General features: G+C 61.9%; 51 protein-coding genes. 8 read left to right on the top strand and 43 right to left on the bottom strand.

Annotated elements, in window-relative coordinates:
• Positions 1-12 precede the first annotated feature (12 nt).
• The 5 genes from BM116_RS00250 to ppc form a co-directional block, all read right to left on the bottom strand.
• Positions 13-900 (bottom strand): DUF72 domain-containing protein, encoded by an 888-nt coding sequence (locus BM116_RS00250; RefSeq protein WP_235846657.1) that lies wholly within the window; start codon positions 898-900, stop codon positions 13-15.
• Positions 901-904: 4 nt separating this feature from the next.
• Positions 905-1,219, bottom strand: a complete 315-nt coding sequence (locus tag BM116_RS18595; protein ID WP_139056973.1) for a hypothetical protein — start codon at positions 1,217-1,219, stop codon at positions 905-907.
• Positions 1,220-1,249: 30 nt separating this feature from the next.
• Entirely contained in the window at positions 1,250-1,924 is a 675-nt protein-coding gene (tsaB, locus tag BM116_RS00245; RefSeq protein ID WP_083727274.1) for a tRNA (adenosine(37)-N6)-threonylcarbamoyltransferase complex dimerization subunit type 1 TsaB, read from the bottom strand.
• A 96-nt stretch (positions 1,925-2,020) separates the two neighbouring features.
• Positions 2,021-2,668, bottom strand: a complete 648-nt coding sequence (gene adk / locus BM116_RS00240) for an adenylate kinase (RefSeq protein ID WP_083727276.1) — start codon at positions 2,666-2,668, stop codon at positions 2,021-2,023.
• A gap of 213 nt (positions 2,669-2,881) precedes the next feature.
• Complete coding sequence (gene ppc / locus BM116_RS00235; RefSeq protein WP_083727277.1) at positions 2,882-5,521, bottom strand: phosphoenolpyruvate carboxylase; 2,640 nt, start codon at positions 5,519-5,521, stop codon at positions 2,882-2,884.
• A 143-nt stretch (positions 5,522-5,664) separates the two neighbouring features.
• Between ppc and BM116_RS00230 the strand changes: the two genes are divergently transcribed.
• Positions 5,665-6,009 (top strand): pilin assembly protein, encoded by a 345-nt coding sequence (locus tag BM116_RS00230; protein WP_083727279.1) that lies wholly within the window; start codon positions 5,665-5,667, stop codon positions 6,007-6,009.
• Positions 6,010-6,040: 31 nt separating this feature from the next.
• On the opposite strand, the gene mazG is transcribed toward BM116_RS00230, so the two are convergent.
• From mazG to cysM, 4 genes are read right to left on the bottom strand one after another with little or no spacing between them, the layout of a single operon-like run.
• Complete coding sequence (gene mazG, locus BM116_RS00225; protein WP_083727281.1) at positions 6,041-6,859, bottom strand: nucleoside triphosphate pyrophosphohydrolase; 819 nt, start codon at positions 6,857-6,859, stop codon at positions 6,041-6,043.
• Positions 6,856-9,105 (bottom strand): GTP diphosphokinase, encoded by a 2,250-nt coding sequence (gene relA, locus BM116_RS00220; protein WP_083727283.1) that lies wholly within the window; start codon positions 9,103-9,105, stop codon positions 6,856-6,858. The genes mazG and relA overlap by 4 nt, the downstream gene beginning before the upstream one ends.
• Before the next feature lie 25 nt (positions 9,106-9,130).
• Positions 9,131-10,474, bottom strand: a complete 1,344-nt coding sequence (gene rlmD / locus BM116_RS00215) for a 23S rRNA (uracil(1939)-C(5))-methyltransferase RlmD (protein ID WP_083727285.1) — start codon at positions 10,472-10,474, stop codon at positions 9,131-9,133.
• Positions 10,471-11,373: a cysteine synthase CysM gene (gene cysM / locus BM116_RS00210; RefSeq protein WP_083727287.1), complete on the bottom strand. Its 903-nt coding sequence runs from the start codon at positions 11,371-11,373 to the stop codon at positions 10,471-10,473. Before cysM ends, rlmD begins: the two co-directional genes overlap by 4 nt.
• Before the next feature lie 164 nt (positions 11,374-11,537).
• On the opposite strand from cysM, the gene BM116_RS00205 reads away from it, so the two are divergent.
• Entirely contained in the window at positions 11,538-14,324 is a 2,787-nt protein-coding gene (locus BM116_RS00205; RefSeq protein WP_083727290.1) for a response regulator, read from the top strand.
• On the opposite strand, the gene acpS is transcribed toward BM116_RS00205, so the two are convergent.
• From acpS to rpoE, 13 genes are all read right to left on the bottom strand, one after another.
• The gene (gene acpS / locus BM116_RS00200; protein WP_083727292.1) at positions 14,313-14,693 is read right to left on the bottom strand and encodes a holo-ACP synthase; all 381 of its coding nucleotides are present in this window, start codon (positions 14,691-14,693) and stop codon (positions 14,313-14,315) included. The genes BM116_RS00205 and acpS overlap by 12 nt on opposite strands.
• Positions 14,690-15,430: a pyridoxine 5'-phosphate synthase gene (pdxJ, locus tag BM116_RS00195; protein WP_083727294.1), complete on the bottom strand. Its 741-nt coding sequence runs from the start codon at positions 15,428-15,430 to the stop codon at positions 14,690-14,692. Before pdxJ ends, acpS begins: the two co-directional genes overlap by 4 nt.
• 49 nt (positions 15,431-15,479) lie before the next feature.
• Complete coding sequence (gene recO, locus BM116_RS00190) at positions 15,480-16,187, bottom strand: DNA repair protein RecO (protein ID WP_083727296.1); 708 nt, start codon at positions 16,185-16,187, stop codon at positions 15,480-15,482.
• A 5-nt stretch (positions 16,188-16,192) separates the two neighbouring features.
• Positions 16,193-17,095 carry a GTPase Era gene (era, locus tag BM116_RS00185; RefSeq protein ID WP_083727298.1) on the bottom strand — a complete coding sequence of 301 codons (903 nt, stop codon included), beginning with the start codon at positions 17,093-17,095 and terminating at the stop codon, positions 16,193-16,195.
• Positions 17,088-17,777: a ribonuclease III gene (gene rnc / locus BM116_RS00180; RefSeq protein ID WP_083727300.1), complete on the bottom strand. Its 690-nt coding sequence runs from the start codon at positions 17,775-17,777 to the stop codon at positions 17,088-17,090. The genes era and rnc overlap by 8 nt, the downstream gene beginning before the upstream one ends.
• Positions 17,774-18,151, bottom strand: coding sequence for a DUF4845 domain-containing protein (locus BM116_RS00175; protein WP_083727302.1), 378 nt, complete (start codon positions 18,149-18,151; stop codon positions 17,774-17,776). The genes rnc and BM116_RS00175 overlap by 4 nt, the downstream gene beginning before the upstream one ends.
• 46 nt (positions 18,152-18,197) lie before the next feature.
• The gene (lepB, locus tag BM116_RS00170) at positions 18,198-19,076 is read right to left on the bottom strand and encodes a signal peptidase I (RefSeq protein ID WP_083727360.1); all 879 of its coding nucleotides are present in this window, start codon (positions 19,074-19,076) and stop codon (positions 18,198-18,200) included.
• 21 nt (positions 19,077-19,097) lie between these two features.
• On the bottom strand, positions 19,098-20,897 hold the full coding sequence (gene lepA, locus BM116_RS00165) for a translation elongation factor 4 (RefSeq protein WP_083727362.1): 1,800 nt from the start codon (positions 20,895-20,897) through the stop codon (positions 19,098-19,100).
• 158 nt (positions 20,898-21,055) lie between these two features.
• Positions 21,056-22,474 (bottom strand): DegQ family serine endoprotease, encoded by a 1,419-nt coding sequence (locus BM116_RS00160; protein WP_083727304.1) that lies wholly within the window; start codon positions 22,472-22,474, stop codon positions 21,056-21,058.
• A 40-nt stretch (positions 22,475-22,514) separates the two neighbouring features.
• The gene (locus BM116_RS00155) at positions 22,515-22,976 is read right to left on the bottom strand and encodes a SoxR reducing system RseC family protein (protein WP_083727306.1); all 462 of its coding nucleotides are present in this window, start codon (positions 22,974-22,976) and stop codon (positions 22,515-22,517) included.
• Positions 22,973-23,926 (bottom strand): MucB/RseB C-terminal domain-containing protein, encoded by a 954-nt coding sequence (locus BM116_RS00150; protein ID WP_139056974.1) that lies wholly within the window; start codon positions 23,924-23,926, stop codon positions 22,973-22,975. The genes BM116_RS00155 and BM116_RS00150 overlap by 4 nt, the downstream gene beginning before the upstream one ends.
• A 2-nt stretch (positions 23,927-23,928) precedes the next feature.
• Positions 23,929-24,561, bottom strand: a complete 633-nt coding sequence (locus BM116_RS00145; protein WP_083727310.1) for a sigma-E factor negative regulatory protein — start codon at positions 24,559-24,561, stop codon at positions 23,929-23,931.
• A 55-nt stretch (positions 24,562-24,616) separates the two neighbouring features.
• Positions 24,617-25,192, bottom strand: a complete 576-nt coding sequence (gene rpoE / locus BM116_RS00140) for an RNA polymerase sigma factor RpoE (RefSeq protein ID WP_083727312.1) — start codon at positions 25,190-25,192, stop codon at positions 24,617-24,619.
• A gap of 382 nt (positions 25,193-25,574) precedes the next feature.
• On the opposite strand from rpoE, the gene nadB reads away from it, so the two are divergent.
• Positions 25,575-27,188 (top strand): L-aspartate oxidase, encoded by a 1,614-nt coding sequence (gene nadB / locus BM116_RS00135; RefSeq protein WP_083727364.1) that lies wholly within the window; start codon positions 25,575-25,577, stop codon positions 27,186-27,188.
• Here the strand turns inward: nadB and BM116_RS00130 are convergent.
• On the bottom strand, positions 27,157-27,609 hold the full coding sequence (locus BM116_RS00130; protein WP_083727314.1) for a hypothetical protein: 453 nt from the start codon (positions 27,607-27,609) through the stop codon (positions 27,157-27,159). The genes nadB and BM116_RS00130 overlap by 32 nt on opposite strands.
• The gene (locus BM116_RS00125; RefSeq protein WP_083727316.1) at positions 27,593-27,847 is read right to left on the bottom strand and encodes an FAD assembly factor SdhE; all 255 of its coding nucleotides are present in this window, start codon (positions 27,845-27,847) and stop codon (positions 27,593-27,595) included. The genes BM116_RS00130 and BM116_RS00125 overlap by 17 nt, the downstream gene beginning before the upstream one ends.
• Before the next feature lie 138 nt (positions 27,848-27,985).
• Here BM116_RS00125 and ygfZ point away from each other — a divergent pair, with 138 nt between their 5' ends.
• Both ygfZ and BM116_RS00115 read left to right on the top strand, forming a co-directional pair.
• Positions 27,986-28,987, top strand: a complete 1,002-nt coding sequence (gene ygfZ, locus BM116_RS00120) for a CAF17-like 4Fe-4S cluster assembly/insertion protein YgfZ (RefSeq protein WP_083727318.1) — start codon at positions 27,986-27,988, stop codon at positions 28,985-28,987.
• Between the two features lie 21 nt (positions 28,988-29,008).
• A complete protein-coding gene (locus tag BM116_RS00115) occupies positions 29,009-29,842 on the top strand; it encodes an HDOD domain-containing protein (protein ID WP_083727320.1) in 834 nt (277 codons plus the stop codon).
• Positions 29,843-29,855: 13 nt separating this feature from the next.
• Here BM116_RS00115 and BM116_RS00110 read toward each other — a convergent pair whose 3' ends face one another.
• The 17 genes from BM116_RS00110 to BM116_RS00030 all read right to left on the bottom strand — a co-directional run bounded on the left by BM116_RS00110 (position 29,856) and on the right by BM116_RS00030 (position 52,052).
• Positions 29,856-30,671 (bottom strand): enoyl-CoA hydratase, encoded by an 816-nt coding sequence (locus tag BM116_RS00110; protein ID WP_083727322.1) that lies wholly within the window; start codon positions 30,669-30,671, stop codon positions 29,856-29,858.
• Between the two features lie 58 nt (positions 30,672-30,729).
• Positions 30,730-31,425: a uracil-DNA glycosylase gene (gene ung, locus BM116_RS00105; RefSeq protein WP_083727324.1), complete on the bottom strand. Its 696-nt coding sequence runs from the start codon at positions 31,423-31,425 to the stop codon at positions 30,730-30,732.
• Between the two features lie 3 nt (positions 31,426-31,428).
• Positions 31,429-31,761 (bottom strand): PA3694 family proteiin, encoded by a 333-nt coding sequence (locus tag BM116_RS00100; protein WP_083727326.1) that lies wholly within the window; start codon positions 31,759-31,761, stop codon positions 31,429-31,431.
• A gap of 12 nt (positions 31,762-31,773) precedes the next feature.
• Positions 31,774-33,054 carry a flavohemoglobin expression-modulating QEGLA motif protein gene (locus tag BM116_RS00095; protein WP_083727328.1) on the bottom strand — a complete coding sequence of 427 codons (1,281 nt, stop codon included), beginning with the start codon at positions 33,052-33,054 and terminating at the stop codon, positions 31,774-31,776.
• Positions 33,055-33,220: 166 nt separating this feature from the next.
• Positions 33,221-34,726 (bottom strand): lysine--tRNA ligase, encoded by a 1,506-nt coding sequence (lysS, locus tag BM116_RS00090; RefSeq protein WP_083727330.1) that lies wholly within the window; start codon positions 34,724-34,726, stop codon positions 33,221-33,223.
• Positions 34,727-34,805: 79 nt separating this feature from the next.
• A protein-coding gene (gene prfB / locus BM116_RS00085) for a peptide chain release factor 2 (protein WP_139056975.1) occupies positions 34,806-35,901 on the bottom strand; the annotation gives its coding sequence in 2 pieces (ribosomal slippage) (positions 34,806-35,828 and positions 35,830-35,901; 1,095 coding nt in all).
• 75 nt (positions 35,902-35,976) lie between these two features.
• Positions 35,977-36,393, bottom strand: coding sequence for a hypothetical protein (locus BM116_RS00080; protein ID WP_083727332.1), 417 nt, complete (start codon positions 36,391-36,393; stop codon positions 35,977-35,979).
• Positions 36,394-36,426: 33 nt separating this feature from the next.
• A complete protein-coding gene (locus tag BM116_RS00075; protein WP_235846656.1) occupies positions 36,427-38,697 on the bottom strand; it encodes a putative bifunctional diguanylate cyclase/phosphodiesterase in 2,271 nt (756 codons plus the stop codon).
• A 212-nt stretch (positions 38,698-38,909) separates the two neighbouring features.
• Positions 38,910-40,631 carry a single-stranded-DNA-specific exonuclease RecJ gene (recJ, locus tag BM116_RS00070; protein WP_083727336.1) on the bottom strand — a complete coding sequence of 574 codons (1,722 nt, stop codon included), beginning with the start codon at positions 40,629-40,631 and terminating at the stop codon, positions 38,910-38,912.
• A complete protein-coding gene (locus BM116_RS00065) occupies positions 40,631-41,170 on the bottom strand; it encodes a YaeQ family protein (RefSeq protein ID WP_083727338.1) in 540 nt (179 codons plus the stop codon). The genes recJ and BM116_RS00065 overlap by 1 nt, the downstream gene beginning before the upstream one ends.
• Positions 41,171-41,234: 64 nt before the next feature.
• Entirely contained in the window at positions 41,235-41,918 is a 684-nt protein-coding gene (locus BM116_RS00060) for a phospholipase D-like domain-containing protein (RefSeq protein WP_083727340.1), read from the bottom strand.
• The gene (locus BM116_RS00055) at positions 41,918-47,134 is read right to left on the bottom strand and encodes a DNA repair ATPase (protein WP_083727342.1); all 5,217 of its coding nucleotides are present in this window, start codon (positions 47,132-47,134) and stop codon (positions 41,918-41,920) included. The genes BM116_RS00060 and BM116_RS00055 overlap by 1 nt, the downstream gene beginning before the upstream one ends.
• A gap of 71 nt (positions 47,135-47,205) precedes the next feature.
• Entirely contained in the window at positions 47,206-49,254 is a 2,049-nt protein-coding gene (locus BM116_RS00050; protein WP_083727344.1) for a flotillin family protein, read from the bottom strand.
• Between the two features lie 54 nt (positions 49,255-49,308).
• Positions 49,309-49,950: a hypothetical protein gene (locus tag BM116_RS00045; protein ID WP_083727346.1), complete on the bottom strand. Its 642-nt coding sequence runs from the start codon at positions 49,948-49,950 to the stop codon at positions 49,309-49,311.
• 31 nt (positions 49,951-49,981) lie between these two features.
• Positions 49,982-50,677 (bottom strand): PspA/IM30 family protein, encoded by a 696-nt coding sequence (locus BM116_RS00040; protein ID WP_083727348.1) that lies wholly within the window; start codon positions 50,675-50,677, stop codon positions 49,982-49,984.
• Positions 50,678-50,691: 14 nt separating this feature from the next.
• Positions 50,692-51,312 carry a biofilm formation regulator BacA gene (gene bacA / locus BM116_RS00035; protein WP_083727350.1) on the bottom strand — a complete coding sequence of 207 codons (621 nt, stop codon included), beginning with the start codon at positions 51,310-51,312 and terminating at the stop codon, positions 50,692-50,694.
• A gap of 251 nt (positions 51,313-51,563) precedes the next feature.
• Positions 51,564-52,052, bottom strand: a complete 489-nt coding sequence (locus tag BM116_RS00030; protein WP_083727366.1) for an MgtC/SapB family protein — start codon at positions 52,050-52,052, stop codon at positions 51,564-51,566.
• A 146-nt stretch (positions 52,053-52,198) separates the two neighbouring features.
• On the opposite strand from BM116_RS00030, the gene BM116_RS00025 reads away from it, so the two are divergent.
• Entirely contained in the window at positions 52,199-53,524 is a 1,326-nt protein-coding gene (locus BM116_RS00025) for a diguanylate cyclase domain-containing protein (protein WP_083727352.1), read from the top strand.
• A gap of 14 nt (positions 53,525-53,538) precedes the next feature.
• Here BM116_RS00025 and BM116_RS00020 read toward each other — a convergent pair whose 3' ends face one another.
• The gene (locus BM116_RS00020) at positions 53,539-54,456 is read right to left on the bottom strand and encodes a DUF808 domain-containing protein (protein ID WP_083727354.1); all 918 of its coding nucleotides are present in this window, start codon (positions 54,454-54,456) and stop codon (positions 53,539-53,541) included.
• 167 nt (positions 54,457-54,623) lie between these two features.
• On the opposite strand from BM116_RS00020, the gene BM116_RS19280 reads away from it, so the two are divergent.
• Positions 54,624-55,940 (top strand): methyl-accepting chemotaxis protein, encoded by a 1,317-nt coding sequence (locus tag BM116_RS19280; protein WP_083727356.1) that lies wholly within the window; start codon positions 54,624-54,626, stop codon positions 55,938-55,940.
• A gap of 84 nt (positions 55,941-56,024) precedes the next feature.
• Entirely contained in the window at positions 56,025-57,221 is a 1,197-nt protein-coding gene (locus tag BM116_RS00010; protein ID WP_083727358.1) for a CaiB/BaiF CoA transferase family protein, read from the top strand.
• A 209-nt stretch (positions 57,222-57,430) separates the two neighbouring features.
• Here the strand turns inward: BM116_RS00010 and BM116_RS00005 are convergent.
• Positions 57,431-57,671, bottom strand: a 241-nt coding sequence (locus BM116_RS00005; protein WP_139222346.1) for a transposase, incomplete at its 5' end; no start/stop codon positions are given.

Below are 57,671 nucleotides of genomic sequence, written 5' to 3'. Positions count from 1 at the left end.
ATTCCTGTGGCATCAAAACAGACCCGCCTGCTGCGGCGTCTGCGCAGCCTCGCGCTCGCCGGGCCACGCCGGCATGGGCACCAGCGCCGGCACCCGCTCACGCAGGGCATGATAAAAGTCTCGGGCCAGTTGGGGCGCCATCTGGTTATCCGGGGTGTGCATGAACAGCATCGGTTGATAGCCAGCCTGCAACCACTGGGCGCACTTGTCGAGCCAGGGCGCCAGCGCCTGCCAATTGGCGTCCCGATCCATGCCGCCGATAAAGCGCACGCTGGGCCGCTGCGACAGGGCGATGGCATGCACCGGCAAACGCGGCTTGCGCTGCTTGGCTTCTAGCGTTGAGGCGTCGGTAGCGGTGCTGGCGAACAGCGCACGGCTGTCAAAGCTGATGCGCTCGACACCACGCCCGTGCAGCAGGCGGTTGAGTTGCCGTTCAGCGTCGTCCTTGCGGAAGAACCCGGGATGACGCACTTCAACCGCATACTGATAGTCGGCGGGCAGGCCAGCCAGAAAGTCAGCCAGCATGCCCAGCGCATCAGGCGCTACACGCTCGGGCAACTGCAGCCAGATCGGCCCCAGGCGTTGCTCCAGCGGCGCCATGCGGCTGAAGAATTCCTTCAGTGCCGGATGACTGGCGTCCAGACGCCCGCCATGGCTGACCTCACGGGGTAGCTTGGCGCAGAAGTGGAAGTCCTCACTCAGCAGCTCAGCCCAACGGGCAACCCGCGCAGCACTGGGCAGGGAGTAAAAGGTGGTATTGCCCTCGACCGCGCCAAACACACGGCTGTACTGCGCCAGTCGCGCATCGGCGTCGCTGCCACGGGTGTACAGCTGACCACCCCAGGCGGGCTCAGACCACAATGGGCAGCCGGTGATAAAACGCAGGGGTAACGCTGTCACAACATCAGGCGTAGACGTCGATGCCGGCCAGGGTATCGACCGCCGAGTCGGCAGCCATGTTGGCCGTATTCTGGTAACTGGCCAGCGCCTGGTTGGCCCGACCATAAACCGGCTCATAGGACTCACGGCGCGCGGGGATATATTCGGCAGTGGGTGCCGACGAGGGGACCACCTGCGCTGACGGCAGACGATTGGCGGCAACCCCGGCCTGCTCGTTGCCCGGCACAGACGCAGGCGCGCTGTTGCCAGAGGTATTGGCAACCGCTCGACTGCTGCGCTCGGGCAGCGATGAATAAGGATTAAAACCGTCCAGACGCACCGAATGTACTCCTCAGACAATGGCGCCAGCTTACGCCTGCCCCTTGGGCGTGGCAACTTTGTCGCGCAGGTAGACCGGCTGCGCATCGGCCGCGTCAACCACCTCACCGGCCTGCCAGCGGGGCAAGGCCAGGGTGATCAAATCGCTGGCATCGGGCAGCATCTGCGGCCAGCTCTGCGTTGCGGTCACCGCCAGACGCTCGGCATACTGCCAACCGGTACCGGCACCGGCCACGCTGCCAACACCCGCCGGCAGGCTGACCGCTTCGGGCGCACACACCCGCTCATCATCCAGCAACTGCATAACGCCGTCCTGCAGGCCGTAGAGACCCCAATAGACTTCATCCATGCGTGCATCAATGGCGGCGGCCACGGTCTCTGCACCGTGCTCGCGCCAGGCCCGCTGAGCCAGCGCCGCCAGGTTGGATACCGCGACCACCGGCTTGTCGGCGGCAAACGCCAGCCCCTGCACCATGCCGGTGGCAATGCGCACGCCGGTAAAGGCGCCGGGGCCACGACCAAATACCAGAGCGTCAACATCCTGCAGGCGCAGCTGACGCTCGCCAAGCAGCTCCTCGATCATCGGCAGCAGGCGCTGGGCATGCTGACGCGGAATCACTTCGCTGCGCGCGGTGACGCTGCCGTCGTGCAGCAAGGCGGCAGAACAGCACTCGGTGGCGGTATCCAGAGCAAGCAGTGTGGTCATGGTCGGATTCTGAATTCAGGGGGCGGGCATTGTACAAAAATGCAAAGACCCGTGCGACCGAAGTCAGCACGGGTCTGTTGGTCCAGCGAGACGGACTCAGTCCAGCGCGCTGATAACCTTGGCAGTGATCTCCTCTACGCTGCCGATACCTTCAACCTTGGCGCACTTGGGCGTGCCCTTGGCTGCAGACAGGCCCTGGTAAAACTCGACCAGCGGCTTGGTCTGGGTGTGGTAGACCTGCAGGCGCTTGCGTACGGTCTCTTCCTTGTCGTCATCACGCTGGATCAGGTCTTCACCGGTAACGTCGTCCTTGCCAGCCACCTTCGGCGGGTTGTGATCAACGTGGTAAACGCGGCCGGAACCCGGGTGCACGCGGCGACCGGACAGGCGGGCGACGATTTCTTCGTCGGCAACGGCGATTTCCAGCACGCGGTCGATGTCGATGCCGGCTTCAACCAGCGCTTCAGCCTGCGGGATGGTGCGCGGGAAACCGTCGAACAGGAAACCCTTGGCGCAATCGTCCTGGGTGATGCGCTCTTTGATCAGACCGATGATCAGATCGTCGGAGACCAGGCCGCCAGTATCCATGACTTCCTTGACCTGCTTGCCAAGCTCGGTGCCGGCCTTGACCGCTGCGCGCAGCATGTCGCCGGTGGAGATTTGCGGAATGCCGAAGCGCTCGCAGATGAACTGGGCCTGTGTACCCTTGCCTGCCCCTGGGGCGCCCAACAGGATAACTCGCATGATGTACTCCTCGTCTAACTGAAACCGGGCATTGAGCGGTCCTCAACCAGCGACCTGCCAGGCACTCGCGGCGAGCGCGAATGCTGAAAATACGGTGCGTCCAGAGCGTGCTGGCTCGCAAAGGGCGTCCAACATACACGCCCACGCGGCCATGCACAAGACGGACCATTGTCGCAGGCAAACACGCCTCGCGGAGACTTGACGACCGGCCGGTCAGCCGGTGTTGCGCATACCCGCCGCGATGCCAGCCATCGTCACCATCAGCGCCCTTTCCAGGTCGGGATCAACGCTCTCGCCCTGGGCGCGGGTACGCTTCATCAACTCGGCCTGTAGCACATGCAGCGGGTCGGTGTAGGGGTTGCGCACCGCTACCGACTCGCCCAATGCCGGGTTATGCGCCAGCAGGGTCTCGCTGTCACGCAGCTGCAGCACCACAGCCGTGGCCTGCGCCAGCGCCGCACGCAGGCGTTCACCCAAGGGCCACAGATCCGCACTGGCCAGCCGCTGCTCATAAAAGCGGGCGATATCCACATCCGCCTTGGACAGCACCATCTCCAGCATCTCCACACGCGCCAGAAAGAAGGGCCATGCCTCCATCATCTGCCTGAGCTGGGCCTGTTTGCCGGCATCCAGCGCCTCGCGCAGGGCCTGCCCGGCGCCCAGCCAGGCCGGCAGCATGAGCCGCGTCTGGGTCCAGGCAAAGATCCAGGGGATAGCACGCAGGCTCTCGATCCCGCCTTGGCTGCGACGCTTGGCCGGCCTGCTACCCAGCGGCAGGCGGCCCAACTCCTGCTCAGGGGTGGCCTGACGGAAGTACTCGACAAACTGTGGCTCGCCGCGCACCACACCGCGGTACACCTCAACCGAGCGATCAGCCAATTGCTGCATCAGCTCACGCCAGGCCGGCTCGGGTGCTGGTGGCGGCAGCAGGCTGGCCTCCAGTACCGCGCTGGTATAAAGCAGCATGCTCTGCACGGCGATGCCGGGCAGGCCAAACTTGAAGCGAATCATCTCGCCCTGCTCGGTGACCCGCAGTTGACCGCGCACCGACCCCGGCGGCTGCGAGAGAATCGCCATATGCGCTGGCGCGCCACCGCGGCCGACGGTACCTCCGCGCCCGTGGAACAGGCGCAGGTGCACACCGTGCCCCTGGCATACACCCACCAGCGCTTCCTGCGCGCGGTACTGCGCCCAGCCTGCCGCCAGCGTGCCGGCGTCTTTGGCGGAGTCGGAATAGCCGATCATGACCTCCTGCTCGTCGCCCACCAGCGCGCGGTACTGCTCCAGCGACAGCAGGCGATCGATGGCATCGGCAGCATGATCCAGGTCACTCAGGGTCTCGAACAGCGGCGCCACACGCATCGGCCAGCTGACGCCGGTCTCTTTCAGCAGCAGCTTGACCGCCAGCACATCGGAGGGATGCGAGGCCATGGAAATCACGTAGGAGCCGAGCAGCTCCTGCGGCTGGCTGGCCACGACCCGACAGGTCGCCAGCACTTCCGCGACATCGGCCGATGGCTGCCAGTCCGGCGGCAGCAGCGGGCGACGGCTGTGCAGCTCGTCCAGCAGGAAGCGGCAACGGGCGTCTTCATCCCACTCTGCATAGTTGCCCAGCTGCAGGTACTCGGTCAGCTCGCTGAATACCTGCGCGTGGCGCGCCGCATCCTGGCGAATGTCCAGACGCACCAGCCCCAAACCAAAGGCGTTGACCCGGCGCAGGGTGTCGAGCAAGGGGCCATTGGCAATGCGCTTGAGGCCAAAGGCAAGCAACGACTGGTAGCACAGCTCCAGCGGCCCACGCAGGTCATCCAGCTCGCGCAGCACCTCGGCAGGCATCGCCACGTGAGCGGTCAGCGACTGTTCAGCCCAGTCGCGGGTCGCCTGCAGCCGGGTACGCAGCTGCTTGAGCACGGCCCGATACGGCTCATCGACGTTACCGGCTGCGGCCAGCAGCTCGTCGCTGGCCGCGTGCATGGACAGCTGGTTGGCCAGTGCCTCGATATCGCGCAGGTACAGGTCAGCCGCCATCCAGCGCCCCAGCAGCAGCACTTCGCGGGTGATGGGCGCGGTGACGTTAGGGTTGCCATCGCGGTCGCCCCCCATCCAGGAGGCGATGCGCACCGGTGCGGCGCGCAAATCCAGATGCTGGCCGGTGGCGCCATGTACATCGGCGTCCAGACGACGCAGAAACTGCGGCAACGCCTGCCACAGCGAGTGTTCGATCACGGCAAAGCCCCACTTGGCCTCATCGACCGGCGTGGGCCGGCTGCGGCGAATCTCATCGGTATGCCAGGCCTCGCTGATCAGGCGGGCCAGATCCTGACGGACCTCTTCGCGCTCGGTAGCGGTCAGATCGTCATGATCGCCACGCGCCAGCGCATCAGCGATGGCATCGTACTTCTGGATCAGCGTACGGCGGGTTACTTCGGTGGGGTGAGCGGTAAGCACCAGCTCGATATCCAGCCCATTCACTTGCTGGACGATGGCATCAGCGCTGAAATTCTCCGCCTTCAGGCGCTGCAGCAGCTCGTTGACGCAGCGCAACTCAAAGGCCTGGGGCTCGTCGGCCCGGCGCCGGCGGATACGGTGATGCTGCTCGGCAATATTGGCCAGGTTGAGAAACTGGTTGAACGCCCGACACACCGGCAACAGCTGGCTGTCAGGCAAGTCCTGCAGGGCGCCCAGCAGCGCTTCATTGGCCGCCTGATCGGCCTTGCGACCCTTTTTGGCGCCCAGGCGAATACGCTCGATGCGTTGCAGAAAGTCGTCCCCCAGATGGGCCTGAATGGTCTGCCCCAGCAGGGTACCGAGGTTATGGACGTCTTCACGCAAACGGGCATCAATATCGGTCATGACTCTGTCTCCAGGCAAACGGGACGCCCAGCATGCGATGCAACCTTGCCGCTGACAAGGGGTCTCAAGACCTGTACACCCCCGCATATGGTCTATGCTGGGGGTGTCGCCACGAGCGACAGAACGAAACAGAAGGGGGAACCATGAAGATCCGTGAACTCACCCAAGCCTGGGAAAGGACCGCCAAGGGCCGCGTAACCCGCGACAGCTATGCCGTACATCTGACCCTCGAAGATGCAGCCCGCCTCGAAGCGCTGCACGAGATGTATCCCAAACGCCAGATTGAAGACATCATCACCGACCTGCTGGGCGCCGCCCTTGAGGAGCTGGAAGCCAGCCTGCCTTACCGCGCCGGCAAAGAAGTGATTGCGGTAGATGAGATGGGCGACCCTCTGTACAAGGACGAAGGCCCCACCCCGCGCTATCTGGAGCTGAGCCGCAAGCACCTGCAGGAGCTGGTCGAGCGTCAGCAAGAAACCCAGCACTGAGCGAGTCATCAGGGCGCGGGATGCCGCGCCCTTACAGGCCTTGCTGCTTGGCCTTGTCCCACAGGGCGTCGAGTTCATCCAGGGCGCGCTCGGAAACGGTCGCGCCCTGCTCTCCTAACTGCGCTTCGATAAAGCGGAAACGCCGCTCGAATTTGGCATTGCCCTGACGCAAGGCGTTTTCGGCGTCTACGCCAAGGTGACGGGCCAGGTTGACCACGCAGAACAACAGGTCACCCATTTCCTCGGCGACGGCGGCGCTATCGCCCGCAGCCAGCGCCTCGCGTACTTCATCCAGCTCTTCGCTGATCTTGTCGACCACCGGGGCCGCGTCTGGCCAGTCAAAACCGGCGGACGACGCGCGCTTCTGCAGTTTTTGCGCGCGACTCAGCGCCGGCAATGCCCCCGGCACATCATCCAGCAACGACAGCTGCTCGGGCTGCGCGGCTTTCTCTGCCCGTTCCTCGGCCTTGATCTGCTCCCAACGGCGCTTGACCTGATCCGGCGCCAGAGTCTGACTGCCCGGCGGTGTGCGCAGGTTGCCATCGGGAAACACGTGCGGGTGGCGGCGCACCAGCTTGCGGGTGATGCCGTCCACCACCTCGGGCCAGCCAAAGCGGCTTTCCTCGCCCGCCAGCTGGGCGTAATAGACGACCTGAAACAGCAGATCACCCAACTCGCCACGCAGTTGCTCAAAGTCGCCCTGCTCGATGGCGTCTGCCACCTCGTAGGCCTCTTCCAGCGTGTGTGGCACGATGCTGGCGTAATCCTGCTGCAGATCCCAGGGGCACCCATGCTGCGGGTCACGCAGGCGCTGCATCAGATACAGGAGGTCGTCCAACTGGTAACTCATGCGCGGTTTTCCTGACGGTTGCGCCGCGCCTCGATCACGTTTGGCAGCTGACTGATGCGCGTGAGCAAACGGCTGAGCATGCCGAGATTGGGGATCTCGATGGTCAGCAGCATGGCCGCGTAATTGTCATCCTTGTTGGTCCGCGTACTGACCTCCAGTACGTTGATCTTCTCATTGGCCAGCAGTTGCGAGACATCGCGCAACAGACCGGAGCGGTCATAGGCCTTGATGTAGATCTCCACCGGGTAAGTCTGCACCGGCGCACCGCCCCAGCTGACCTCGATCAGGCGCTCAGAGTCGCGATCCTGCAGCTGCATGGCGTTGGCACAATCGGCGCGGTGTACGGTGACACCGCGACCCAGGGTGATGTAGCCGATGATCGGATCACCCGGCACCGGCTGACAGCAACCAGCCAGCTGCGTCATCAGGTTGCCGACGCCCTGGATGTAGACATCCCCTCGGCGGCCGACATTGCGACTGGGCTTTTTAGGGATGAGCTCCAGCTGCTCGCTGTGGCGATCAGGCTCGATGAGCTGCTGCGCCACATTGACCACGTGGGCCAGACGCAGGTCGCCAGAGCCTACTGCGACAAACAGGTCCTCCTGGCTCTTCAGGCCAAGGCGATCAATCAACTGGGCGTAGTCGGTACCGTTGAGTGCCATGCGGGTCAGTTCGCGCTCGACCATCAGCTTGCCGGCCTGGGCATTCTGCTCGCGCGCCTGCTCCTTGAACCAGTGCTGCACCTTGGCCCGAGCCCGGGACGTATTCAGGTAGCCGAGGTTGGGGTTGAGCCAGTCGCGGCTCGGGCCGCTCTGCTTGCCCGTGATGATCTCGACCTGTTCACCGGTCTGCAGCACGTAGTTCAGCGGCACAATACGCCCATTGACCTTGGCGCCCCGGCAGCTGTGACCAATTTCGGTATGCACGCGGTAGGCAAAGTCCAGCGGCGTAGCGCCCTTGGCCATATCCAGCACGTGACCGTCGGGGGTAAACAGGTAGATACGGTCGGGCTCAAAGTCGACCCGCAGCTGCTCGGCCAGACCGCCGATATCACCCATTTCCTCATGCCACTCAAGTACCTGACGCAGCCAGGCAATCTTGTCTTCGTAGGCATTGGAATTGCTGTCCAGGTCCGTGCCCTTGTAGCGCCAGTGCGCACAGACACCCAGTTCAGCCTCTTCGTGCATGCCCTGGGTACGGATCTGCACCTCGAGCACCTTGCCCTCGGGGCCGATTACTGCGGTGTGCAGCGAGCGGTAGCCATTTTCCTTCGGGTTGGCGACATAATCGTCAAACTCGTTGGGAATGTGACGCCACAGGCTGTGCACGACGCCAAGCGCCGTGTAGCAGTCGCGCACCTGCGGCACCAGAATCCGCACCGCGCGCACGTCATAGACCTGACTGAAATCGATGCCCTTGCGCTGCATCTTGCGCCAGATGGAATAGATATGTTTTGCCCGGCCAGTGATGTCGGCGTGGATGGACGCCTCCTCCAGCGACTCACGCAGCTGGGCCATCACCGCATCGATGTACTGCTGGCGATCGAGACGACGCTCGTCCAGAAGTTTGGCGATCTGCTTGTACTGGGTCGGCTCCAGGTAGCGGAAGGAGAGGTCTTCCAGCTCCCACTTGATGTGGCCGATGCCCAACCGGTGGGCCAGCGGCGCGTAGATATCGAACACCTCGCGAGCAACGCGATAACGCTTCTCCTCCGGCGCGTCCTTGACCGCCCGGATAGCGCAGGTGCGCTCGGCCAGCTTGATCAACGCGACGCGCACGTCATCCACCAGCGTGACCAGCATCTTGCGCAGATTCTCGACCTGCGCCTGCGGACTGAAGCTCGCGGTATTACCCGGGTTCTGCGACACGCTGATGGCGGCCATGCGTTGTACGCCATCCACCAGGTGGGTGACGGTCGGGCCAAAGCGGTGTTCCACCTCGGTCAGATCGGTCTTGCGCTCACGCACCGCACGATAAACCACCGCAGCAACCAGTGAGTCCTGATCCAGTTTGAGGTCGGCCAGGATCTCGGCCATCTCCAGGCCGGTGCGGTAACTGCTCGCACCGTCGGCCCAGATGTTCTCCGCATCAATCGCGGCCTGCTCCAGCTCCTGAGCCCACTCACATGCCTCATGCAGAATCTGCGGATCGACAAGCTGCGTGCGCTCTCCGATACGTGCGATCCAGGCGTCGATATTGACGCTGCCGTCCTGATTGGTCGGGTGTGCTGCTCTGACCTGTACCATCTTCTTGTCCTCGCCCGGCGGCGATCTATTGCCTCCGGAACAGTGCCATGGCCTCGACATGGGCGGTCTGGGGGAACATATCCATGATGCCCGCCCGAACCAGGGTGTAGCCCTTGCCTGCCAGAATGCCTGCATCGCGCGCCAGCGTTGCCGGGTTGCAGGAAATGTAAAGAATCCGCTCGACCGCCAGGGCGGCCAGATCGACTACCATTTGCCCGGCGCCGTCACGCGGCGGATCAAGCAACGCTGCCGTGTACTGTGGTGACCCCGGCGGCACTTCAAGGGGCTTCGACAAGTCGGCTGCCAAAAAGTGCACCTCATCGAGGTCGTTTTTCCGGGCATTGTCTGTGGCCCGGGCCACCATTTCCGCACTACCTTCGATCCCCGTCACCTTAGCCCCGGCACGCGCCAGCGCCAGGGCAAAGTTGCCGACACCGCAAAACAGATCCAGCACCGCCTCACCAGATGCCGGCGCTAACCAGTCCAGCGCCTGATTGACCATCGCCTGGTTCATTTGCGGATTGACCTGGGTAAAGTCTCCGGGCGCAAACCCCAGCTCCAGTTGCTGATCGGTCAGACGATAGGCCGGCTCAAGCGCACCATTCACCGCCAGCGCATTGGCCTCCTCGCCCTGCAGCCACAAACCCAGCTCACACTCGGCAGCAAAGGCCTGCAGGCGGTTGCTATCGGCTTCGCTCAAGGGCCTCAGGTGACGCAGCACCAGCGCCGGATGTTCGGCACCAATCAACTCAACGTGGCCCAGCGCGTCTGCGCCATCCAGGCTGCGCAGCAGCGCCGGCAGGCGGGTAAGCACATGCTCCAGCTCAGGCACCAGGACGGGGCATTGCTCGACATTGACCAGCTCACTGCTGGCACGCTGACGAAAGCCGACATCCAGTTCCCGGCGCCCGCGATCCCAGCGCAGCGCAACCCGCGTGCGCTGGCGGTAGCCGTAAGCAGGCCCTTCCAGCGCCGGCGCCCATTGCTGCGGTTCAACCTGGGCAAAGTGTTGCAATTGCTGCGCCAAGGCCTGCTGCTTGATCTCCAGCTGTTGTTCGCGCGCCATGTGTTGCAGGCTGCAACCACCGCACAAATCGGCGTGCACACAGCGCAGCGGCTGGCGCAGTTCACTAACTTGCTGCAGGCTTTCCAGCCGCGTCTCGATCAGCTTGCTGCGCGCCCGCAATACCCGTGCCTGCACCTGTTCGCCGGGCAGCCCGCCCTCAACAAAGACGGTGCGCCCACGCCAGCGGCCAATACCCCGACCGTCGTGGGTCAGGCGCTCCAGTTGCAGCTCGATACGCTGGCCGATGGCGGCCGGAGCATCAGCCGCCGGCGCCGCACGCGCACGTCCGCGCCCGCGTTTCATGCCGGTCCGTCGTAAACGCCGGTGGACAGGTAGCGGTCGCCGCGATCACAGATGATGGCAACAATCACCGCGTTTTCTACCTCCGCGCTCAGACGCAGCGCCGCTGCCACCGCACCGCCGGAAGAGACGCCGCAGAAGATGCCTTCTTCGCGGGCCAGCCGGCGCATGGTGACTTCGGCTTCCTGCTGGCCCATGTCGATCACCAGATCAACCCGGGTGTCATCAAAGATGGTGGGCAGATATTCCTTGGGCCAGCGGCGGATACCGGGAATGGCCGCGCCTTCGATCGGCTGCAGACCGACGATCTGAATGGCCGGGTTCTGTTCCTTGAGGTAGCGGGAGGTGCCCATGATGGTTCCCGTGGTGCCCATCGAGCTGACAAAGTGCGTCACCGTACCGCTGGTATCACGCCAGATCTCGGGGCCGGTGCCACGGTAGTGCGCCTCGGGGTTGTCCTGGTTGCCAAACTGATCAAGCACCTTGCCCCGCCCTTCGGCCTGCATGCGCAGGGCCAGGTCACGCGCGCCCTCCATACCCTGGGCCTGGGTCACTTCGATCAGCTCTGCGCCGTAGGCGGTCATCGCCGCCTTGCGCTCGGCGCTCATGTTGTCCGGCATGATCAGTACCATGCGATAGCCTTTAATGGCCGCAGCCATGGCCAGCGCGATGCCGGTATTGCCGGAGGTCGCCTCGATCAGCGTATCGCCGGGCTGGATATCGCCACGCGCCTCGGCACGCTCGATCATCGACAGCGCCGGGCGGTCCTTCACTGAACCGGCCGGATTATTGCCCTCCAGCTTGACCAGAATGGTGTTGCTGGTCTGGCCCGGCAGGCGCTGCAGCCTGACCAGAGGGGTGTTGCCGATGCAATCGGCGATGGTGGGGTAATGCTGCGTCATGGAGTCACCGTAGCGGCCTTGTCCGTCGCCAGGAGGGTCGGCAAGGCTGTGCTTTTTGCTCAAGCCGCCTATGATACCGACAACGACGTAATTTGGCCCACCCAAGTGCGTATTTCGCGCCGCCCCTGAATGCACGGCTGACGAGGAAACGGGAACACATTTACATGAACGACATTGGTATCAAGGCCCGACTCCTGCTGATGACCCTGATCCCGGCCGGGATACTGGCCGCCGCAGTGGGCGTCTACTTCAGCTGGCAACACCTGGGTGATCTGCAAAAGCAACTGCTTGAACGCGGCCAGCTCACCGCCGAGCATCTGCAACGCCCCGCCACCGAGGCCCTGCTGGCCCGGCAACCCCAGCGCATGCGCACCACCTTGGCCAACACCCTGAATTACCAGGATGTCCGCGCGGTCACCCTGTACGACGCCGATAATCAGCCGCTGGAACACAGCGGCCCGCAGATGCTCGCGGCCAATCGCGCCCTGCCGGAAAGCCCCCTGGCCGCCGGCACCGGCCTGCAAGTGCGCACCGGTGAGCGCAGCACCCGTTTTATCCTGCCGCTGCAGGCCAGCCCCGAGCTGCTCAGCGCGGCCGAGCGCAGTGACCTGGAGGCCGACGCGCTGATTGGCTGGCTTGAGGTAGAGCTGAGCCACGGCAATACCCAGTTGCGCAGCTATCAGACGCTGCTGACGACGCTGGTACTGATACTGCTCGGCCTGCTGATCACCGGCCTGATGGTCAGCACCATGGGGCGCCACATCATCGACCCGGTGGTCGAAATCAACCAGGCGATTGCCCGCATCAGTAAGGGCCAGCTGGACGTGCGCCTGCCGCGTCAGCGCGCACGCGAACTCGACGATCTGGCCGAGGGTGTCAACACCATGACCCAGGCACTGCAAAGCGCCCAGGGCGAGCTGCAGCAAAACGTCGAACAGGCCACCGAAGACCTGCGCCAGACGCTGGAAACCATTGAAGTACAGAACATCGAGCTGGACATGGCGCGCAAGGCTGCCCAGGAGGCCAGCCGCATCAAGTCCGAGTTTCTCGCCAATATGAGTCATGAGCTGCGCACACCGCTCAACGGTATCCTTGGCTTCAGCAACCTGCTGCAGCGCACCGAAATGACCCCGCGCCAGATCGAGTATCTGGACACCATCAGCAAATCGGCCAAGAGCCTGCAGGACATCATCAACGAGATTCTCGACTTTTCGAAGATCGAAGCCGGCAAGCTGGTGCTCGACAACCTGCCGTTCAACCTGCGCGATCTGGTCGAGGAAACCCTGACCATGCTGGCACCGTCAGCGCACCAGAAACAGGTTGAGCTGGTCAGCCTGATCTACCGCGACGTGCCGCTCGGCCTGAGTGGCGATGCCCTGCGCCTCAAGCAGGTGCTATCCAACCTGCTGAGCAACGCCATCAAGTTCACCCATGACGGCTCGGTGTGCCTGCGGGTCATGCTGGAGGAAGACAACGACAGCAGCGCGGTACTGCGCATCAGCGTTACCGACACCGGCGTGGGCCTGACCGAAGCGCAGCAAAAGTCGCTGTTCCGCGCCTTCAGCCAGGTCGACAACTCCCCGACCCGCCAGACCGGCGGCACCGGCCTTGGCCTGGTTATCACCAAACGCCTGGTTGAGCAGATGCATGGCGAGATCCACCTGCACAGCACCCCCGGATCCGGTTCCGAATTCTGGTTTACCGCCAGCCTGAACAAGTCCAGCCAGGCCGACGACGACCTGCCCAGCCGCCCGTTCGAAGGCTTGTACGCCGGCGTGTTTGAACCCAACCCGCTAAGCCGCCAGGCGCTGCTGCATGCACTGGAGGATCTGGGCCTGCAAACGCGCATTTTCAGCACCCTGGTCAGCCTCAACGAAGCGGTGCTGGACGGCGGACCCAGCGCACCTCAAGTGGCACTGGTCAGCAGTGAAAGCGACGAGCATCGCCTGACCGACAGCCTGCAACACGTGCAGCGCTGGGCCGGGCATGGCTGCGCCAGTATTTTGCTGGTCAACGCGGTCGCGCAGCCGCCGCAACTCGATCAGCTGCCGGACGGGCGCTGCGCAGTGCTCTCGCGCCCACTGAGCATGCGCAAGCTGTTCCGCGCCACCGGCCAACTGCTGCAGCCCAGGCCCGCCGCGCTGCCCGACCTGCCTGCCGACGACGCGGAACAGGAGCGGCGTGCCAACCCGGACAGCGTGACCATCCTCTGTGTCGACGACAACCCGGCCAATCTCAAGCTGGTTGAAACCTTTCTGCAGGAGATGGGTACCCGCGTGCGCGCAGTGGACAGCGGCGAGGCGGCGCTGGCGGTACTGGCCGAGCAACGTTTTGATCTGATTTTCATGGACGTGCAGATGCCCGGCATGGACGGGCGGCAGACGACCGAAGAAATTCGTCTGCAGGAGGAGCTGAGTGACCAGCCCGCCACACCCATTGTTGCGCTGACCGCCCACGCCCTGGCCGAGGAACGGCGCAAGCTGCTCAAGTGCGGCATGAACGACTACCTGAGCAAACCCATCAGCCCTGAACAGCTGCGCGAGAGTATCCGCAAGTGGACCGGGCAGGATCTCGACGCCGAGCTTGCACCGGCGCCAGCCAGCGCCCCGCCGACAAACCCGCCCAGCAACCCGGTGCTCGACCATGAGGAAGGCTTGCGCCTGGCCGCTGGTAAAGCCGATCTGGCCCAGGACATGCTGGATATGCTGTTGCAGAACCTGCCCGCCGATCGGCAGGCAATTGAAGAAAGCCTTAACGCCGGTGACCAGCAAAGACTACTGGAGAGCGTCCATCGCCTGCACGGCGCGACGCGCTACTGCGGCGTACCCGAATTGCGCCGGCGCTGCCTGCAGGCAGAAACCCGGCTCAAGCAGAACGCCCCGGCGGATACCGAGATTCAGCAGCTGTTTGTCGCCATGGAGCAACTGCAGGAGAGCGTCTCAGTCCAGTGACCAGACAGCGAACGCGAGCGCCTGCTCGCGCTCGTCGCTCAACGACAACAGCATGCGCCCGCCACCACCAGCCGCCAGCTTGTCGGCGGCGACACCGCTGAGCACGACCTGCGGAGCGCCCAGCTCATCACGATCAATCTGCATATGTTGCCATGACAGGCCACCAGCCAACCCGGTACCAAGCGCCTTTAGAATCGCCTCTTTGGCGGCAAAGCGCTTGGCCAGATAGCGCGCAGGCCGTCCGTGGGCGGCAAAGCGCTCAAACTCGTCGGCGGTCAGAATCCGCCTGGCAAAGCGCTCACCCTGGCGCGTCAGCACCGCTTCAATACGGCTGACCAGTACCAGGTCGGTGCCGATGCCGCGAATCATTGGCGCGCCGACTCCAGAATCAGCTGACGCATGTCGCGCACCGCGCCGGCCAGGCCGGAAAACAGTGCGCGAGCAATGATCGCGTGGCCGATATTCAGCTCGTTGATGCCGGGGATGGCCGCAATGTCCTGCACGTTGTGGTAGTGCAACCCGTGCCCGGCATTAACCACTAGGCCCAGCTTGCGGGCGTAGTTCACCGACTCACGAATACGCGACAGCGCCTTCTGCTGCTCTGCTCCCTCGGTGTCCGCATAGTGCCCGGTGTGCAACTCGATCACCGGCGCACCAAGGCGCTTGGCAGCCTCGATCTGGCGCGCATCCGGGTCGATAAACAGCGACACTTCGCACCCAGCAGCGGCCAGACGCTCAATGGCTGCGTGCACCCGCGCCTCGTTGCCGCAAACGTCCAGGCCGCCCTCGGTGGTCAACTCCTCGCGGCGCTCCGGCACCAGGCACACATGCGCCGGACGAATCTCTTCGGCAAAGGCGACCATCTCATCGGTGACCGCCATTTCAAAGTTCATGCGGGTCTGCAGCACCTGGGCCAGCAGGCGCACATCGCGCTCCCGAATATGGCGGCGATCCTCACGCAGGTGCACGGTAATGCCATCGGCGCCGGCCTGCTCGGCCTCAATAGCGGCCTGCACAGGATCGGGATAGCGCGTGCCACGCGCCTGGCGCAAGGTCGCCACGTGGTCGATATTGACACCCAACAGCACCCGGTCTGACTGACTCATGCACGATTCTCCCTTTGGTAACAGCGGCGCCCTGGCGCCGCAAAAAGATTCAGGATTGGCCGGCGCCCCGCGCCGCCGCAAACAACTGCCGGCTGACCAGCGGCTTGCCTCCAAGGTGCACCGCCAGGGCCTGACGCATCAGGCGCTTGGCGGTGGGCAGCGCATCGGGCTGCTGCCAATCGGCGCTGGCCATGGCCAGCAGCCCCGCCCCGGGCAAGGCGCCATTATTGCCCGCTGGGACAGAGTACAGCCCCTGATCGGCGCTCCAGGCGTAGCTGCCGTGCGCCAGCAGGGGCTGTTGCCAGGCGTCTTCCGTCAAACTGAAACCGTAGCCCAGCAGCTGCAACAACTGCCATTCAAAACTGCGCAGCACCGGCTCGACGCTGTCGAATGGCGCAGCCAACTGCTCCAGCGCCTGTTGATAGGCGGCAAACAGCAACGTCTGCGCGTCACCTGGCGACAGCAGACGTACCAGCAATTCGTTGAGATAGAGACCACTGAACAGAGCGTCACCCTGCAAGCGTGCGTGGCTGCCCGCCACCTCGGCCTGCTGCAGGGTCTTCAGCTCGCCCCGCCCGTACCAGCTTACCAGCAGGGGCACAAAGGGCTGCGGGCGTGTGCCCCGCCCTTTTCCCCGGGCGCCGCGCCAGACCACCCGCTGCAGCCCGTCACGCAGACTGAGCAGATCGACCAGGGCGCTGGTGTCGCGGTAGGGCCGACTGTGCAACACGTAGGCGGGCTGCAACGGTTCAGACATTGGCGTCAGTCGTCGAAGCGGTAGCCCAGCGAGCCCAGCGCACGCTCGTCATCAGACCAGCCACGACGTACCTTGACCCAGAGGTTGAGCATGATCTTGCTGCCAAACAGCTTCTGCATGTCCAGCCGCGCTTCCTGGCCGATCTTTTTCAGACGCTCGCCGCCGTCACCGATGACAATCTTCTTCTGTCCGTCGCGCTCGACCAGAATCAACGCATGGATATGCAGGACACGCCCTTCCTGTTTGAACTCTTCGATCTCGACCGTTACCTGGTACGGAATCTCGGCGCCGAGTTGGCGCATGACCTTCTCGCGCACCAGCTCGGCAGCCAGAAAGCGCGAGCTCTTGTCGGTCAGTTGGTCTTCGGGGTAGAAGTGCTCGCTTTCCGGCAGGCGCTCGGCAATCAGCGACTCCAGGCGGTCGATATTACGCCCCTGCAGTGCGGACACCGGCACCACCTCGGCATTGGGCAGTTGCTGGGTCAGCCACTCCAGGTGCGGCAGCAATTCGTTCTTGTCTTCCATACGGTCAAGCTTGTTGACCACGATCAGTACCGGGCAGCTGACATACTGCACGCGCTCAAGCACCATCTGGTCTTCATCAGTCCAACGCAGACGGTCGACCACAAACAGCACGACGTCGACATCGCGCAGTGCCTGGCTGGCACTTTTGTTCATGAAGCGGTTGAGCGCTTTTTCGTTTTCCTTGTGCAAGCCGGGCGTATCAACGTAGATCGCCTGCACCTCACCCTCGGTTTTGATACCGAGCAAGGTGTGGCGGGTCGTTTGCGGCTTGCGCGAGGTAATGGCCAGCTTCTGGCCAAGAATATGGTTCAGCAAGGTCGACTTGCCGACATTCGGGCGGCCAACGATAGCAACGTAGCCGCAACGGGAAATAGCATCAGTCATCGGCTCGCTCCACGCCCAGAGCAACCAGCGCATGCTGCGCTGCCTGCTGTTCCGCCAGACGCCGACTGTTGCCAACGCCGTAGGTCGGCTCGGCCAGCAGGGCTATCTGACAATTTACCTTGAAAGTACGACAATGCGCCTCCCCGCTGCTCTCGATCACTTCGTAGCGCGGCAGGTCAGCCTGGCGCGACTGCAGAAACTCCTGCAGTCGGGTTTTTGGATCTTTGTTGTTGTCGACCAGCGTCAGGTCGGCAATGTGGCCAGTCAGCCAGTGCAGGATGCGCTCGCGCACCACCTCCAGCCCGCTGTCCAGATAGATAGCGCCGATAATCGCCTCGGTGGCATCAGCCAGAATCGATTCACGGCGAAAGCCGCCACTTTTCAGCTCGCCCGAACCGAGGCGCAGGTATTCGCCCAACTCAAACCCCTTGGCCAGCTCGGCCAGGGTCACACCCTTGACCAGACGCGCACGCAGGCGCGACAGCTGCCCTTCGCGGGCCTGGGGGAAGTGTTGGAAAAGCATTTCGGCGGCGACGAAATTGAGGATCGAGTCGCCCAGAAATTCCAGGCGCTCATTGTTGCGCCCACCCAGACTGCGGTGGGTCAAGGCCAGCAGCAGCAGCTCCTGGTCCTTGAATGTATAGCCAATCTTACGTTCGAGTCGGTCTAGCTTGTTGCTCACTTGAGAGGTCTGACAATAAAGGTTTCGTCAAAGTGCACCAGCAGGTCCACCGTGTTGAGGAGTGGCGCGCGCACTTCGTACTTGAGCACCACAGTGTAGGCATTCTGCCCGCTCTGGGTCGTGGTGATGGCATCCTTGGCCTTGATGTCGCGGATGCTGTTGAGCTGCATGCCCTTCTCGATGTAACTGTTGAGGTCGCGCAGGGAGTTCACCTTCACGTTCGGGTCTTCATTGACCGTGGTGATGATGTTGCGCAGCGAGTAGTGGTCCATGTAGATGGGTACCAGCTTCATCGCAATGACCATGCCGAATACAAGCAGGGCGATAACCGCAAGCCAGCCGAAGAAGGAAGCCCCTTTCTGGGAGTGGCGCATAATAACCTCGTAGTCCGTTGTTGATGCTATGTACTGCCTGCCACCCTCAGTGAATCAGGGCGACGCTCGAGAAGCTTGGCAAATTACTCAGCTTCGGCTCAGGCCAGTGCATCCACACTGCGAAGGCCTTGCCTACAATATAGTTGTCCGGAACCATTCCCCACAACTCTTGCGGCATCTCGGCTGAATGCCAGAAACGGCTGTCGTTCGAGTTGTCGCGATTGTCCCCCATCATGAAATAGTGGCCCTGCGGCACCACCCACTCGTTTGGCTTGGGTGTCTGCGACAACTGCTTCTGCCTGATCAGGTGCGTTACCTCACCCAACTGCTCACGATAGACTGCCGCGTTGGCCAGGTTTTGCAGCGGGTGACCTGCGGGCACTTCATCGTCCGGCACAATCTCGACCAATTCATGCTCGACCTTCTGGCCGTTCACATACAGCTGCTTTCCAGCATAGCGGATGTGGTCGCCGGGCAAGCCAACAACGCGCTTGATGTAGTTGATCGACGGGTTGTTCGGGTAACGGAAGACCATAACGTCGCCACGCTGCGGGTCACCGATCGGGATTACCTTGGTGTCGATCACCGGCAGGCGAATACCGTACGCAAACTTGTTCACCAGAATGAAATCACCCACCTCCAGGGTGGGCTTCATGGAACCGGACGGAATCTGAAAGGGCTCGACCAGAAAGGAGCGCAGCACCAGCACAACGGCCAAGACCGGAAAGAACGACTTGCCATACTCGACCAGCAAGGGCTCCTTCTCGAGCCGCTCGATGGTCTGCGGGTCCGCTACGTCAACCTGGGCTTCGTAGCTGGCAACAGCCTTGCGACGACGCGGTGCCAGCACCACGCGGTCCAGCAACGCCAGAAAACCGCTGACAGCAACAGCAATCACCAGCACCAGCGGAAAGTTGAGATGCATCATCGTCCGAGCTTACCGTCTCTAGTTGTCGACTTTGAGTACCGCAAGGAATGCGTCCTGCGGTATTTCTACGCTACCCACCTGTTTCATACGTTTCTTACCGGCCTTCTGCTTCTCGAGCAGCTTCTTCTTCCGGCTGGCGTCGCCACCATAACACTTGGCCAATACGTTCTTGCGCAGCGCCTTGACCGTAGAACGCGCCACAATTTGCCCACCGATAGCGGCCTGAATGGCAACGTCAAACATTTGCCGGGGAATCAGGTCCTTCATCTTCTCGACCAGCTGACGGCCCTTATAGGCAGCATTGTCACGGTGCACGATCAGCGCCAGCGCATCTACCTTCTCACTGTTGATCAGGATATCCAGACGCACCAGCTTGGCGGCCTGGAAGCGATCAAAGCTGTAATCCAGCGAGGCATAACCGCGGCTGACCGACTTTAACCGGTCGAAGAAGTCGAGTACCACCTCGTTCATCGGCAGGTCGTAGGTAACCTGAACCTGGGTACCGAGAAAAACCATGTCATGCTGAACGCCGCGCTTCTCGATACAGAGGGTAATCACGCTACCCAGATGATCCTGCGGCACCAGAATGTTGGCACGCACAATCGGCTCGCGCATCTCTTCAATCACGGACGGGTCGGGCAGCAAAGAGGGGTTGTCGACATAGATGATATCGCCCCCCTTCTTGACCACCTCAAACACTACGGTGGGCGCCGTGGTAATCAGATCCAGATCGTACTCGCGCTCCAGACGCTCCTGGATGATCTCCATGTGCAGCATGCCGAGGAAGCCGATGCGGAAACCAAAGCCAAGCGCTTCGGAGCTCTCCGGCTCGAACTGCAGCGCCGCGTCATTGAGGGTCAGCTTCTGCAGCGCCTCGCGAAAATCTTCAAAGTCATCAGAGCTGACCGGGAACAAGCCGGCATAGACCTGCGGCTTGACCTTCTGGAAGCCGGGCAGCGGTGCGACATCCGGGGTTGCGGACAGGGTCAGGGTGTCGCCCACCGGCGCGCCGTGAATGTCCTTGATACCGGCAATGATGAAGCCCACCTCGCCGGCCTTGAGATCGGCGGTCTCGGTGTGCTTGGGGCTGAAAACGCCCACGCTGTCGACCTGGTGGAACTTGCCGGTCGATTTGACCAGCACCTTGTCGCCCTTCTTGATACGGCCATGCTTGACCCGCACCAGCGACACCACACCCAGGTAGTTGTCGAACCAGGAATCAATGATCAGTGCCTGCAAAGGCGCTTCGATCTCACCTTCGGGAGCCGGAATGGTCTTGATCAGCGCCTCAAGCACGTCTTCAACACCAATACCGCTCTTGGCCGAACAGGCGACGGCGTCAGTTGCATCGATACCGATGACGCTCTCGATCTCACCCTTGACCCGCTCGGGTTCTGCCTGCGGCAGATCGATCTTGTTGAGGACCGGCATGACCTCCAGGCCCTGCTCAATCGCCGTGTAGCAGTTGGCTACCGACTGCGCCTCAACGCCCTGAGCGGCGTCTACCACCAGCAGCGCGCCTTCGCAGGCTGCCAGCGAGCGGCTGACTTCGTAGTGAAAGTCAACGTGGCCGGGCGTATCGATAAAGTTGAGCTGATAGGTTTTGCCGTCTTTGGCGGGGTAATACAGCGTCACGCTGTGCGCCTTGATGGTGATCCCGCGCTCACGCTCGAGATCCATCGAGTCCAGCACCTGCGCTTCCATCTCGCGTTCGCTCAGGGCGCCGCACAGCTGAATAAAGCGATCAGCCAGCGTCGACTTGCCGTGGTCGATATGGGCGATGATGGAAAAGTTGCGAATCAGGCTCAGGTCACTCACAGCGCGGATCATCCAGACAGGGTTGCCAGACATGGCGATGACGGGGAAGAGTCCCCAAAACAGCCGGCGAGTGTACCTGATTAGCGGCGATGTCGCTATCGCCGCCGGGGCCGGTCATCGGGAGGTTGCTACCACCGATAACCGGCCCCAGGGGCGGATCACTCCGCCAGACGGAAGGTAATATAGCTGGCGCGACCCTGACGAATCACGCGCATCGAGATGGAGCGGTTGTCTGGCAGCTCGCCAGCAATCTCGGTGAAGGTCTCGACCGAATCCACCGACTGGTTGTCCAGATTGGTGATGATGTCGCCCGGACGCAGACCAACCATGGCACCCGGCCCGCGCATTACTTCGCGCACCACCACACCGGAGTGAATATCCAGGTTCTTCTTCTGCTCGTCAGTCAGCTCGACAACAGTCACTCCCAGACGGTTGGAAGAGGTCGCCTGGGCTGGCGCATCATCGGTCAGCGCGGCAACGTTATCGTCATCCGGCAGCGCACCCACTTCCATGCGCAGGGTCTTGCGCTCCTTATCACGCATCACCACCAGCGATGCCTCGGCACCGGGGCGGACACGCCCAACAGCGTGGGGCAGATCGGATGAGCGCACTACCTCGTGACCGTTAAACTCAAGAATAACGTCACCAACCTTAAGGCCACCCTTGTCTGCCGGGCCGCCCGGCATAATCTGAGCCACCAGCGCACCGGCAGGTTTGGGCAGGTCAAACGACTCAGCCAGATCCTTGTTGACCTCTTGGATCACCACACCCAGCCAGCCGCGCTGCACGCTGCCGCTGTCCTTGATCTGCTCGACCACATCCATCGCCACGTCCATCGGAATGGCAAACGACAGGCCCATAAAGCCACCCGAGCGGGTAAAGATCTGCGAGTTGATGCCCACAACCTCGCCATCCAGGTTGAACAGCGGGCCGCCGGAGTTACCCGGGTTGATCGCCACATCGGTCTGAATGAACGGCACGTAGTTCTCGTTCGGCAGACTGCGGCCCTTGGCGCTGACGATACCCGCCGTCACCGAATAGTCGAAACCGAAGGGCGAACCGATGGCCAGCACCCACTCGCCCGGCTTGAGATCAGCTGATTTGCCAATCTTGACTACCGGCAGGTCGTCGCCGGCGTCGATCTTCAGCAGCGCCAGGTCAGAGCGCGGATCAGCGCCAACTAGTTCGGCCTGGAGCTCACGGCGATCAGACAGACGTACAAAGATTTCGTCAGCATCGGCCACCACATGGTTGTTGGTCAGCACATAGCCGTCATGGGAGATGATAAAACCGGAACCGAGGGACTGGGGCGCCTCGCGCTCACGCTGGGAAGGGCCTTGCGGGAAGCTGCGCTCAAAAAACTCGCGAAACAGCGGCGGCATGCCTTCGAGGTCGGGCATACCCTGAACTACATTCTGGCTGGCTGCTTTCTGGCGTGTGCTGATGTTTACGATGGCCGGCGAGGCCTCTTCGACCAGCTCGGTAAAGTCCGGCAAGTCCGCCGCCAGCGCCAGCGACTGCCACCCCATCACCAGAATACTTGTGGCCACCAGGGCCCAACGTCTCAACGACATCATACGTCGCACACTCCTCACTTGTTTCTAGCAACAACCCACATCACAGGTTCGTCAGCGGCACCCCGGAGAACCCGGCGGCCCCCATGACCTGAGGCGTCAACCGCGGATCACGACTAGCCCGCAGGGCGTGCCAGCGAACCAGAACAAAACCAAACGCCAGGCCAGCCAGCGCAGCCAGAATGACCTGCGGCTCACTTCCACCCAGCGCCTGCGCCGACAAGGCGACAACAAACAGGGCCAGCAAGGGCATCATGTATACCCACAAGGCACCGCGCACCAGCGCGTCCTCGGGCACACCGATAACCACCTCATCCCCCACCTGCCATTGGCGATCGGTCAGGGCTCGCACAAAACCGCGGCTACCGCCGCTACCCAACCGCTGCAGCAGCTCCTGGCCGCAACCTGCCTTGGCGGCACAGTTGCCACAGGTACTGCTGCGCACGGTTTCAACCCAAACAGCACCGGGCTCCACACTCAGCACACGCCCGCGCTCTTCAATCACGGCGTGGCCTCTACTGCCACGGCGGCATGCGGGAAGGAGGCAGCAATACGCTCGGCCGTCGCTGGCGGAATTTCACCGACGATGGTCGCCAGATAGTCCTGCCCTTCCACCTGCAGCCGACGACTGATGGCCACCGTCGGCCCCAGCTGAGCAGCCAGGTTATCGGCCAGACGTTCCTCGCCCAGCGGCTCGACAAATACGGTAAAGCGCGCCAGACCATCGCTGTAGACCTGGGTCATGACCGGGGGCTCACCAGCGGAGAGCGCGCGAACCATGGATTCACCGGCGCTGTAGCCCGGCGGCAGCCAGCCTGGCAGCCAGCCAGAGTCGTCGACCAACTTTTCGGGCTCTGCCGCTTCCAGCGAGAGGCAGCGCGAACCAGCTTCCAGCGACGCGTCACTCAGCTCGGTGAAATCCACGTCAACAAACTGGAAGCGTTCCAGCAAGGCATTGCGCTCGTTGATCAGCAAGGACTTGAGCAACAAGCCGGTGTCTTCGTCCAGATACAGCTCATAGGCGTAACGGAACGGATCTCTCGGCTTGAGCGCCACCACCGTTGCCTGGCGATCCGCGACGCGCGTACCACCCAGCACCTCGAAAGCGTACCAACGCTCAAGACGGGCGGGATCGATCTGTTGGGGGGCAGTTGCGTGCCAGTCGGACACGTTAGCGAAGGAGGTAGCACATTGCAGCCGGCCATCACGCCGTAGCCACTCCTGCGGATCACCGTCAGCCCGGAGCAGGCGCTCGGTAACGCCGTCTTCATCGGCGCGATGCCAGATATGGTGGGTGCTGAAACTGCCGGAGCGCTCGTAAACGAACGCTCCGCTGTAACTCTGTTGATCCACTGCATCGGCCATGCCGCGCAGCCATTGTCCCGCATCTTTCGCCTGGGCCAGCGGCGCTGACATCAGCACCGCGGCAGAGGCAAGGCAAAGCGACCACTTCACCACTAGCGACCTTCCATGCTCGCCGCGCGGGCATAAGGCACCAGCTGGGGCGTGTTGGACTGGGCACCCGCCTCTGCGTGCTCACGCAGGTAGCGGCTGATGCGCTGCTCATGCCACGCCGACGGCGCTTGGGCCGGCGCCAGCGGCTCGGCAGCCGTCACGGCAGCACCGTTTTGCGAGTAACCTGCAAGTACGGCACCAGTGCGAGCAGCCGGGTTGGCCTGGAGCATGGACGGCGCCGGGCTGTTCGCTGCTGTCATCGGCTGAGTCGGTGCATCGCCCTGGTTGACCATGCGTACGCCGACCAGAACAGCCAGTGTGACCGACGCGGCCACGGCCATCCGGCCGAAGTTACGCCACAACACAGAGCCTTGAGCGGCAGCAGGCGCAGCCTGCTCGGGCTCCATTTGCAGCGCCGGCTCGTCCTGCAGCGCGGCAGCAATACCCGCGGACAGGTCGACTGAACCCTGCCAGGGCTCCTTGTGCATCACCGAGCGTGCCATCTGGTAGCGCGCCCAGGTACTACGCAGTGCCGGATCCTGATCAGCTGCCTGGAGAACACGGCGCACTTCCAGTTCATCAGCCTCGTTGTCCATGAGAGCGGAAAGAGACTCCTGCAAGACTTCGTTTCTCATTGCTTTACCTCTGCTGTTGGCCCATAGGGCTCACTGCGTTGCACCCTGTTGCCGATCACGCTTCGAGTAGCGGTTTCAGGGCTTTATCTATTGCCTCACGAGCCCGGAAGATCCGGGAGCGAACTGTCCCGACCGGACAATCCATCACGTTGGCAATGTCTTCGTAGCTCAACCCTTCAAACTCACGCAGGGTTAACGCTGTTCTTAAATCATCAGGCAACTGTTCGAGGGTTTTGTTCACTACCTGCTCGATTTCGTCGCGCAACATCTCGCGTTCAGGGGAATGAATATCCTTGAGGATGCTGTCACCCTCGTAATACTCAGCCTCATCAGCGGCGATGTCCGAATCCGGCGGCCGACGGTTGCGGGCGACCAGATAATTCTTCGCGGTGTTAATCGCGATGCGGTACAGCCATGTATAAAACGCACTGTCACCACGAAAGTTGGCCAGCGCGCGGTACGCCTTGATGAAAGCCTCCTGGGCCACATCCTGCGCTTCATGACTGTCGTGCACGAAGCGCGTCACCAGCGCGAGGATCTTGTGCTGATACTTGAGTACCAACAGATCAAAGGCGCGCTTGTCCCCTTTCTGAACTCGTTCAACCAGTTGCTGGTCACTCTGCCCTGTCATGGCGAATTCACTCTGCAGGGCCCGCGACCGGACTTGTTATCGTAGACACAGGATGTAACCAAAAGTTCTCCCCTCACTCAGGTACAGCAGTAGGAACGTCGCTGTCGGCAAAAAGTTCCCCCATGAGTGCATATTGCCAGCATCCTGCCAGCAGGTGGGCACAGGCGCACTCACCCATGGGTGGCAGTATTGTGCGGCAGCGGGCTTCTATATACTAGGGAAGTGCTGACTAATTCCATCCGCCCCTGCACCAACAAAAGGCCGAAGCAGCCAGCCGCAGGCGACCGCCCCCAGCAACGCCATCGGTCGTACATACAACGCCAAAGATGCACGCGTGAGCGCTCCCCTGGGCATTCAGATCACCCTGCAGTTGAATGAAGATATGACGCAACAACGCCAATACGACGTACTGGTCATCGGCAGCGGCGCTGCCGGCCTGACCCTCGCCCTGCACCTGGCCAGCGATTTGCGGGTGGCCGTACTGAGCAAGGGCCAGCTTTCCGAAGGCTCTACCTTCTGGGCCCAGGGTGGTGTAGCGGCAGTGCTCGACGATGCCGACACCGTAGATGCCCATGTCCAGGACACCCTGATCGCCGGCGGCGGCCTGTGCCACGAAGATGCGGTACGTCAGATTGTCGGAGACAGCCGGGATGCCATCGGCTGGCTGGTGGAGCAAGGCGTGCCCTTTACCCGCGAGCGACGCGAAGACGGCAGCGAGGCCGACGACTTTCACCTCACGCGCGAGGGTGGCCACAGCCACCGACGCATCATTCACGCCGCCGACGCTACCGGCGCGGCCATCTTCAATACCCTGCTGAAACGGGCCGAAGAGCACAGCAACATTGAGTTGCTGGACAACCGCGTGGCCGTTGACCTGATCACCAGCAAGAAACTCGGTCGCGACGGCAACCTGTGTCTGGGCGCCTATGTACTCAACCGCTCAAGCGGGCACGTTGAAACCGTCGCCGCGCGCTTTACCGTGCTGGCCACCGGCGGCGCGAGCAAGGTGTATCTATACACCAGCAACCCGGACAGCGCCTCCGGCGACGGCATTGCCATGGCCTGGCGCGCGGGCTGCCGTGTCGCCAACATGGAATTCAACCAGTTCCACCCCACCTGCCTGTACCACCCCAAGGCAAAGAGCTTTCTGATTACCGAAGCGCTACGCGGCGAAGGCGCCCTGCTGCGCCTGCCCAACGGTGAACGCTTCATGCCGCGCTTTGACGAGCGCGCCGAACTGGCACCGCGCGACATCGTCGCCCGCGCCATCGACCATGAAATGAAACGCCTGGGTCTGGACTGTGTTTATCTGGACATCACCCACAAGCCAGCCGAGTTCATTCGCAGCCACTTTCCAACCGTGCACGAACGCTGCCTGGCATTTGGCATCGACATCACCCGCGAGCCCATCCCCGTGGTCCCGGCAGCCCACTACACCTGCGGCGGCGTGATGGTGGACAGCAGCGGGCGCACCGACCTGGAGCAGCTCTACGCCATTGGCGAGACCAGTTTCACCGGACTGCACGGCGCCAACCGCATGGCCAGCAACTCGCTGCTTGAGTGTATTGTCTATGGCCGCGCCGCGAGCCGTGACATCCTTGAGCGCCTGGCCAGCACCGAGATGCCGACCGCGCTGCCAAACTGGGACGAGAGCCAGGTAACCGACTCGGACGAGGACGTGATCATTTCGCACAACTGGGATGAGCTGCGGCGCTTCATGTGGGACTACGTGGGCATTGTGCGCACATCCAAGCGCCTGCAGCGGGCCAAGCACCGGGTGGACTTGTTGCTGGCAGAAATCCACGAGTTCTACAGCAACTATCGGGTCAGCCGTGACCTGCTGGAGCTGCGTAACCTTGCGGTGGTTGCCGACCTGATTATCCGCTCAGCCATGCAGCGCAACGAAAGCCGCGGCCTGCATTACACCCTGGACTATCCGGCGCAGCTGGAAGAGGCACTGGATACTATTCTGCCGCCACCCAGCGCTGGCGACTGAAGCGCAGCCGTAACCGCAATCGGCGCAGGCTCTCCTCGGAGGCTGCGTCCGCCGGCAGCACCACCGACACAGGGCACCAGCGCCCCTGCTCGCGCAGACGCACAACCGTCAGCATGGCGCTGACGTAGGTATCGGCCAGTAGCCGCGCCGCCACCTCGGAGCCGTCGCGGCGCAGGATATGCCAGCCTTCACTGTCAAACCGCAGCCCGGTCACCGAATGCGGGTGGCGCAGACTGACCTGCCGCGGCCAGACCCAGCCACCGTACAGCAGCACCAGGCCAACGCACAGCAGGCTGGGCCAGAGCGACAGGGCGCTGTTGAAAACGCCCAGGCAGGCCAGCAGGCTGCTCAACAGCAACACCAGCGCCATCCAGCGCGACGGCTGGCGTTGGAGCAACAGATATTCAGTTTGGCTGTACACGGTCCAGAATCATCCTCACGATACGGCGCAGATCCGGGTCATCAGGCTCACCACGCTGCATAAACCAGCCGAACATATCCTGATCTTCACACTCAAGCAGTTGACGGTAACGGGCCTGGTCGGCTGCATCCAGCGTCGGGTATGCCTCCTGCAGAAAAGGCACCAGCAGCACATCAAGCTCCAGCATGCCGCGACGGCTGTGCCAGAACAAACGTTTCATTTCTATATCGGCCGACATCGGCAACTCCACAAGCTGAGAATTGAACTGCGCATTGCAATTCTCATTATAACGACAAGATAGCAGCAAGCGGCGCCTGACAAGCACCCGCCCTGCGCCCTATGATGTACCACCACACACCAAGGGAACAACGACGGTATGACCTTACACGCCGAGCTTGCCAACCACTTTGCCGAGGCGAGCGACAGCAGCGACTTCGCCACAGGCCTCAGTCTGCTCGAGCATCAGGGCCTGATCAGTGTGACCGGCGGTGACGCCGACAAATTCCTCCAGGGGCAAGTTACCTGCGACCTGCGTGAGCTGGACCAGGCGCACAGCAGCCTGGGCGCACGCTGCAACCCCAAGGGGCGCATGCAGTCGAGCTTTCGCATCTGGCGCACAGCCGACGGCATGCTGCTGAGCCTGGCGCGCGAACTGGTCGCCCCGCAATTGGCCGACCTGGGCAAGTACGCCGCCCTCTACCGCCAATGCCAACTGGCCGATCAAAGCGACAACTGGGCGGGCTTTGGCCTGTGGGGCGAGCAAGCCGAGCAGGCACTGACTGCGGCCGGCTTCCAGCCACCCGCCGAGGACAACGGCGTCAGCCGCGCGGGCGACAGCATTGCCCTGCGCCTGCCGGGCGCGGCCTACGCCATCTGGACGCCGATTGCCGAAGCCGAAGCACTGCTGCAGACGCTGACCGATCACGCCTCACTGGTCAGCGCCAACCAGTGGCAACTGCGACAGATTCAGAGCGGCATCGGCCAGGTGACCGGGCCAACGCTGGAAACCTTCATTCCCCAGATGCTCAACCTGCAGCACCTGGGCGGTGTGAGCTTTCGCAAAGGCTGCTACACCGGCCAGGAAATCGTTGCGCGCATGCAGTATCTGGGCAAACTCAAGCGCCGTATGTATCGACTGCTGATGGCGGGCGATGCACCGCCCAAACCCGGTACAGAGGTAGTTGACCGCGACAGCGGCAAGGCCGTTGGCGAGGTAGTCATCGCCGCACGCGGCCACAAGGCCGTGGAATTGCTGGCTGTTTTGCAGAAGGATGCGGCACAATTGGAAACATTGAGTCTGGGCGCAACCGACGGCCCGCTGCTTACATTAAGCGAACTGCCCTACGAGCAGACCTTGGCCGCCGCCGAAGCCGAATAACAGAACGACAAGGGACAAGACATGACTGACCTCGCCCAACGTGTCCATGATGAGCTGCTGCAAGCCATCGAGAAGGATCAACTGGTTCTCCCCACCCTGCCGGAAGTGGCCCTGCGCGTGCGCGAAGCCGCCGAAGATCCGGACGTCAGCATTCCTGACCTGGTGCGCGAGATAAGCAACGACGCCGCCCTGAGCGCACGCCTGATCAAGGTGGTCAACAGTCCGCTACTGCGCAGCCGGCAAGAAATCACCGACCTGTCGATGGCCGTCAACCGCATGGGTATCGCCTACACCGCCAACCTGGCAACCGGCCTGGCGATGTCGCAAATGTTCCAGGCGACCTCTGACGTCATTGACCGCAAGATGCGCGAAGTCTGGACCCGCAGCACCGAAGTTGCCGGGATCAGTCATGTCCTGTGCCGCCACTACACCAAGCTCAAGCCCGACCAGGCGACGCTGGCTGGCCTGGTGCATCAGATTGGCGTACTGCCGATTCTTAGCTATGCCGAGGAAAACAGCCAACTGCTGCGTGATTCCATCAGCCTGAATCTGGTCATCGACCGCATTCACCCACTACTGGGTGACCGCATTCTGCAGGCGTGGGACTTCCCCGAACCTCTGCGCCACGTACCGTCCCAGCATCTGGATTTTCAGCGCAACTCGGCCAGCGTTGACTACGCCGATATTGTGCAGGTTGCCATGCTGCAGTCACTGTCAGGCACCCAGCACCCGTACGCGCAAATGGACTGGAGCGGCATCAGCGCCTTTGCCAAGCTTGGCTTGAACCCGGCGGATGAACAGGAAGACGAAGACCTGTCTGCCGAGATGGAAGCCGCCATGCAGTTGCTGGCCTAACGCAAAAAGCCTATCACCGCCGCGTCCACTGCGGCGGTCTCTTCTCCAGAAACGCATTCACCCCTTCCAGGGTATCCTCCAGCTCGAACAGGTCGACGAAGCGCTCGCGCTCGGCGGCAAGCAAGCTATTGACTGGCTGAGTGCGCGCGCCCTGAATCAGCTCCTTGCAATAGCGCACCGCCACCGGGCTTTGCCGTGCGACCTGCGCCGCCAGCTGCAACGCCACGCCGACCGCATGGCCCTGTTCCACGCAATCCTGGACCAGACCAATGCGTTCTGCTCGCACGCCATCAATCCGCTCACCGCACAGAATCATTCGCTTGGCCCAACCTTCGCCGACCAACCAAGCCAGCGCCTGCGTGCCACCGGCGCAAGGCAGCAAGCCGACACCGGCCTCTGGCAAGGCCAGCTGAGCCTGCCGCTCGGCAATACGAATATCGCAGGCCAGTGCGCACTCCAGACCGCCACCCATGGCATAACCATTGATGGCGGCAATGCTCACCCCGGCAAAGTCGCGAAGGGCCTCAAAAGCAGCCCCGAACAGGCGCGCCATCTCGCGCGCCCGCGCCGCATCGCCGTCGGCAAACATCTTTAGATCGGCACCTGCGGAAAAGAAGCGCTCGCCACGACCAGTCAGCACTAACGCGTAGATATCGGGGTCGGCATTGAGATGGGCCAGCAACTCGGGCAAGCCATGCAGCATGTCCGAGTCCCAGGTATTGGCGGGCGGGTTGTCGATGGTGACCAGCGCCGTATGCCCGGCTTTTTGAACCACCAGCTTATCTGTGCGCGGAACCAGTGCGGTATAGGGTTGCAGTGCATGCTCCATAACGGCCTCCAGCTTGCTCGGTATCTGGTTCCGTTTTAGCACAAAACCTGCTGAGGGGTCAGGCGGGTAGCGCCGGCAAACTCCAGTCGATAGGGGTAAGGCCGTGCTCAACCAGGTAACGGTTGGCGGCAGAGAAATGACCGTTGCCGATGAACCCGCGGTGCGCCGATAGCGGCGAGGGGTGTACCGAGGTCAGCACGCAGTGGCGCTGCCGGTCAATCTGCTCACCCTTGCGCTGGGCGTAGCTGCCCCACAGCAGGAACACACAGTGCTCGCGGCGCGCGTTGATTATCTCTATCACCTTGGAGGTAAAACGCTCCCAGCCACGCTTGGCGTGCGACCCGGCCTGCGCCTGCTCAACCGTCAGCACCGCATTGAGCAGCAGAACGCCCTGCTCCGCCCAGGACTGCAAGCAGCCATGGGGCGGAATGGGGAACCCCAAATCGCGATGAATTTCCTTGAAGATATTCTGCAGCGATGGCGGCGTGCGCACACCGGGCGGCACCGAGAAGCTCAGCCCGTGGGCCTGCCCCGGGCCGTGATAGGGGTCCTGACCGATGATTACCACGCGGACCTGGTCCAGCGCCGTAGAGTTAAGCGCGTTGAAGACCTGCGGCCCTGGCGGAAAGATTGTCTTGCCGGCAGCCTTCTCCTGCTGCAAGAAGCTGCGCAGCTGCTGCATGTACGGCTGTTCAAACTCGCCCTGCAGCTCGCCCAGCCAGCTATCGTCCAGTTGAATTGGCCGCTCACCCACTACTTATTCCTCCAGCGCCGGAACCACCTGATTGACGCACCGCACCACCCGGTCGCGATTATCACGCAGCACGCCGGACAGGCCATTCATGTGGCTAGCGTGCAGCACCAGAATGCCATCCACACACTCAGCCTCGTGCTTGGCCGGATTGCTACGCAGATTACCCGCCTCCTCAGAGCCCACCGTTACCACGCGGTAGTCAGCCAGCTCGAGGCCCTTCTCGGGATTAACGAAATTGAGATAGCCATACAGGTGCAGCACCGCAACGGTCAGCACCACAGTGACGATGGCGGTGAGGATAAGGGGTAGCTTGTTGATTTCCTGCGCTTGCGACATCAGTAACTCCGCTTACAGAATATTGGCGTAGTCGGCTTCGACCCGCTCCAGACTCAGGTTGTTGAGAAAGCCCGAGAAACACATCCAGGCACTCAGGGCGTTGAGATCAGCAAAGGGCGCCGGCAGATAGCGCGGCGGCACCACCAGCCCCTCTTCCACCAGCTGCCCCAGGGTGCGCATGTCTTCCAGCGTGGTCTTGCCACAAAACAGCAGCGGAATTTGCTGCAGCTTGCCTTTACGCACCGCCAGCTGAATGTAGTTGTAGGTGAGGATAAACCCCTTCAGGTAAACCAGATCCTTGGTAAACGGCAGCCCTTCGCTGGAGGAGCCACGGAATACGCGGCTGGCATTGTTGTAGCCGTCGTCGCGCGAGTAGCCTTCATCCCGGTAAAACTGGAAGACATCCAGGAAGTTGCCCCCGGTCTCGGCAATCTGAATCGCCCGAGTGCGATCGGTCAGCTTGCGCAGGCGCGCCGGATAGGAGTTGAAGGTCAGCACCTCCATCAGGATCGCCAGCCCTTCCTGGGTGACCGTAGAAGACGGCGGCCCCTTGGCCAGGAAGGTGCAGATCGGCTGATGCTGGCCGTTCAGACTGGTCGCCACGTGCACCATACCCTCGTGCACGGCAAGAATATTCAGATCCCGTTGATTGAACAGCGCATCAGTGCGGATCTTGATGTAATCCGCGCCAGCAGCGGCATCAGCAACAATACCGTCGGACTCGAATACCCGCACCGCCTGGTCATCCGGAAACGCCTCATTCATGCGCGCCTGGAGAATCTCGACTGCTTCTGGCGCAGCAATGGTCTTGGGCTCTCGGGCCAGGTCAGTACGCGCAATATTCTTCAGCGACTCGCTCAGCGTGATACCCAGGTCGGTCAGGGTCGGATCACCCGCGTGAAAAGCATCAGAGGCCGCGCCGTAGAGCTCTTGCGAGATCAGGCCAAAATCCTGGGTGCCACGCGCCTCCAGCATGCGGATAACCATGCGGTACTCGCGACACATGCGCCGCATAATCTGTCCAACCGGGTTGAAACTCCCCAGCTGGCGAGTGATGTCGCGCTCGATATCCTGAAAAATCTGCCGCCGTTCGGCCGGATCAAAGCTCAGCGGGCGCTGAGCGTAGTAATCCGCCGTCACCTCCGGCAGCGCCTTGCAGCGCTTTTTGAAAAACGCATCGCGAATACCATCGTCCCACTTGATAGCATCCAGCACCCGAATCGGCGCCTGCGCCTCGACAATGCGGTCGGACAGACTGCGGATGACCAGCTGATACTGCTCACTCTGTTTCACGGGGTAGCTCCCTTGGGTCGCAGCTGCAAGCTTCAAGCCGCACGCTATAAGCTGTCCATACAGTCCGTACTCTCGCAGGTTACACGAACCAGCCGATAATCATCATAGCCCTGATACAACTCGCACTGCTTGCCGCTTGTAGCTTGCGGCTTGCAGCTGAAACGGCTTACGCCGTTTCTGGCCGCATGTGCGGGAACAAAATCACATCGCGAATCGACGGCGAGTTGGTCAGCAGCATCACCAGGCGGTCGATACCGATGCCTTCCCCTGCGGTCGGCGGCATGCCGTACTCCAGCGCACGAACAAAGTCGGCATCGTAGTGCATGGCTTCGTCGTCACCGGCGTCCTTCTCCGCTACCTGAGCCAGGAAGCGCTCGGCTTGATCTTCGGCATCGTTAAGCTCCGAGTAGGCATTGGCGATCTCACGGCCACCGATGAACAGCTCAAAGCGATCAGTCACGTTCGGGTTCTGATCGTTACGACGCGCCAGCGGAGACACTTCAAACGGATACTCGGTAATGAAGTGCGGCTGCTCCAGCTTACTCTCGACCAGCTCTTCGAAAATCATCACCTGCAGTTTGCCCAGCCCCTCGTGACCCAGCACCTTGGCGCCGGCTTTCTTGGCGATGACGCGTGCCTTCTCGACATCGTTGAGGTCGGCTTCGGTGATGTCCGGGTTGTACTTGAGGATGGAGTCGTAGACCGACAGACGAACGAAGGGCTCGCCAAAATGGAATACCTTGTCGCCGTAGGGCACGTCGGTGGTGCCGAGTACCGCCTGTGCGAGCTCGCGGAACAGCTCTTCGGTCAGGTCCATGTTGTCGTTGTAGTCCGCGTAGGCCTGATAGAACTCCAACATGGTGAATTCGGGGTTGTGGCGCGTCGAGACACCTTCGTTACGGAAGTTGCGGTTGATCTCGAACACCTTCTCAAAACCGCCGACGACCAGGCGCTTGAGATACAGCTCCGGCGCGATACGCAGGAACATCGCCATATCCAGCGCGTTATGATGGGTTTCAAACGGCTTGGCCGCCGCACCGCCCGGGATGGTCTGCAGCATCGGCGTTTCGACTTCCAGGAAGCCGCGTTCGTTAAGGAAGCGGCGAATGTGGGCGATCACCTGCGAGCGCACACGGAAAGTGTGGCGCGCTTCTTCATTAACGATCAGGTCAACATAGCGCTGACGGTAGCGCTGCTCGGTGTCGGTCAGGCCATGATGCTTGTCTGGCAGCGGACGCAGCGACTTGGTCAGCAGGCGTACGTTTTTCATGTGTACATAAAGATCGCCCTTGCCCGAACGCGCCAGCGTGCCTTCAGCGGCGATGATGTCACCCAGGTCCCAGGTCTTGATCGCTTCCAGCGTCTCGGCCGGCAGGCCCTTGCGGTCAACGTAAACCTGCAAGCGGCCGGAGGTGTCCTGCAGCACCATAAAGGCACCGCGGTTGAGCATGATACGACCGGCAATCTTGACCGGAATGGCCGCTGCTTCCAGCTCTTCCTTGCTCTTGCCCTCATACGCCTTTTGCAGGTCAGCGCACAGGCTGTCGCGGCGGAAGTCGTTGGGGAAGGCGATGCCCTGCTCGCGCGCGGTGGCCAGTTTGGCCTTGCGCTGGGCGATCAGCTGGTTTTCTTCCTCATGTTGGGCTTGCAGGTCTTGTGGCTGGTCGGTCATGTCGGTGAATCCCGGAAAAAATCAATTCGGTTGCCGGCCCGCAACGCGGGCCATGGCAGTGTCTCTTGCGGCGGCTGGTTTAGAGCCCCTTCTTCAGGCTGGCCTCGATGAACTCGTCGAGGTCGCCGTCCAGTACCGCGTTGCAGTTGCTGTTCTCAATGCCAGTGCGCAAATCCTTGATGCGCGACTGGTCGAGCACGTAGGAGCGAATCTGGTGCCCCCAGCCGATATCGGACTTGGTGTCTTCCAGCGCCTGAGCGGCCTCGGTGCGCTTCATCATTTCCAGCTCGTACAACTTGGCACGCAACATCTTCATGGCGTGGTCCTTGTTGGCGTGCTGCGAGCGCTGGTTCTGGCAACTGACCACAGTGTTGGTCGGAATGTGGGTAATCCGTACCGCCGAGTCGGTGGTGTTAACGTGCTGACCACCGGCACCCGATGAACGATAGGTGTCGATACGCAAGTCTGCCGGGTTGATATCAATTTCAATATCGTCGTCAATCTCGGGGGAGGCAAACACCGCCGAGAACGAGGTGTGACGGCGGTTGCCGGAGTCAAACGGGCTCTTGCGCACCAGACGGTGTACGCCAATTTCGGTGCGCAGCCAGCCAAAGGCGTATTCGCCGCGAATGTGCACGGTCGCACTCTTGATACCGGCGACTTCCCCCTCGGACAGTTCGACAATCTCCGCATCAAAGCCGTGCTGGTCCGCCCAGCGCAGGTACATGCGCAGCAAAATGTTGGCCCAGTCCTGGGCTTCGGTACCACCGGAGCCGGCCTGAATGTCCAGATAGCAGTTGTTGGCGTCCATATCGCCGCTGAACATGCGGCGGAACTCGAGCTTCTCAAGCGCCTCTTGCAGGCGCTGCAGCTCGGCTACCACATCATCTACCGCGCCCTGATCACCCTCTTCGGCAGCCATTTCGAGCAGCTCGCTGGCGTCAGCGAGGCCGCCGCTCATTTCATCCAGGGTGCCGACAATCTCGGCCAGCTGGGCACGCTCGCGTCCCAGGTTCTGGGCACGCTCGGGTTCATTCCAGACGCTGGGGTCTTCCAGCTCGCGCTCTACTTCGGTCAGACGATCACGTTTGTGATCGTAGTCAAAGATACCCCCTGATGGTTTCAGAGCGGCTGCGCAGATCTTTGATAGTGTTCAGAATCGGATTGATTTCCATGGTGACGGACCCCGGCAGACAAAAGCCGCCATTGTAGCGGAAATCGGGCGCTGAGTGCAGAGCCGCGCCGCAGGCTCAGGCGCGACTGGCAAAGGCGCGCAGAAACACCAGCGCGCCCACGCCCCAGAGCGCATTGAGCACAAAACCAATGACAAAACGCGGTACAAACTGCTGCCAGTCGAGCCCGTAACCCTTGAGCGGAAAAACCACCAGCAAGGCCACCAGCGTCAGCGCTACGCCGCCGAACAGCGCCGCCTTCAGCCACAGCCACTGCTTGCCCATGCGTGACAGCGCGACCACCAGCACCAGCCCCCAAACGCCACCCCAGAAGGCGGACGACAGCACCGCCGGCACACCAAGGGGTTCGGTAGGGCTCAGGGAGAACGGAGGGAAAGGCACAATACCGGCCGAGTGCAGCAGCCCGAGCGCCGGCTGATGAAAACAGAAAACCGCCAAAAATCCCGCGGCAAAGGCCTGCGCTGCATGTCGCATGACTGTCATCACTCAGTGCCCCCAGTGCATCTTTTACTGCACTATAGCAGGCGCCTGCACCGCCTCCTGCTCGCCCTCTTCAAGCTCTTCAGTGGCCGAGAGGCGCTGCAATACCGGATGGATGGCCAGCGCCGACTGAGGCCGGCTGAACCAGTAACCCTGCACAAACTGGCAGCCCTCGTTATGCAGAAAGTCCATCTGCTCCAGGGTTTCGATACCTTCGGCGATCACGTCCATGTCCAGCCCACGGCCCAGGCCGATAATCGCCCGACTGATGGCTTTCAGGCGTTCGTCAGTGGGCGCTTTGGTGATAAAGCTCTTGTCGACCTTGATGATGTGCAGCGGATAGCGATGCAGGTACCCCAGAGAGGAAAACCCAGTACCGAAGTCATCCAGCGCAATCCGCACCCCCATGCTCTCCAGCTCACGCAGCGTGGCCAGGGTTTCCGGCCCATCGCGCATCAGCAGACTTTCAGTGATCTCCAGCACCAGGCTGGCGGCTGGTAGCGCAGTCTCCTTGAGGATCAGCGCCACCCGCTCGGCAAAGCCGGGCTCCTGCAACTGCCGACTGGACAGATTGACCGAGCAGCGCAGCCCCGCCAGCCCCTGCTGGTGCCACTGATGCACTTGCGTGCAAGCCTGGCGGAGCACCCATTCACCGACAGCGACGATTTCTCCGGACTCCTCCAGCACCGGAATGAACTGATCCGGCGGCACCAGGCGCTCTCCCTGCCACCAACGCAGCAGAGCCTCCACGCCCACCACCTGCGCACGCCCGGCAGACACCTGGACGATGGGCTGGTAGTAAAGCTCAAACTGGTCACGCGACAGGGCTTCGCTCAGGGCATTTTCCAGGTTCAGCCGCTGGGTCGCCTCTTCTTGCAAGCTCTCGTTGTAGAGCGCCAGCTGGCCCTTGCCGAAGGCCTTGGCCCGGTACAGCGCCAGGTCAGCCTCGCGCAGGGCGTCCTGCTCGTTACCGCGCCCGGTCAGCGGCGCCACGCCAATACTGACGCTGACGGCAAGCCGGCGCGACCCTGCAATGATGGGGTATTGCAAGGCGTGCATTATGCGCTTGCTGACCAGCTCGGCATCCAGCGGCTTGGCCATATCGTCCAGCAGCACGACAAACTCATCGCCACCAAAGCGCCCCAGATGGTCGCCGGGCCGCAGGCAGCGCTCGATACGCTTGGCGACCTGAATCAGCACCTGATCCCCGATCTGATGTCCGAGGCTTTCGTTGATCAGCTTGAAGCGATCCAGATCGATAAACAGTACCGCAGCATGCCGCGCCCCGGGTTTGGCCTGCCGCTGCAGCGCCTGACCGAGTAGCTCGCCAACCTGTTGACGGTTCGGTAAGCCGGTCAGCGCATCATGCAGCGCCTGATGCGCCAGCGCCTCTTCGGTCTGCTTGCGCTGGCTGATATCGGTCAGCGAACCGGCGAGCAGATGCTCACCATTCAGGTCCGTCGCCATCACCGCGCGAATCATCACCCAGATCAGACGACCCCAGCTGTCGCGCAGCTCGCACTCGTAATGCAGAAACGGCTGCCGTCCTTCCAGGTGCGCCTGCACCGCCGCCATAAAGCGGCCGCGCTGACTCTCAGGAATCAAGGCAGCCCAGTCATCCAGGGTGCGAGGGGCGCGAGCAGCATCCAGGCCAAGCATGGCCAGCCAGCGCTCGGACAGATGCAGGCTATCTTCCTCTACATGCCACTCCCACAAACCGTCGTTGGCACCACGCACTGCGCGGGCATAGCGATCCTCGCTCGCCTGCAGGGCCTGCTTGTCGGCGGCGATATAGGTATCGGCGGTCAGGGTGATATCGAAGAACGCCGCCTTGAGCAGGCAGCCGTAAAGCTGTTCGGCCAACTTGGGCTCGGCATGCCAGTGCCGGCCAATCGCCTTGTGCATGAAGTCGAGATAGAAGTGAAAGGCCGACAGATACCATTTCAGATCAACGCCGAGACGCTCGTGGGTCAGGCCGACCAGCACCCGCAGGCGCACGTACTGCATATCGTAGGGGCCGCGCAGCAATTGTCGAAAATAGGCCTGCTGCTGGCCCTTGAGGCGCTGCATCCGGCCAGGCTCGGCGAGCACCGCAGCGCTGCCCTCAAAGTGGCTCAAATGAACAAATAGCGCGTCGATGCAATCGGCGTGCAACCGATCCAGCGTCGGCAAATGAGCAGCCAGACAGGCAAACTCCGGTTCACCAATCAACAGCAAGCGCAGGCGCTCACGCACCTCGTTCGGGTTCAGTCCAAGCTGACGCTGCATATTGAGCAACTGCTGTTTTAAATCCGGCACTGCCAGCCCCCCAGACAGGCCGAACAGTGCCGGCCCAAATGTGATTCAATCTACATTCTTGTATCAGGCATCAGAAACCAAAGTGCCATCAAGGTCAATCCCCGCCACCCGAATGGGCTAACGAAGTGCCCCTGAGTTGTACAACGGCCGCATTGCGGTTTGATGGCGCTCGGCCTGGTACTGGGCTAGCCGGCAGGGGGAGCCTCAGGCGCTCAACCGCGCTCCAGGTGCCGTACCATCAGCTGCAGACTGCGGCGGCCACGGAACTCGTTGATATCCAGCGTATAGGCCAAAAGCACGTGGCGCACGCTCGGGTCCGGCCAGAGCTGCGGATCGATATTGAAGGCAATGGCATCGTACACCTCGGGGCTGCCAGCGGCGCGCAGCAGCATCTTCAGGTGGCGCTCACCCACCAGCCGTTGCTGCACCAGCTCAAACTCGCCATGGAACAACGGCTCTGGGAAGTGCTGCCCCCAGGGGCCGGCTTCGCGCAGCGATGCCGCCATATCCAGGGACAGCTCGGCAACCTCAAGCTGCCCGTCCGACAACAACCGCCCGGTCAGGTCTGCCGGTTGCAGCTGACGCCGCACCTCGGCATCGAAAGCCGCGGCAAAGGCCGGAAAATCCGTCTCGCGCAGAGACATGCCCGCCGCCATGGCGTGGCCGCCGAACTTGCTGATCAGCTCCGGGTGCTGGGCCGCAACGGCGTCCAGCGCGTCCCGGATATGCAGGCCCGGTATCGAGCGGGCCGAGCCCTTTATCATGCCCTCTCCGGCATCGGCAAAGGCAATCACCGGGCGGTGAAAGCGATCCTTCAGGCGCGAAGCGAGAATGCCGATAACGCCCTGGTGCCACTCGGCATCGAACAGGCACAGACCAAAGGGCAGGTCCTGCTCGTCGAGCTGCATGGCCTCCAGGGTTTTCAGCGCCTGCTGCTGCATATCGCGCTCGATGGCCTTGCGGTCGCGATTCAGGCCATCCAGCTCACGCGCCATATCCAGCGCCAGCCCCTCGTCCTCGGTCAACAGGCACTCGATACCCAGGCTGATATCGTCCAGGCGCCCCGCCGCGTTCAGACGCGGACCAACAATAAAGCCCAGATCGGTTGACACCAGACGCTCGCGCGGTCTGCCGGCAACCTCAAGCAGCGCACGAATACCGGGACGGCAGCGGCCTGCCCGAATACGCGCCAGCCCCTGGTGCACCATAATGCGATTGTTGGCATCCAGCGGCACCACGTCGGCCACGGTGCCCAACGCCACCAGATCCAGCAACTCGGCCAAATTGGGTTCGGCCCGGCCGGTTTCGGCAAACCAGCCGCTCTCACGCAGCGCTGCTCGCAGCGCCAGCATGACGTAGAAAATGACCCCCACGCCCGCCATCGCCTTGCTTGGAAAATCGCAGCCCGGCTGGCTGGGGTTGACGATGGCGTTGGCCTCGGGGAGTTGCGCACCCGGCAAATGGTGGTCGGTAACCACCACCTGCAGGCCGGCAGCCCTGGCCGCCGCTACGCCTTCAATACTGGAGATGCCGTTATCCACGGTCACCAGCACGTCCGGGCGACGGGTCAGCGCTACCTCGACAATCTCTGGCGTCAGCCCGTAGCCGTACTCAAAACGGTTGGGTACCAGGTAATCCACCTGCGCCGCCCCCAGCTGTCGCAGGGCCAGCACGGCAACGCTGCTGGCGGTGGCGCCATCGGCATCAAAGTCGCCCACGATCAGTATCGAGCGCCGCTCGCGCAGCGCTGATTCCAGCACCGCAACCGCCTGCGCAATGCCGCGCAGCCCAATGTAGGGCAGCAATGCCTGCAAGCGGCGATCCAGCTCGGCCTCACTGAGCACACCACGGGCGGCGTAAAGCCGACTGAGCAGTGGCGGCAGCTCCCCGAGCGCCGGCAACACCTCAGGCAACGGGCGGGTTTCGATGCGCATCAGCGCTGCCCCTGCAGCCACTCCAGGGTCAGCTCGTGCTGCTGATCACCGTCACTGACATAAAGCACGCCGTCGCTGATCATCACGCCCCAATCGATGCTGCGCGGCAGATCAGTCGCGAGCGCCTGCAACGGCTCTTCAGCAAGCGCCGCCACATTCAGGTTGCTCAGAGTTGCGGCTGCTGACAGTTGCTTGTTCTGCCAGACCCGGGTACTGCCGTACACCAGCACGGACACTTTCTGGGCGCGACGCGAGCACCAAGTCATACGCTCGGCATCCGGCTGACCGACCTCGATCCAGTGCTCGACGCGGTCATCCAGGGTCTTGAGCCACAACGCAGGCTCATCGACATCCGAGAGCCCGCGGCCAAATGCCAGGCGCTCCTGATACCACAGCGCATAGGCCAGCAAGCGTACCGCCAGCCGCTCCTCGGTCTCCGACGGATGGCGGGCAACGGTCATGCGTACCGTCTCATACACACCCAGATCGGTATCGGTAATGTTCAGCTGAACCTTATAGGGAGTTGCCTGCAGTGCCATGAGAAAAGTCCTGTGGGAAGCCGGGCGGCAGTGTAACGCATCCACCGCATCGACGCAGAACCGGTCACACCGCGAAACGCTGCCAGAGGTCTTCGAACTCGCGTACGTAGTCGGCAACCAGCGGCGCATGGTCGATCACCAACAGATTCTCCTGATTGTAATCACTGGCGCTGCGCGTCCAATTGAAGCTGCCGTTAAGCAGAACCCGATCATCAAACAGGGCGAACTTGTGGTGCATATGATACGGACCGGGATCGACCCGCAGGGGAATGCCCTCATCACGCAGCATGGCGATATCGCTGCCCATGTCGTGCTGCTTCTCATGGTCGCTGATGATCCGCACCTTGACCCCGCGCTGATGGCAGGCCAGCACCGCGCGGCTGAGACGGTCATCGGAAATGGTAAAGACACAGATACTCAGGCTGTCACGCACCTGATTGCACAAGTCCAGAATCCGTCGCCGGCAGCTCTCGCCCGGGCTGAAGTGGGCGCTGGCCACCTGCACATCGTTGACCTGCGAGGCATCCAGCGTCTTCACCACCTGCTCAAGCCATTTCAGCGCCGGCATGACGTTCTCCGGCTCTGCCGCAAGCTCACGCACCAGTGCAAAGGCGCGATTTCGCAAAAAGCGGATGCGGTCAGGCTCAAGCCCACCACCCAGCTCACGCAGCTCAACCCGCTCGTCGTTGCTCAGACGCAAATCGGCCACGCTGTCGCGCAGCACCTGGTCAAGTTGTTGAAAGTCCATCATGGCTTGCTGTCATCCTGGTCATCTAGGGTCACGACCTTCAGTTGCCGCACAATGTCGAGCAGCCGGGTCTGTGCTTCCCGCCCGGCCACGACCTGACGGTCCATTACATCGGCCAGCGGCGTTACGGTTGCGCGCATGCTGTCCGACAGCCCGTCGAGCATCTGTTGAATCAACTGCTGGGGCGGCATCACGACACGCACCTTGGGGCTCAGCTTGTGCAGTGACTGCAACGCGGCGAGCAGCTCATCCCAGGGCACAGCCACCTCCGGCTGGCCAGAACCGGCCAAGGCGCGCACGCTCTGCACCAGATCGTTGAGCTGACCGACCACGCGCTTGCCCACATCCGCGTCATCACCGCCCATGGCGCGATTGCGTAGAAAGTCCGCCTTAATCTGCTCCCAGCGCTGGGCACGTTCTGCATTCAGCGTGCCGCGCAACTCGGCCAGCTTGAGCAGGTTTTCCTCGGCTCCGGTGGTCAGCAGCTGCGACTCGCCCTGGTAGTGATCATCGACCAGTTGCTGCAACTCCTGCTCGTTCATGACGGCCGACACCTTCTCCGCCAGCTTGTTCATGTTGCGATAACTGCCCTGCAACTTGAACGGCGGCTCGGTGCGATAGCGATCATCCTGCGCGGCGCTGGCGATGTACTGCTGGTTGACCCGCAGCACCACGTCACGCAACTGCATCATGCGCTGCAGGGTGGCAACCATGTCGTTGATCTCGGCCGCGCTGTAGTCGTAACTCAGTTCATTGGCAGAGAATGGCTTGCCTTCGGCCTTGGCCACCAACCGGTACAGATCATTCAGGTCGCGACCAGCCAGGGGCGCAAGCACAGCGTTTGAAGTCAGACTGTTTTCGATGTAGCTCAGCGCGAACACATCGTTCATGCCCGCCAAGGTGTCGCCGAGGTTATAAATGTCGGCACGGTTGGCCAGCATGTCCGGAATGCGGAACACCTCACCGGACTCGGTGTAGGGGTTACCGGCCATGACAACGGCAAACTTGCGACCGCGCATGTCATAAGTGCGCGTGCGCCCCTTCCAGACGCCTTCAATGCGGCGGGTGCCGTCGCACAGCGAGATGAATTTCTGCAGAAACTCCGGATGGGTGTGCTGGATGTCATCGACATACAGCATGACATTGTTGCCCATCTCCAGCGCCAGATTGAGCTTGACCAGCTCCTGCGCCGCGGTCGCATCCGGTGCCTGCGCCGGATCCAGCGAGCGCACCTCGTGCCCCAGCGCCGGCCCGTTGATCTTCATGAACACCAGGCCCAGCGCGTGCGCCACATATTCCATCAGGGTGGTTTTGCCGTAACCGGGCGGGGAAATCAGCATCAGCAGACCGTTCAGGTCCGAACGCCGCCCCTCACCCACGGTACCCATCTGCTTGGCCAGGTTGTCGCCGATAACGCCCAGATACACATCGTTGATCAGGCGGTTACGCACAAAGGAGGTGAGCGGGCGCGGCTTGAACTCAGCCAGACGCAACGTCTTGCGCTGCTCATCGAGCAACTGCTGGCGCAACTGCTGATAGCGCTCCAGCCCCGGCTGAAAATCCTGCCGGTGCTGACGCAAGCGGCTGAAGAACTCGTCCACCGCCAGCGTCAGCGCGCCGTCCTGCACGCGTGGGTGCTGCCCCAGCAGGCCGGACACCGCAAAGCGCAGATCAACCTCGACAACGGTCACCGGAACCTGCGGCTGCAGCAGACACAAGGCAACCGCCTCGGGCACGTATCGACGCAGCGGAGCAAAGGCCTCCTGCTCGCACAGACCGCTAAACCAGTGCTGCAAGAATTGCCACTGCTGCCCCGGCGCCCCGGCAAGCCGCTCAACCGACTGCATGCAGCTGTCCCACAGACCGAGTGGCGCCAGATGCTCCTGCAGCCCGACACACAGTTGCTGGGCATAACGGCTGACCTGCCAGACCGGCTGCGGCTCGGCCAGCCACTCGACCAACCAGGCCGCTGCGGCTTCCAGCGTCCTGCTGTCGGCCTCGATCAATCGCTCTTGCAGCCAATCAACAAGACGGGACTGCACCTCACCCTGCAGTTGCAGCAGCGCATCGGCACGCCCGAACAGCTGCTGAATCTGCAACACGGCGGCAGCCCGTTCAGCCCAACCGGACACCGCCTGCGTATCGGCACTCTGCCCCCAGAACAGCATTGCCAGCGCCCGTGCCTGCGGATCAAACCGTAGCAGGCCGGCACTGGCGAGCAGTGGCAACAGCTGCGCCAGAATCAGCGCCGCGTCGTGATCGTGAATACCCTTCTCGTAACCCTCGCGATAGCGCGGCGTCGCGATCTCGCGCAGCGTGCGCACCAGTTGCTCCGGCTCAAGCAACTGCTGATGCAGCAGCTCCATGCTCAAGCCCGCCTCTGCCCGCTGGGCCAGCGCGATAACCTCACCGGCGAGGTACTCGGCGCGATAGAGCTGCGGCGACTCGGACAGCAGGCCGCCATCCCAGTAGTCACGCAGGGCGTCCAGCTCGTCGTTGACCAAGGGTTCAAAATAGTCGGTGCCCGTCAGGTGCAAGCTCAGCGAGTCACCACGGGGCAGCAGGGTCAGGTCGAGTTCCTGGGCATTGACGCTGAAGCGGTGACGCGGCCCCAACCGGATGACATTGCCGCCACCTTCGAACAGTTCACGCTTGTCGCGCAGACCACGCACTGCCTGATCCCGCGCGCCCTTGAGCCGCGCCTCAATGTCATCAGCCTTGACGTTGTCGTGCAGCGCGCGCAGCCGTTCGATCAGTTCACGCAGCTTGAGAATCAGCGGGTCGGTGGCAAAAAAGGCGTTCAGCAAATCCGGCTCGGTCAGCCGACCGGTGCGCCGTGGCAAGCTGTCGATGATGCGTACCGCCGCGTCCTGCAGCCCCTGGGCACGGCGCTGGCGCTCATCCAGCAAGCGCTGGCGATGGGCTTCAAAGGTCTCAAGCAACTCTTCGCGCTTATCGAGGATGTCACTGAGAAACGCCTCGTGCCCGCCAAACTGGCTTTCCAGCTCTTCGAGCTGCACCAGCAGGCGCGACAGCTGCTCATCGCAGCTCTCCGGATCCTGCGCCAGCGCCAATGCGTTGGTAATGGCCTGGCTGAACAGCTTGAACTGGGCGCCGAATTGCGCGACCTGCTCGGCCGAGCCCAGCGACTTGCGCCGCAACTCGGCCCGCGCCTTAGACTGGTTGAGCTTGGCATACAGCTCGGAGATGGCCTCAACCACGCGGGTGCGCTGGGTAGCGTCATCAATGCGCAGCGACGCCATCAGCTCGGACAGCATGTCCAGCCCCGCCGCCATCGCGGTCAGTTGCTCCAGCGGTTCAGCCAGCTGGGTGACCGTTTCAGCCTGCTCGGCGCTCGCATCCAGCTCCTGCAGCTGATGGTGATAGGGCGCCAGCGCCTGCTCGCCGGCGAGAAAACTGGACACCTCAGCTGCCAGCCGCTCGTGCTCGGCCAGCAGCTGCGCTTCCATCTCGTCGATCTGCTCGACATTGATGTGGCGGTACTCGCGAATGGTAAGCAGCTTGCCGCGTTGGGCGTTGAGCGCCCCCAGGGCATCAACGTAAGCCTGAACATCAGTAAACTCTTGCACCGACAGGCCTGACATCAGCTCCTGCTGACGCGTCTGCGCCTCCGTCATGGCCCGTGCTGATTGCTGCCGAATGCTCTCGACCTTCTCAAACTCGTCCAGCACCATGGCCGCGCTGGAGGATATCTGCCGCAGCAAAGGAGCAACGCCGCCACAGGCCTCATCACTGAGCCAATAATAGGCATCGAACAGGCGTTGGGTTTCCTGGCACAACAGCGCGTAACGCTGCAATGAGACCTCATTGCTGTCGATCTCACGCGCCAGGTTCAGCAGGTCAGAAACACCGCGCACCAGCTCGGCGTTACCTATGCGTCCAAAGAAACCGCCGCGTAGCGGCTGAGCGGCGGCGTGCTCGTCGGTATAAAAAGGCGTCTGCCAGACCTGCATCGGGTGAATGCGCGTCGGCTCATCGCCTTCGGCAGAAAAGATCACCATGCGCCCATCAGCCAGCCGCGCATGCCCGTGGCCAAATTGCGGGCTCTGCAATTCACGACTGATCAGGTTGTAGGTAAATAGCGCCGAACGGCCCTGCTCCGGGTGATAGAAAACGTACTGCACATCCTCGCCGTTGGGCGAGCGGACAGAGCGCTTGAAGCGCATGCCGTCCATGGGCTGATCAAAGGTGCGGTACTCGCCACTTTGCAGATAGCAGCCGCCAGGGAAAATGATGCCGTGATCTTCCGGCAACTGCACGCAGGCCTGTCCAATCGCATCGATGCGCTGCACCTTGCGCGTCAGGGTATTGAATACCAGATACCGCCACTGCTCCTCGCGGTACGGCAGCACCTTCAGCAGAATCAGCGAGCCCAGGTGGGCGTACTCAATCTGTACATCATTAAGCGACTGGGTCTTGTCGGCGACCGGCTCGCGGTAGATACCCAGGCCGTCCTCGGTGTTGTTCTCCACCTTAACGGTCAGATCACCACCCAGGGTATCGACAAACAGGGTATCGAGAATATTGAAATGCGAGTGCCGGCCCTGCACCACAGCGTCACGGCCGGCAGCAGTCCACTCGAAATCAAAGGGCCGCGGCAACTGGATATCGCGCTCACCGCGATTATCGATGTAGCGCACCTGACTGCCGTCAGCGGACACCGACCAGCGGAAGACCCGCACATCGCTGATCCGCTCGCCAATCTGAAAGGCCGCGAGCAGCTTGCCTTCGCGCACGCTCAGTTGCAGCAGCCGCGTGTTCTTGTAGTAACGATAAAGCTCGTCAAAGTCGTTGACGAAGCTGGCCTCGGCCAGAAAGCTGCCAGCCGGATCAACAGGCTGGGCGTCGTATTCGCCATCCTGCTGCACTAGCCGATAAAGGGAGAAAACGTCCTGTACTCGGGTTTCCTGCTTGAGCCCGATAAACACGTTGTAGCCGAACAGCATCAGCCCGCCGACCTGGGCGATATCGCGTGCGATGCAGTTGTTCTCGGTGCGCACGCGCGTGCGACCAATCACCTCGATCGGCTGACTGCCGAATTCCTGCTGCCGCTGGGCATTCAGCGCCTCGGCCAGACCGGCCAGTTGCCGGCCCTGCTCCAGCAGCCGCTTGTGCAGTACCTCGTAGGCACCACCTTCAGCTACAGCCCGATCAACCAGGCCCTGTGCCTGATCTTCGCCTGCTGACTCTGACATCCTCGTCATTCCCGAATTGGCTTAGCAATGCAACGCCCCGGCCGTGCCGGGGCGTCAAGCGGTAAGGTGTATCAGGCGTCTGCGCTGCCCTTGTTGGCCACGTTCGGCATATCGCTGTTGCCGCGGCCGGCCAGCAGCCGTTGCAGCACGTCCTGCACCACCGGGCTCTTGCCGACCACACCTTCAATGGCCTTGCCAACCGACAGCGACTTGGCAAAGGAGTTGAAGAAGTCACCCTCCCCGCCCACGATCTCGATATTGGCCTTGCCGAGTGCTGTCGACAGCACCTCTGCCTGATCCCGCGCAATGTCCTTGTTGGCGGCGATGGCGGCCATGGCTTCTTCGAAGCTCTTCTCAAGCTGCATGCGGAATTCTTCGTGCTGACGAGCATCGGCGCTGAGTGCATCGAGTGCGGAGAACTTTTTGCCCAGACCTTCGGCTTCGGCGTTGAGACGCTCCAGCAATACTTCGGCCTCGACCAGTCCCTGATCCTTGGCAGCACGCGCCTTGGCCACACCAAGCTGCTCTTCGCCGCGCGCTTGGGCGGTGAGTTTTTCTTCCAGCACCTTGGCTTCTGCCAGGCCTTCTTTCTCCTTGGCAGCCGCCTGCGCCTCGATCACCCGCGCCTGCGCCAGCCCCTGCTCCTGCTCGCCCTTGGCCTGAGCAATCAATTGCTCGGACTGAATACGCGCCTCGGCCAGACCTTCCTTCTCTTTGGCTGCAGCGGTAACTTCGCGCACACGGGCCGCAGCCAGACCATTGGCCGCAGCTTCTGCCTGCGTACCTTCGGCGCGCTTCTTGGCCGCCTCGGACTGCTTGGCAGCCGCTTCCAGCTCGGCCTGGGCCAGATTGTTCATCTCGACCGCCTTGTGGCGAGACTTGGTTTCATCGGCCTCGGCCTGCTTGACCTGCCTTACCAGTTCCTGTTCGGCCTCAGCCTGTGCATTGAGCACCTGAACCTGCTTCTGGCGATCGGCCTCGGCGACTTCGCGTACTTCCTTGATGCGCTCTTCTTCCTGCGCCACGGTTTTCTCGACCGCAACACGCTCACGAATCACGCCGGCAATATTCTTGCGCTCTTCCTCCAGCGCCTTCTCTTTCTCGATGCGCTGCAGCTCGACTTCACGCTCACGGGCAACCACTTCCAGATCACGCGCCCGGGTGACCTTCTCGACCTCAATCACCACAGCGCGCTGACGATTCTGCTGAGCCACCTCGACTTCGCGGTGGTGGTTCTCGCTGCGAATGTCCAGATCCTGCTGAGTCTGAATACGCGCCTGTTCGGCCTTGAGGCGCTCCTCTTCCTGCACCTTGACGGTTTCGGCCTGTTCACGCGCCCGGATAGTTTCGATTTCACGCTCCTGGCGCGCCTCGGCATCCGCCTGTTGGCGCTCCAGTGCCAGCGTCGCTTCGCGGGTCTCGACGTTCTTCTTCATGATCGCGAGCTCTTCGTTACGCTCCAGCTCGTTGGTGATCACGTTCTGGGTCGCGGTCAGCTCGGTAATCTTGCGAATACCCTGGGAATCAAGAATGTTGGTGGGGTCGAGCGAGGTGCGTGGTGTTTGCTCAAGGTAGTCAATCGCAACGTCTTCAAGCACATAGCCGTTGAGGTCGTTGCCGATGACCTCGATGATGCGGTCACGGAAGTTCTGGCGCTCTTCAAACAGGCTGACAAACTCGAATTTTTTACCGACCGTTTTCAGCGCCTCTGAGAATTTGGCGTTGAACAACTCATTGACCGCAGTGCGATCAGAGGCGCGATCCACCCCGATCGCCTTGGCCACCTTGAGTACGTCCTGCTGGGTCTCGTTTACCCGCAGGTAGAAGGCGACCGTAATGTCAGCACGCAGATTGTCCTGACAGATAAGCCCGTCCTTGCCGCGCCGATCCACTTCGAGCGTCAGCAGGGAGATTTTCATGAACTCTTTCTTGTAGATCACCGGATAAACCAGCGCCCCGGTGAAGTGCACCTTGGGGGTAGAGCTCATGTCGTTCACGATCAACGCCGTGCCCTGGGGCACCTTGATGTAGAACGCATTGAAAAGGACAAAAAAACCGACGATCAGCAGAAAGACAATACCAACCCCGATCAGGAAGGGCATTACCATGGACATACTCATTACGCTCAAACTCCTTTGCAGCGCGACACAGCACCGGAACAGTGCCGCCTCGCACTATTTCCCGTTAAATTCGTCTTCACCGATAACCCGATAGGCGTGCTCTGCCTCCAGGTATTCCAGCAGGACCAGACGGTCGCCGCGCTTGAACCCCAGCGCCGGGTCCGCGCGTACACGCAGGATCAGCCCCGCACCGCCGTCTTCCATCACCGCCTCGCCCAGTCGATCACTGACCAGCGGCGAGCGCACCACGACCACCTGCCCCAGCAACGAGCGCGTGGTCGAGCCCAGCGCCTTGCGAAACAACGGCCGTAATGGCGCCACCACCAGCCGGGTGACAGGCACCGCCACCACCAGCGCCAGCACGATGACCACCAATCCGAGGGGATAACGCAGCAAGCCCAGCGGCAGCCACCCCAGCAACAACAGCTGGGTGAAGTAACTGGCCAGCCAGGCAAAGAACACCAGCACCGTCAGCACCAGGGTGACCGGGACGTCATGCAGCCCCAACTTCATCAGCAGGCCGCCGAGGCCTTCGGCATTGGACGGATCGTCCATGCCGCCGTCACCACCGGTGTCCAGCACGTCAACATCCACTGCGCCCAGCGCCACCGTCAGCCAGTACAGCATGGCCACGCACAGCATGAAGCTGAACAACACTACCGGAAACGTCAGCGACGTCTGAAAGAAAAGCTCCATCCCGATCCCCCTCCCTGACCGCTCACAGCACCTAGCTGTCGGAGCGCTGCTTCAAACGCTCAAGCACACTGTCTGCGCTGCCGGAGGCCGGCGTAATGCCCGCCGCCCGCAGTTTCTCTTCAAGCGCCTGGTCGGGGCTGCCCTCAACCGCCAGCTCGGCTGCAGCCTCCATGCGCGCGCCACGCTCGGCCTGCTTCTGCTTGATACGCTCCAGCGATTCCAGCGCGGTGTGCATCTTGGCCTGAGACCCGCCGTAACGCTGCGATACCGCAAGCTGCGCCTTCTGCACGCTTTCAGTCGCCTTGACCACATCAACCTGTTGCTTCAAGCGCTTGATATTGCCTTCGGCCTGCTGCACCGCCTGACGCAGATTGGCCACGCTGGTGGCGTAGGCCTCGGCCTGTTCGGACTCCAGCTTTGCCTCGTTTTCCAGGCCCGCGATCTTCTCGGCAACTTCGCGCGCCAGCGTCTCGTTACCGGACTCCAGCGCCTTCAGCGCGTACTGCTCGTACTCGGCGATGCGCGCCGAAACTTTACTCAGCTTTTCCGCTGCCAGCTTCTGTTTGGCCATGATATTGGCCAGCGCCTCGCGGGACCGGTGCAACTCGGCATCGGCGTCGCGGATTTCCTGATCGAGGATACGCAGCGCCTGGCTATCGACCAGCGCCTCACCCGCCTCATGGGCACCACCGCGCATTGCAGTCAGCAATTTGCTCCACACGTTCATCAGCTTTCTCCTTATCAGGCTGGCATCGCCAGATGATTCTCGTAGGCCTCGGTGGCCTTGATCACGTTATCGGCCAGCAGCTCGATCTCGAACACCACGTCAGACAGGGCCGAGCCAGAACTCAAGGCGCCAAACATGGTGTAGCAATCGGTGCCGTCGGCCAGGCGCTCAAGGCCGATACTCGACAGCGGAAAGAGCTTGTGGGTGCGCAGCACCTCTTCGTTGAACTTAGTCAGATCACGCACGTCACTCACCGGCCACAACAGGGCTTCAACGATGATCTGCTCGCCAAACACGGCAATGAACAGCGGCAAATCACCGTATTCGTGCATGGTGACGTGCAAGCTGGCTTCACTGCCGTCAATTAGCTCCACACTGGCGCGCTTGCCCTGAAACAACTCGGTACCAACCAAGGCCTTATGCAACGCCGTGGCACTCCAAACCTGCTGCATGCTCATGTCTATCTCCTTCTCCATTGCGTCCAGCTGGGCCATCGGCTGGCGCAGCTTTCGTTCTACTGCCATGAGCGCAGAGGCATGCTCGGGCAATATCCAGACTTCCTTCTTGACCAACCCCTGCTCACGCAAGCGCTGGCGATAAAGTCGTTGATAGTAGGCAGATGATTTCTTTTCCATGAAGCGAGACTAGTTCATCACATGTAACAAAGCAATGAATTACATGTAATGATTTTCAGAGCGCTATTGAGGCCGCACCGGAATCGACAAAACAGCCGGCGCAAACAGGCATTACCAGAGGGACGGATCAATAAAAGGAGGGCGCTTCCATGCAGCACGAGAGAGGCGCGATCCGTGCACCAGCTATTTAACTACAGCAGCCATGGGCGCGTCTGACAAAGAAGAGTCTACTCGCGCACAGTTCGGCGTTTTCAGGAGGGGGATTGCGGAAAGCGGAACAGCATCGGCACCAAGTGGAGAATAATCAGCGCCAGAGCCGCGCAGAGCAGCCCGGTTGCCTGGTGCCCCAGGCCAATGGTGACGCCAATCGCCGCCGTCAGCCAGATACCGGCGGCAGTGGTCAGCCCTTTGACCTGATTGGCGGCATCGCCCTTGAGAATAGTGCCCGCCCCAAGAAAGCCAACGCCGGCAACCACGCCCTGAATCACCCGACTCATGGCGTCATCCAGCGCCCCGGCCACATCCGGCACCAGCACAAACAGCGCAGCGCCAAGGCATACCAGCATGTGGGTACGCACACCGGCAGCCTTGCCCTGGCGCTCGCGCTCCAGGCCCAGCACGCCACCCAGCAGCGCCGCCAGCAACAGCCGCAGGGTGACGCGCGTGCCCTGCTCAATGTCAGTCAGATCGGAAAACTCGTCGGCCAGCGTACTGCTGACGATACGCATCACCTGTTCCATGTCCGCCATGGCGCTCTCCTGTTCCTGGGGAAGCTTACTAGCTTGTGAGTGCCCTGCGCGCCGGTGGTTCATTCCGCAACATCAGATAGCCACTAGCCACCTCAGGCGCGCTATACTGCGATAAAGCGTTCTCGTACGATGATCCAATGACCCTCTTGCTTACCGCCATACTCCTGATAGCGCTGTCGCTCGCCTGCGGCGCTGTATGGCGCAGCAGGCGACAGGCAGCCACCTTCAAGGCACTACTAAAACTATCCCCAAACGGTCTGCTGCTGCTTGACCGCCAGCAGCGCATCGTCTGGCACAACCCGGCTGCTGCCCGCCTGCTTGGCCAGCCCCGCCAGCATCTGCCCGGCCACCTGCCACTCGCCCACTGGCTACCGTCCCTGCGCAGCCTGCCCGCCCCGATGGAACGCATTGAGTTGGTTCTAGCTGCCGAGGATGGGCCGCGCCAGCAGGATCTCACCCGCCTGTCCGATATCAACGGTCAAACGGTCATCCTGCTGCACCCGGAGACCGACCTGCAATCCAGCACCGAGGCTATGGAGCGCTTCAAGCGCAGCCAGTACTTTGCGCAGATCGGCACCTGGGACTGGCATATCGGCACCGACCAGCTGTATTGGTCCGAAGCGATTTACGGCATGTTCGGTTACAAGCCTGGCGAGATCACACCCAGCTACAGCCTGTTCTGCAACAGCGTTCACCCCGACGATCGCGAACATGTACTTGAAGGCGAACTGCGCTGTATCGAGACCGGCGAGAACCACGACGAGGAATATCGCGTCATCTGGCCCGACGGCAGCGTGCACTGGGTAAGAGAGACCGGCAACGTGGTCAAGAACGAACAAGGCGAGCCGGTCAGAATGATGGGGATCGTCCGCGATATCACCAACGAGAAGCGCTCGGCCAACGAGCTGCGCAAGCTCGCCCACCGCGACCCGCTGACCGGCCTGCCCAACCGGCTGATGCTGGAACAGCAGCTCGGTGCAGCAATCCCTCGCGCCCGCACGCAAGACCAGCGCCTGGCGCTGGTGTTCATTGATCTCAACCGTTTCAAGTCAATCAACGACCAGTACGGCCACGCCACCGGTGACAGCGTCCTTATGGAGGTAGCCAAGCGGCTGCGCAGCGCCGTGCGCAACAGTGACATGGTGGCGCGACTGGGCGGCGATGAGTTTGTCGTGCTCTTTGAGGGGCTGCCACGCAGCAACGCAGTGGAGGCCGAGGCTCAGCGCATCAGCGAGCAACTATTCACCGCCCTCACACCGCCGATGCTGCTGCAAGAGGGAGAGTTCCATATCGGGGCGAGCCTGGGCGTTGCGGTGTTCCCAGACCATGCCGTCACCATGGACAAGCTCATCCACGCCGCCGACCTGGCGATGTACGCCGCCAAGCGCAGCGGCAACAACCAGTATCGGCTGGGTGATGACCTGCACACGCAGGCGCAGTTGCTGCAGTCGACCAAGCACTGAGCGACGATTGACCGTCAGGCCCGTGAGCGCAAACGACCAATCAGGGTAATCACGCCCAGAATCACCGCGCCGGCGACAATGCCGAACAGCGCATTCAGCAGGGTTGGCGTCAGGCCGCCCAGCACCGTCCCCACCCAGGGCCAGGTATCGACCTGAGCTGCACTGGCCTCGATCCAGTGATGCACCACCGCCAGGCCGTGGCTGAGAATACCGCCACCCACCATGAACATGGCTGCAGTGCCAACCACCGAGAGGGTTTTCATCAACAAGGGTGCGCCTGCCAGAATGGCACGCCCGGCAGCCTGAGCAGCGGCGCTTGTACGTCGAGTCAGCGCCAGTCCGCCGTCGTCCAGTTTGACGATGCCGGCCACCAGCCCATAGACACCGAGGGTCATCACCAGCGCAATACCGCTGACCACCAGCACCCGGGTGAGAAACTCTGCCTCGGCGACGGTACCCAGGGTGATCGCAATAATTTCCGCCGACAGTACAAGATCCGTACGGATAGCACCGGCGATCTTGCGCTTCTCCCGCGCAACCATATCGATCTGGCTGTCATTCAACGCCTTTACCGTCTCCTGGTGCTCGGCTTTAACGTCGTGCAGAAAGCGGTGCGCGAGCTTTTCGGCCCCTTCGTAACAGAGAAAGGCACCGCCCAGCATCAGTATCGGCGTGATAGCCCAAGGCGCGATGGCGCTGATCAGCAGCGCCGCCGGCACCAAAATCAGCTTGTTGCGCAGCGAGCCCTTGGCGACAGCCCACACCACCGGCAGCTCGCGCTCAGCGCGTACCCCGGTGACCTGCTGGGCGTTCAACGCCAGATCGTCCCCCAATACCCCTGCGGTCTTTTTCGCCGCAATCTTGGTCATAACCGACACGTCATCAAGCACTGACGCAATATCATCAAGCAAAACGAGCAAACTGGTAGCCAAGCAACACTCCATATCGGTTGGTTTAACGACGCACGGCCACAGCAGCGACCGCACCGTAATACTGACCCAGCTGACAGCAAATGGGTTCAAGTAGACGCCTGAGCTGCCGATGCATACCTATAAGAAAGCATCCTTGATGCCTCCACCAGCGCAAGCACGAGACCACCATGTTCGGATCCAGCATCAAAGCAGAGCTTCGACACAGCCAGCAATTAGCCGCCAGCCAATCTCGCATACTCGACGCCATCCGGCAAAACCTTGCATGGATCGAGTTCACCCGAGATGGTGAGATTCTCGACGCCAACCAGGCGTTTCTCAACGTTGTTGGCTACAGCCTGGACGAGGCGCGTGGTCAGCATCACAGCCTGTTCTGCACCCCAGAGGTGACCGCAGGCGCCGACTATCGCCGATTCTGGCAACGGCTCAGCAGTGGCGAGTCATTCACGGACCGCTTCGCGCGGATCGACAAAAGCGGCCGCAAGATCTGGATGGAAGCCAGCTACATACCCGTGACCGATGCGACCGGGGCGGTGGCTCGCGTGCTCAAGCTGGCCTTCGACATCACCCGTGAGGTAGAGGCAGAGCAACAGCACCAGAGTCTGCTCAATGCCATCAATCGCTCCATGGCAGTCATCGAATTCACCCTGGCTGGCGACATTGTCACCGCCAACGACAATTTTTTGCAGACCATGGGCTATCGACTGGATGAGGTGAAAGGCAAGCACCACCGCATTTTCTGTCACGAACGCACCGCTAACAGCCCGCGTTACCAGCAAGACTGGGAGCGCCTTAACCGGGGAGAATACCTCTCCGACAGGTTCAAGCGCGTCAATCGCAGTGGCCAAACCATCTGGCTACGCGCCACCTACAACCCGCTCTATGACAGCCAGGGCAAGCTGTATGGCGTGGTCAAGTTTGCCAGCGACATCACCGCCCAGGTAGAGCGCAGGCAGGCCGAGTCGGCCGCCGCCAAACTGGCTTTCGAGATTGCCGAAGAAACAGACGAAAGCGCTCGTACGGGTGCAACTACAGTCGAGCAAGCTGTTGAAGTTGTACGTTCCATCGCTGGGGAGCTGGACGCGGTGTCCGAGCACATTAATGCGCTAAACACCCAATCGGACCGTATCAACAGCATCGTCCAGGTGATCCGAGGCATCGCCGATCAGACCAACCTGCTGGCCCTCAATGCCGCAATTGAAGCAGCCCGCGCAGGGGACCAGGGGCGCGGCTTTGCCGTTGTTGCCGACGAAGTACGTAATCTGGCTGCCCGCACCAGCCAGGCGACGGTCGAGATCAACGAGGTTGTACACCAGAATATGGAACTGGCGCATCGCGCGGTCGATGGCATGGCTGGCAGCCGCAGCAAATCAGAGCAAGGTGTGCAGCTCGCCAACCGGGCAGGCGAAGTCATGCTGGAGATTCGCGAGGAAGCGCAGCGCGTGGTGAATGCCATCGGGCAATTCGCCGATGCCATTAAGGATTAGGGAGGCACCGATCAGCTCCCTGCCGTTCCGCCCAGCAGACCTTTGACCTACACTGGCGAGCCAATCATCACCGCCGGAAGCGCCATGGACACAGCCAAACCCCTCGCCGGACTCAAGGTCATCGAACTCGGCACGCTGATCGCCGGCCCCTTTGCCGCTCGTATTTGTGCGGAGTTTGGTGCGGAAGTAATCAAGGTCGAATCACCCAATGGCGGCGACCCTCTGCGCAAATGGCGCAAACTTTACGAAGGCACCTCGCTGTGGTGGTTTGTGCAGGCGCGCAACAAGCAGTCGCTGACGTTGAATCTGAAAGACGCCGACGGCATTGCCATTCTCAAGAAGCTGATCAGCGAGGCGGACATCCTGATCGAAAACTTCCGGCCCGGCACACTGGAAAAACTGGGGCTGGACTGGGACACCCTGCACACACTCAACCCGGCTCTGGTAATGGTGCGGCTGTCCGGCTTTGGCCAAACCGGGCCGCTGATGGATCAACCGGGCTTTGGCGCCGTAGGCGAATCCATGGGCGGGCTGCGCTATATCACCGGCTTTGAAGACCGCCCGCCCGTGCGCACCGGGATATCCATCGGCGACTCCATTGCCGCGCTCTGGGGCGTGATCGGCGCACTCATGGCCCTGCGGCACCGCGAGGTCAATCAGGGCAAGGGGCAGATTGTCGACGTCGCGCTCTACGAAGCGGTGTTCGCGATGATGGAAAGCATGGTGCCGGAGTTCGACGTCATGGGCTTTGTGCGTGAGCGCACCGGCAACATCATGCCCGGTATCACCCCCTCCTCCATCCACACCTGCAGCGACGGCAAAGCGGTGCAGATCGGCGCCAACGGCGACGCCATTTTTCAGCGCTTTATGCGCGCCATTGGCCGCGAGGATCTGGCCGATGACCCGGCGCTAGCGGACAACGCCGGCCGCGACACCCGCCGCGACGAGCTGTACGCATTAATCGACCGCTGGGCAGCGAGCCATCCGCAGGACGAGGTGTTAAAAGTTTTGGAGCGGGCCGAAGTCCCGGCCAGCAAAATCTACTCCGCCGCCGACATGTTCACCGACCCGCAGTACCTGGCCCGCGAGATGTTCCTCAACGCCACCCTGCCCGATGGCAAATCCTTCAAAATGCCCGGCATCGTACCCAAGCTCTCCGACACCCCCGGCAGCGCCGAATGGACCGGGCCAGCGCTGGGTGAGCATACCGATGCCATCCTTGGCACGCTCGGATACAGCGAACAGCAAATTGCCGAGCTGCGTGCGCGGGGAGCAATCTAAGCAAGCATCGCTTGCGGGACACAGGCAAACGCGCGCAGCGCAGCAGCCGTGCTCGGACGCAGAGCGTCCAGTCAGGCGCTCCCACGCGAAGCGTGTGGGAGCGATCAACGTGCTCGCATGGTGGAGTGCACACCCGGGTTTCGTCCCGTTTACGCGGGCGAGTAGCGCAGATTTATCGGGAAAAAGAAGCGTAGATACCGTCTTCGAACTTAGTGCGCAATGGCCAATGCGGGATCGAAGGGCTTACCTGATTTGAGTACTCCATAGGCGATACTCAGCAACTTACGCATGGCCGCGCACACGGTCTGCTTACCCTTTTTGCCCCTGGCCCTCAGACGCTCGACTTGCGCCTTGATCGCTGGGTTGTAGGTCATCGCTACAACAGCAGGTAGGTAGAGCGCACTGCGCAATCGAGCTGACCCTGTTCGTGAGATGCGAGTACGACCGTAG

Source organism: Halopseudomonas pachastrellae, assembly GCF_900114765.1.
Classification (GTDB): Bacteria; Pseudomonadota; Gammaproteobacteria; order Pseudomonadales; family Pseudomonadaceae; genus Halopseudomonas; species Halopseudomonas pachastrellae.
This window is presented reverse-complemented; position numbering and strand designations above follow the sequence as displayed.

Excerpts from the sequence above, each read along its gene's own strand:
- tsaB (WP_083727274.1), bottom strand. The coding sequence starts at position 1,924 with ATGACCACACTGCTTGCTCTGGATACCGCCACCGAGTGCTGTTCTGCC.
- adk (WP_083727276.1), bottom strand. The coding sequence starts at position 2,668 with ATGCGAGTTATCCTGTTGGGCGCCCCAGGGGCAGGCAAGGGTACACAG.
- ppc (WP_083727277.1), bottom strand. The coding sequence starts at position 5,521 with ATGACCGATATTGATGCCCGTTTGCGTGAAGACGTCCATAACCTCGGT.
- BM116_RS00230 (WP_083727279.1), top strand. The coding sequence starts at position 5,665 with ATGAAGATCCGTGAACTCACCCAAGCCTGGGAAAGGACCGCCAAGGGC.
- mazG (WP_083727281.1), bottom strand. The coding sequence starts at position 6,859 with ATGAGTTACCAGTTGGACGACCTCCTGTATCTGATGCAGCGCCTGCGT.
- relA (WP_083727283.1), bottom strand. The coding sequence starts at position 9,105 with ATGGTACAGGTCAGAGCAGCACACCCGACCAATCAGGACGGCAGCGTC.
- rlmD (WP_083727285.1), bottom strand. The coding sequence starts at position 10,474 with ATGAAACGCGGGCGCGGACGTGCGCGTGCGGCGCCGGCGGCTGATGCT.
- cysM (WP_083727287.1), bottom strand. The coding sequence starts at position 11,373 with ATGACGCAGCATTACCCCACCATCGCCGATTGCATCGGCAACACCCCT.
- BM116_RS00205 (WP_083727290.1), top strand. The coding sequence starts at position 11,538 with ATGAACGACATTGGTATCAAGGCCCGACTCCTGCTGATGACCCTGATC.
- acpS (WP_083727292.1), bottom strand. The coding sequence starts at position 14,693 with ATGATTCGCGGCATCGGCACCGACCTGGTACTGGTCAGCCGTATTGAA.
- pdxJ (WP_083727294.1), bottom strand. The coding sequence starts at position 15,430 with ATGAGTCAGTCAGACCGGGTGCTGTTGGGTGTCAATATCGACCACGTG.
- recO (WP_083727296.1), bottom strand. The coding sequence starts at position 16,187 with ATGTCTGAACCGTTGCAGCCCGCCTACGTGTTGCACAGTCGGCCCTAC.
- era (WP_083727298.1), bottom strand. The coding sequence starts at position 17,095 with ATGACTGATGCTATTTCCCGTTGCGGCTACGTTGCTATCGTTGGCCGC.
- BM116_RS00175 (WP_083727302.1), bottom strand. The coding sequence starts at position 18,151 with ATGCGCCACTCCCAGAAAGGGGCTTCCTTCTTCGGCTGGCTTGCGGTT.
- lepB (WP_083727360.1), bottom strand. The coding sequence starts at position 19,076 with ATGCATCTCAACTTTCCGCTGGTGCTGGTGATTGCTGTTGCTGTCAGC.
- BM116_RS00160 (WP_083727304.1), bottom strand. The coding sequence starts at position 22,474 with ATGATGTCGTTGAGACGTTGGGCCCTGGTGGCCACAAGTATTCTGGTG.
- BM116_RS00145 (WP_083727310.1), bottom strand. The coding sequence starts at position 24,561 with ATGAGAAACGAAGTCTTGCAGGAGTCTCTTTCCGCTCTCATGGACAAC.
- rpoE (WP_083727312.1), bottom strand. The coding sequence starts at position 25,192 with ATGACAGGGCAGAGTGACCAGCAACTGGTTGAACGAGTTCAGAAAGGG.
- nadB (WP_083727364.1), top strand. The coding sequence starts at position 25,575 with ATGACGCAACAACGCCAATACGACGTACTGGTCATCGGCAGCGGCGCT.
- BM116_RS00125 (WP_083727316.1), bottom strand. The coding sequence starts at position 27,847 with ATGTCGGCCGATATAGAAATGAAACGTTTGTTCTGGCACAGCCGTCGC.
- ygfZ (WP_083727318.1), top strand. The coding sequence starts at position 27,986 with ATGACCTTACACGCCGAGCTTGCCAACCACTTTGCCGAGGCGAGCGAC.
- BM116_RS00115 (WP_083727320.1), top strand. The coding sequence starts at position 29,009 with ATGACTGACCTCGCCCAACGTGTCCATGATGAGCTGCTGCAAGCCATC.
- BM116_RS00110 (WP_083727322.1), bottom strand. The coding sequence starts at position 30,671 with ATGGAGCATGCACTGCAACCCTATACCGCACTGGTTCCGCGCACAGAT.
- BM116_RS00100 (WP_083727326.1), bottom strand. The coding sequence starts at position 31,761 with ATGTCGCAAGCGCAGGAAATCAACAAGCTACCCCTTATCCTCACCGCC.
- lysS (WP_083727330.1), bottom strand. The coding sequence starts at position 34,726 with ATGACCGACCAGCCACAAGACCTGCAAGCCCAACATGAGGAAGAAAAC.
- BM116_RS00080 (WP_083727332.1), bottom strand. The coding sequence starts at position 36,393 with ATGCGACATGCAGCGCAGGCCTTTGCCGCGGGATTTTTGGCGGTTTTC.
- recJ (WP_083727336.1), bottom strand. The coding sequence starts at position 40,631 with ATGCGCATCGAAACCCGCCCGTTGCCTGAGGTGTTGCCGGCGCTCGGG.
- BM116_RS00065 (WP_083727338.1), bottom strand. The coding sequence starts at position 41,170 with ATGGCACTGCAGGCAACTCCCTATAAGGTTCAGCTGAACATTACCGAT.
- BM116_RS00060 (WP_083727340.1), bottom strand. The coding sequence starts at position 41,918 with ATGGACTTTCAACAACTTGACCAGGTGCTGCGCGACAGCGTGGCCGAT.
- BM116_RS00055 (WP_083727342.1), bottom strand. The coding sequence starts at position 47,134 with ATGTCAGAGTCAGCAGGCGAAGATCAGGCACAGGGCCTGGTTGATCGG.
- BM116_RS00050 (WP_083727344.1), bottom strand. The coding sequence starts at position 49,254 with ATGAGTATGTCCATGGTAATGCCCTTCCTGATCGGGGTTGGTATTGTC.
- BM116_RS00045 (WP_083727346.1), bottom strand. The coding sequence starts at position 49,950 with ATGGAGCTTTTCTTTCAGACGTCGCTGACGTTTCCGGTAGTGTTGTTC.
- BM116_RS00040 (WP_083727348.1), bottom strand. The coding sequence starts at position 50,677 with ATGAACGTGTGGAGCAAATTGCTGACTGCAATGCGCGGTGGTGCCCAT.
- bacA (WP_083727350.1), bottom strand. The coding sequence starts at position 51,312 with ATGGAAAAGAAATCATCTGCCTACTATCAACGACTTTATCGCCAGCGC.
- BM116_RS00030 (WP_083727366.1), bottom strand. The coding sequence starts at position 52,052 with ATGGAACAGGTGATGCGTATCGTCAGCAGTACGCTGGCCGACGAGTTT.
- BM116_RS00025 (WP_083727352.1), top strand. The coding sequence starts at position 52,199 with ATGACCCTCTTGCTTACCGCCATACTCCTGATAGCGCTGTCGCTCGCC.
- BM116_RS19280 (WP_083727356.1), top strand. The coding sequence starts at position 54,624 with ATGTTCGGATCCAGCATCAAAGCAGAGCTTCGACACAGCCAGCAATTA.
- BM116_RS00010 (WP_083727358.1), top strand. The coding sequence starts at position 56,025 with ATGGACACAGCCAAACCCCTCGCCGGACTCAAGGTCATCGAACTCGGC.